General features: G+C 54.1%; 54 protein-coding genes, 2 pseudogenes, 1 riboswitch and 1 other annotated feature (1 of these 58 running past the window's edge). Of the genes and pseudogenes, 50 read left to right on the top strand and 6 right to left on the bottom strand.

Annotation, left to right across the window (positions count from 1 at the left end; all coding sequences use genetic code 11):
* The 15 genes and pseudogenes from polA to rplT form a co-directional block, all read left to right on the top strand.
* Positions 1 to 2,081 carry the 3' portion of a DNA polymerase I gene (gene polA, locus CCB157_RS08660; protein ID WP_439951314.1) on the top strand. It extends 574 nt beyond the left edge of the window, so 2,081 of the gene's 2,655 nt are visible here — the last part of the coding sequence; the start codon falls outside the window, past its left edge; the stop codon is at positions 2,079 to 2,081.
* Positions 2,082 to 2,223: 142 nt separating this feature from the next.
* Positions 2,224 to 3,060 (top strand): DNA-formamidopyrimidine glycosylase, encoded by an 837-nt coding sequence (gene mutM / locus CCB157_RS08655; protein ID WP_077615513.1) that lies wholly within the window; start codon positions 2,224 to 2,226, stop codon positions 3,058 to 3,060.
* Positions 3,057 to 3,653, top strand: a complete 597-nt coding sequence (gene coaE, locus CCB157_RS08650; protein ID WP_077615512.1) for a dephospho-CoA kinase — start codon at positions 3,057 to 3,059, stop codon at positions 3,651 to 3,653. The genes mutM and coaE overlap by 4 nt, the downstream gene beginning before the upstream one ends.
* A gap of 237 nt (positions 3,654 to 3,890) precedes the next feature.
* On the top strand, positions 3,891 to 4,925 hold the full coding sequence (locus CCB157_RS08645; RefSeq protein WP_077615511.1) for a glyceraldehyde-3-phosphate dehydrogenase: 1,035 nt from the start codon (positions 3,891 to 3,893) through the stop codon (positions 4,923 to 4,925).
* 760 nt (positions 4,926 to 5,685) lie between these two features.
* Positions 5,686 to 6,072 (top strand): adenosylmethionine decarboxylase, encoded by a 387-nt coding sequence (speD, locus tag CCB157_RS08640; protein WP_077615510.1) that lies wholly within the window; start codon positions 5,686 to 5,688, stop codon positions 6,070 to 6,072.
* Between the two features lie 233 nt (positions 6,073 to 6,305).
* On the top strand, positions 6,306 to 6,680 hold the full coding sequence (locus tag CCB157_RS08635) for a hypothetical protein (protein WP_077615509.1): 375 nt from the start codon (positions 6,306 to 6,308) through the stop codon (positions 6,678 to 6,680).
* A gap of 531 nt (positions 6,681 to 7,211) precedes the next feature.
* Positions 7,212 to 7,673 (top strand): transcriptional regulator NrdR, encoded by a 462-nt coding sequence (gene nrdR / locus CCB157_RS08630; protein ID WP_077615508.1) that lies wholly within the window; start codon positions 7,212 to 7,214, stop codon positions 7,671 to 7,673.
* 350 nt (positions 7,674 to 8,023) lie between these two features.
* A complete protein-coding gene (locus CCB157_RS08625) occupies positions 8,024 to 9,382 on the top strand; it encodes a replication initiation and membrane attachment family protein (protein WP_158077253.1) in 1,359 nt (452 codons plus the stop codon).
* Positions 9,383 to 9,468: 86 nt separating this feature from the next.
* On the top strand, positions 9,469 to 10,407 hold the full coding sequence (gene dnaI, locus CCB157_RS08620) for a primosomal protein DnaI (protein WP_077615506.1): 939 nt from the start codon (positions 9,469 to 9,471) through the stop codon (positions 10,405 to 10,407).
* A gap of 96 nt (positions 10,408 to 10,503) precedes the next feature.
* Entirely contained in the window at positions 10,504 to 11,331 is an 828-nt protein-coding gene (locus CCB157_RS08615; protein ID WP_077615505.1) for a putative sporulation protein YtxC, read from the top strand.
* Between the two features lie 334 nt (positions 11,332 to 11,665).
* Positions 11,666 to 12,099: pseudogene (locus CCB157_RS18455) on the top strand (SRPBCC family protein).
* Positions 12,100 to 12,767: 668 nt separating this feature from the next.
* Entirely contained in the window at positions 12,768 to 14,702 is a 1,935-nt protein-coding gene (thrS, locus tag CCB157_RS08600; RefSeq protein WP_077615503.1) for a threonine--tRNA ligase, read from the top strand.
* Positions 14,703 to 15,213: 511 nt separating this feature from the next.
* Complete coding sequence (infC, locus tag CCB157_RS08595) at positions 15,214 to 15,726, top strand: translation initiation factor IF-3 (protein ID WP_143286982.1); 513 nt, start codon at positions 15,214 to 15,216, stop codon at positions 15,724 to 15,726.
* Positions 15,727 to 15,738: 12 nt separating this feature from the next.
* Positions 15,739 to 15,933, top strand: coding sequence for a 50S ribosomal protein L35 (gene rpmI, locus CCB157_RS08590; RefSeq protein ID WP_077615501.1), 195 nt, complete (start codon positions 15,739 to 15,741; stop codon positions 15,931 to 15,933).
* 34 nt (positions 15,934 to 15,967) lie between these two features.
* Positions 15,968 to 16,327: a 50S ribosomal protein L20 gene (gene rplT, locus CCB157_RS08585; RefSeq protein ID WP_077615500.1), complete on the top strand. Its 360-nt coding sequence runs from the start codon at positions 15,968 to 15,970 to the stop codon at positions 16,325 to 16,327.
* Between the two features lie 188 nt (positions 16,328 to 16,515).
* On the opposite strand, the gene CCB157_RS08580 is transcribed toward rplT, so the two are convergent.
* Positions 16,516 to 16,902, bottom strand: a complete 387-nt coding sequence (locus tag CCB157_RS08580) for a hypothetical protein (protein WP_077615499.1) — start codon at positions 16,900 to 16,902, stop codon at positions 16,516 to 16,518.
* 51 nt (positions 16,903 to 16,953) lie between these two features.
* On the opposite strand from CCB157_RS08580, the gene CCB157_RS08575 reads away from it, so the two are divergent.
* Both CCB157_RS08575 and CCB157_RS08570 read left to right on the top strand, forming a co-directional pair.
* Complete coding sequence (locus CCB157_RS08575) at positions 16,954 to 17,457, top strand: dUTP diphosphatase (RefSeq protein ID WP_077615498.1); 504 nt, start codon at positions 16,954 to 16,956, stop codon at positions 17,455 to 17,457.
* Between the two features lie 235 nt (positions 17,458 to 17,692).
* The gene (locus tag CCB157_RS08570; protein ID WP_077615497.1) at positions 17,693 to 18,778 is read left to right on the top strand and encodes a M42 family metallopeptidase; all 1,086 of its coding nucleotides are present in this window, start codon (positions 17,693 to 17,695) and stop codon (positions 18,776 to 18,778) included.
* A 200-nt stretch (positions 18,779 to 18,978) separates the two neighbouring features.
* Here CCB157_RS08570 and sspI read toward each other — a convergent pair whose 3' ends face one another.
* Entirely contained in the window at positions 18,979 to 19,182 is a 204-nt protein-coding gene (sspI, locus tag CCB157_RS08565) for a small acid-soluble spore protein SspI (RefSeq protein ID WP_077615496.1), read from the bottom strand.
* 141 nt (positions 19,183 to 19,323) lie between these two features.
* Here sspI and CCB157_RS08560 point away from each other — a divergent pair, with 141 nt between their 5' ends.
* The 11 genes from CCB157_RS08560 to CCB157_RS08510 all read left to right on the top strand — a co-directional run bounded on the left by CCB157_RS08560 (position 19,324) and on the right by CCB157_RS08510 (position 30,141).
* Positions 19,324 to 20,085, top strand: coding sequence for a TrmH family RNA methyltransferase (locus CCB157_RS08560; RefSeq protein WP_077615495.1), 762 nt, complete (start codon positions 19,324 to 19,326; stop codon positions 20,083 to 20,085).
* Between the two features lie 232 nt (positions 20,086 to 20,317).
* Positions 20,318 to 20,540: a binding site (T-box leader), on the top strand.
* 47 nt (positions 20,541 to 20,587) lie between these two features.
* Positions 20,588 to 21,628 (top strand): phenylalanine--tRNA ligase subunit alpha, encoded by a 1,041-nt coding sequence (gene pheS, locus CCB157_RS08555; RefSeq protein ID WP_439951313.1) that lies wholly within the window; start codon positions 20,588 to 20,590, stop codon positions 21,626 to 21,628.
* Between the two features lie 17 nt (positions 21,629 to 21,645).
* Positions 21,646 to 24,072, top strand: a complete 2,427-nt coding sequence (gene pheT / locus CCB157_RS08550) for a phenylalanine--tRNA ligase subunit beta (protein WP_077615494.1) — start codon at positions 21,646 to 21,648, stop codon at positions 24,070 to 24,072.
* Positions 24,073 to 24,330: 258 nt separating this feature from the next.
* On the top strand, positions 24,331 to 24,765 hold the full coding sequence (locus tag CCB157_RS08545) for a DUF2712 domain-containing protein (RefSeq protein ID WP_077615493.1): 435 nt from the start codon (positions 24,331 to 24,333) through the stop codon (positions 24,763 to 24,765).
* 71 nt (positions 24,766 to 24,836) lie between these two features.
* A complete protein-coding gene (locus tag CCB157_RS08540) occupies positions 24,837 to 25,790 on the top strand; it encodes a hypothetical protein (RefSeq protein WP_077615492.1) in 954 nt (317 codons plus the stop codon).
* Positions 25,791 to 25,792: 2 nt separating this feature from the next.
* On the top strand, positions 25,793 to 26,563 hold the full coding sequence (locus tag CCB157_RS08535) for a hypothetical protein (RefSeq protein WP_077615491.1): 771 nt from the start codon (positions 25,793 to 25,795) through the stop codon (positions 26,561 to 26,563).
* 17 nt (positions 26,564 to 26,580) lie between these two features.
* Positions 26,581 to 27,363, top strand: a complete 783-nt coding sequence (locus CCB157_RS08530) for a hypothetical protein (RefSeq protein WP_077615490.1) — start codon at positions 26,581 to 26,583, stop codon at positions 27,361 to 27,363.
* Positions 27,350 to 28,156 (top strand): hypothetical protein, encoded by an 807-nt coding sequence (locus CCB157_RS08525; protein ID WP_077615489.1) that lies wholly within the window; start codon positions 27,350 to 27,352, stop codon positions 28,154 to 28,156. Before CCB157_RS08530 ends, CCB157_RS08525 begins: the two co-directional genes overlap by 14 nt.
* Complete coding sequence (locus CCB157_RS08520; protein WP_077615488.1) at positions 28,153 to 28,950, top strand: hypothetical protein; 798 nt, start codon at positions 28,153 to 28,155, stop codon at positions 28,948 to 28,950. Before CCB157_RS08525 ends, CCB157_RS08520 begins: the two co-directional genes overlap by 4 nt.
* 11 nt (positions 28,951 to 28,961) lie before the next feature.
* Complete coding sequence (locus CCB157_RS08515) at positions 28,962 to 29,633, top strand: ATP-binding cassette domain-containing protein (protein WP_077615487.1); 672 nt, start codon at positions 28,962 to 28,964, stop codon at positions 29,631 to 29,633.
* Entirely contained in the window at positions 29,626 to 30,141 is a 516-nt protein-coding gene (locus CCB157_RS08510) for a DUF4352 domain-containing protein (RefSeq protein WP_077615486.1), read from the top strand. Before CCB157_RS08515 ends, CCB157_RS08510 begins: the two co-directional genes overlap by 8 nt.
* Before the next feature lie 97 nt (positions 30,142 to 30,238).
* Here the strand turns inward: CCB157_RS08510 and rnhC are convergent, their stop codons facing one another.
* A complete protein-coding gene (gene rnhC / locus CCB157_RS08505; RefSeq protein WP_158077252.1) occupies positions 30,239 to 31,300 on the bottom strand; it encodes a ribonuclease HIII in 1,062 nt (353 codons plus the stop codon).
* 240 nt (positions 31,301 to 31,540) lie between these two features.
* On the opposite strand from rnhC, the gene CCB157_RS08495 reads away from it, so the two are divergent.
* The 12 genes from CCB157_RS08495 (at position 31,541) to CCB157_RS08435 (ending at position 46,974) form a co-directional block, all read left to right on the top strand.
* Positions 31,541 to 32,098 carry a CvpA family protein gene (locus tag CCB157_RS08495; protein WP_077615483.1) on the top strand — a complete coding sequence of 186 codons (558 nt, stop codon included), beginning with the start codon at positions 31,541 to 31,543 and terminating at the stop codon, positions 32,096 to 32,098.
* An 87-nt stretch (positions 32,099 to 32,185) separates the two neighbouring features.
* On the top strand, positions 32,186 to 33,925 hold the full coding sequence (polX, locus tag CCB157_RS08490) for a DNA polymerase/3'-5' exonuclease PolX (RefSeq protein WP_077615482.1): 1,740 nt from the start codon (positions 32,186 to 32,188) through the stop codon (positions 33,923 to 33,925).
* Between the two features lie 87 nt (positions 33,926 to 34,012).
* The gene (locus CCB157_RS08485) at positions 34,013 to 36,379 is read left to right on the top strand and encodes an endonuclease MutS2 (protein ID WP_077615481.1); all 2,367 of its coding nucleotides are present in this window, start codon (positions 34,013 to 34,015) and stop codon (positions 36,377 to 36,379) included.
* Between the two features lie 233 nt (positions 36,380 to 36,612).
* The gene (locus CCB157_RS08480; protein WP_077615480.1) at positions 36,613 to 37,023 is read left to right on the top strand and encodes a DUF350 domain-containing protein; all 411 of its coding nucleotides are present in this window, start codon (positions 36,613 to 36,615) and stop codon (positions 37,021 to 37,023) included.
* Between the two features lie 253 nt (positions 37,024 to 37,276).
* On the top strand, positions 37,277 to 38,962 hold the full coding sequence (locus CCB157_RS08475; RefSeq protein WP_077615479.1) for an AMP-binding protein: 1,686 nt from the start codon (positions 37,277 to 37,279) through the stop codon (positions 38,960 to 38,962).
* A gap of 248 nt (positions 38,963 to 39,210) precedes the next feature.
* Positions 39,211 to 39,798 (top strand): fatty acid metabolism transcriptional regulator FadR, encoded by a 588-nt coding sequence (fadR, locus tag CCB157_RS08465; RefSeq protein ID WP_077615564.1) that lies wholly within the window; start codon positions 39,211 to 39,213, stop codon positions 39,796 to 39,798.
* A 190-nt stretch (positions 39,799 to 39,988) separates the two neighbouring features.
* Positions 39,989 to 40,762 (top strand): enoyl-CoA hydratase, encoded by a 774-nt coding sequence (locus CCB157_RS08460; RefSeq protein WP_077615563.1) that lies wholly within the window; start codon positions 39,989 to 39,991, stop codon positions 40,760 to 40,762.
* Between the two features lie 79 nt (positions 40,763 to 40,841).
* The gene (locus CCB157_RS08455) at positions 40,842 to 41,612 is read left to right on the top strand and encodes an electron transfer flavoprotein subunit beta/FixA family protein (RefSeq protein WP_077615477.1); all 771 of its coding nucleotides are present in this window, start codon (positions 40,842 to 40,844) and stop codon (positions 41,610 to 41,612) included.
* A gap of 15 nt (positions 41,613 to 41,627) precedes the next feature.
* On the top strand, positions 41,628 to 42,605 hold the full coding sequence (locus tag CCB157_RS08450; RefSeq protein WP_077615476.1) for an electron transfer flavoprotein subunit alpha/FixB family protein: 978 nt from the start codon (positions 41,628 to 41,630) through the stop codon (positions 42,603 to 42,605).
* 290 nt (positions 42,606 to 42,895) lie between these two features.
* Positions 42,896 to 43,210, top strand: coding sequence for a thioredoxin (gene trxA, locus CCB157_RS08445; RefSeq protein ID WP_077615475.1), 315 nt, complete (start codon positions 42,896 to 42,898; stop codon positions 43,208 to 43,210).
* A gap of 245 nt (positions 43,211 to 43,455) precedes the next feature.
* A complete protein-coding gene (gene uvrC / locus CCB157_RS08440) occupies positions 43,456 to 45,246 on the top strand; it encodes an excinuclease ABC subunit UvrC (protein ID WP_077615474.1) in 1,791 nt (596 codons plus the stop codon).
* A 116-nt stretch (positions 45,247 to 45,362) separates the two neighbouring features.
* Positions 45,363 to 45,583: riboswitch (Lysine riboswitch) on the top strand.
* 152 nt (positions 45,584 to 45,735) lie between these two features.
* Positions 45,736 to 46,974: an aspartate kinase gene (locus CCB157_RS08435; RefSeq protein ID WP_077615473.1), complete on the top strand. Its 1,239-nt coding sequence runs from the start codon at positions 45,736 to 45,738 to the stop codon at positions 46,972 to 46,974.
* A gap of 98 nt (positions 46,975 to 47,072) precedes the next feature.
* On the opposite strand, the gene CCB157_RS08430 is transcribed toward CCB157_RS08435, so the two are convergent.
* The gene (locus CCB157_RS08430; RefSeq protein WP_077615472.1) at positions 47,073 to 47,534 is read right to left on the bottom strand and encodes a YslB family protein; all 462 of its coding nucleotides are present in this window, start codon (positions 47,532 to 47,534) and stop codon (positions 47,073 to 47,075) included.
* A gap of 341 nt (positions 47,535 to 47,875) precedes the next feature.
* Between CCB157_RS08430 and CCB157_RS08425 the strand changes: the two genes are divergently transcribed.
* The 3 genes from CCB157_RS08425 to sdhB are packed head-to-tail and all read left to right on the top strand — an operon-like array spanning position 47,876 to position 51,039.
* Positions 47,876 to 48,502 (top strand): succinate dehydrogenase cytochrome b558 subunit, encoded by a 627-nt coding sequence (locus CCB157_RS08425; RefSeq protein ID WP_077615562.1) that lies wholly within the window; start codon positions 47,876 to 47,878, stop codon positions 48,500 to 48,502.
* 14 nt (positions 48,503 to 48,516) lie between these two features.
* On the top strand, positions 48,517 to 50,262 hold the full coding sequence (gene sdhA, locus CCB157_RS08420) for a succinate dehydrogenase flavoprotein subunit (protein ID WP_077615471.1): 1,746 nt from the start codon (positions 48,517 to 48,519) through the stop codon (positions 50,260 to 50,262).
* A gap of 15 nt (positions 50,263 to 50,277) precedes the next feature.
* The gene (sdhB, locus tag CCB157_RS08415; RefSeq protein ID WP_077615470.1) at positions 50,278 to 51,039 is read left to right on the top strand and encodes a succinate dehydrogenase iron-sulfur subunit; all 762 of its coding nucleotides are present in this window, start codon (positions 50,278 to 50,280) and stop codon (positions 51,037 to 51,039) included.
* Here sdhB and CCB157_RS08410 read toward each other — a convergent pair.
* Entirely contained in the window at positions 51,036 to 51,233 is a 198-nt protein-coding gene (locus CCB157_RS08410) for a hypothetical protein (protein ID WP_077615469.1), read from the bottom strand. The two genes, sdhB and CCB157_RS08410, sit on opposite strands and share 4 nt — an antisense overlap.
* Positions 51,234 to 51,776: 543 nt before the next feature.
* On the opposite strand from CCB157_RS08410, the gene CCB157_RS08405 reads away from it, so the two are divergent.
* The 7 genes from CCB157_RS08405 (at position 51,777) to CCB157_RS08370 (ending at position 57,254) form a co-directional block, all read left to right on the top strand.
* On the top strand, positions 51,777 to 52,001 hold the full coding sequence (locus tag CCB157_RS08405; protein ID WP_077615468.1) for a helix-turn-helix domain-containing protein: 225 nt from the start codon (positions 51,777 to 51,779) through the stop codon (positions 51,999 to 52,001).
* Positions 52,002 to 52,365: 364 nt separating this feature from the next.
* Positions 52,366 to 52,818, top strand: coding sequence for a MarR family winged helix-turn-helix transcriptional regulator (locus tag CCB157_RS08395; RefSeq protein ID WP_077615466.1), 453 nt, complete (start codon positions 52,366 to 52,368; stop codon positions 52,816 to 52,818).
* A gap of 14 nt (positions 52,819 to 52,832) precedes the next feature.
* On the top strand, positions 52,833 to 53,624 hold the full coding sequence (gene racE, locus CCB157_RS08390; protein ID WP_077615465.1) for a glutamate racemase: 792 nt from the start codon (positions 52,833 to 52,835) through the stop codon (positions 53,622 to 53,624).
* 191 nt (positions 53,625 to 53,815) lie between these two features.
* Positions 53,816 to 54,871 carry a GerMN domain-containing protein gene (locus CCB157_RS08385; RefSeq protein ID WP_077615464.1) on the top strand — a complete coding sequence of 352 codons (1,056 nt, stop codon included), beginning with the start codon at positions 53,816 to 53,818 and terminating at the stop codon, positions 54,869 to 54,871.
* Between the two features lie 496 nt (positions 54,872 to 55,367).
* On the top strand, positions 55,368 to 56,129 hold the full coding sequence (rph, locus tag CCB157_RS08380; protein ID WP_077615463.1) for a ribonuclease PH: 762 nt from the start codon (positions 55,368 to 55,370) through the stop codon (positions 56,127 to 56,129).
* 4 nt (positions 56,130 to 56,133) lie between these two features.
* Positions 56,134 to 56,739, top strand: coding sequence for an XTP/dITP diphosphatase (locus tag CCB157_RS08375; protein WP_077615462.1), 606 nt, complete (start codon positions 56,134 to 56,136; stop codon positions 56,737 to 56,739).
* Positions 56,736 to 57,254 carry a metallophosphoesterase family protein gene (locus tag CCB157_RS08370; RefSeq protein ID WP_077615461.1) on the top strand — a complete coding sequence of 173 codons (519 nt, stop codon included), beginning with the start codon at positions 56,736 to 56,738 and terminating at the stop codon, positions 57,252 to 57,254. The genes CCB157_RS08375 and CCB157_RS08370 overlap by 4 nt, the downstream gene beginning before the upstream one ends.
* 126 nt (positions 57,255 to 57,380) lie before the next feature.
* Here CCB157_RS08370 and CCB157_RS17615 read toward each other — a convergent pair.
* Positions 57,381 to 57,671 (bottom strand): annotated as a pseudogene (locus CCB157_RS17615) (ISNCY family transposase); the annotation flags it as partial.

The raw sequence follows: 57,671 nt of genomic DNA, 5'->3' as shown, positions 1-57,671 counted from the left end.
CGGATAATATCCCAGGCGTGCCGGGCGTCGGCGAAAAGACCGCCATCAAGCTGCTCAAGCAATTCGGAACGGTCGAAGGCGTCTATGAAAACCTCGATGCCGTCACCGGCAAAAAGCTGAGGGAAAAGCTGGAAGAAAACAAAGAACTGGCGCTGATGAGCAAGCGGATCGCCACCATCGCCACAGATGCGCCGATTGATGTCGATTTGAACGATCTCGTTTATAAAAAAGCGTTTAACGAACCGCTCATCTCGCTGTTTAAAGAATTGGAATTCCACTCGCTCCTTGATCGAATCGGCGCCGAAGAAACGATTGCGGAAGAAGCGAAGGGAACCGACATCGGTTTTGCGATTCTCGAAAATCCGGATGACGCCGCGGACGTTTTCACGGAAGAGGCCGCGCTCATCGTCGAGACGTCGGAGGAAAATTACCATTTTGCCGATATCCTCGGCTTTGCCGTCGCCAATCCGAATGGGCGCTGGTTCATTCCGGTGGAGGCCGGACTGGCTTCCGAGGCTTTTAAAAAATGGCTGGCGCGTACCGACGTCAAAAAAACGGTGTTCGATGCCAAGCGCGATGCCGTCGTGCTGCATTGGCACGGGCTTGAGCTGGGCGGCGTCGATTTTGATGTAAACATGGCGTCGTATTTGATCGATCCGTCGGAATCCAACCGCGAGCTCGCCGACATCGCCAAGCACAAAGGCATCAAATACGTTTACGGCGAGGAAGCTTTTTATGGCAAAGGCGCCAAGCGCCGCGTTCCGAGCCGGGACGAACTGGCCGACCACCTTGTCCGCAAAGCCCAGGCGCTGCTCGATTTGCGCCCGATATTAAAAAAGGAGCTTGAGGATAACCGGCAGTACGAATTGTTCGCCGAACTGGAGATGCCGCTCTCCGGCGTCCTCGCCGATATGGAAGTGACGGGGGTCACCGTCAGTCCGTCGGCCCTCAAGGAAATGGGCGTCGATTTGGATGAACGGATCGCGGAATTGGAGCGGCAAATTCATGAACTGGCCGGAACGGAGTTCAACATCAATTCGCCGAAACAGCTCGGCGAGATCCTGTTTGACAAGCTGAATCTGCCTCCGGTGAAAAAAACGAAGACGGGATTTTCCACGTCGGCCGATGTGTTGGAAAAGTTGAGAGGAAGCCATGAGATCATCGACAAGATTTTGGACTACAGACAGCTCGGCAAGTTGAAGTCGACGTACATCGAAGGGTTGCTGAAGGTCATTCATCCGAAAACCGGCCGCATTCACACCATGTTCAGACAGGCGCTCACGCAGACCGGGCGGCTGAGTTCGACGGACCCGAACCTGCAGAACATTCCGGTCCGGCTTGAAGAAGGCCGGAAAATCCGCAATGCCTTTATTCCCTCGGAGCCGGATGCCGTGATCTTTTCCGCGGACTATTCGCAAATCGAACTGCGCGTGCTCGCGCACATCGCCGGAGACGACAATCTCATCCAGGCCTTTAAAGATGGGATGGACATTCATACGAAAACGGCCGCGGACGTGTTCGGCGTCCGCCCGGATGAAGTGACGCCGCTCATGAGGCGGCACGCCAAAGCGGTCAACTTCGGCATCGTATACGGCATCAGCGATTACGGCTTGTCGCAAAGCCTCGGGATCACCCGCAAAGAAGCCGGAGAATTTATCAATCGATATTTGGAAAGCTTCCCTGGCGTAAAGGCGTACATGACCGACATCGTCCAAAAGGCCAAGCGCGACGGCTACGTCACGACGCTCCTTAACCGACGCCGCTATCTGCCCGATATTACAAGCCGCAATTTCAACCGGCGCAGCTTTGCGGAACGGACGGCGATGAACACGCCCATACAAGGTTCCGCCGCGGACATCATCAAGCTGGCGATGGTGAACATGGCCAAGCGCTTAAAGGCGGAAGGATTGAAAGCGAAGATGCTGCTTCAAGTCCATGACGAATTGATCTTTGAAGCGCCGAAGGCCGAGATCGAACGGCTCAAACGCATCGTCCCCGAAGTCATGGAAAACGCCGTCGAGCTGAAAGTCCCCCTCGTCGTCGACATCGCCTACGGTCCCACTTGGTACGACGCCAAATAGGGGGACAGTCCCCCGGCGCTTTAAAGCGCTAAAGTTGACGGATTGCGGTTTTTTGCGCTTCACATAGGTCAAAAGTTGTATTTTTGTATAATGCTTTATATTTATTTTTGGGGTCTGACCCCCTTCAAGGGAGGTTCGACGCATGCCCGAACTGCCGGAAGTGGAATCGATACGACACACATTGCGGACGCTCGTCGCCGGAAAGACGATCGCCGACGTCCGCGTCCGTTGGCCCAGGATCATTAAACGGCCGGACGACGCCGAAGCGTTCAGGATGCGCTTGATCGGCGAGACGATCCAAGACATCGGGCGCCGCGGAAAATTCCTTCTTTTCATCCTTGACCGCCACGTGCTCGTCTCGCATTTGCGGATGGAAGGCAAATACCGGCTGGAGTCGCCAACCGATCCGATCGACAAACACACCCATGTGATCTTTTCGCTGACCGACGGGACGGAACTCCGCTATCGAGACGTTCGGAAATTCGGCACCATGCACTTGTTTGATAAAGGCGAAGAACGGGTCCTTCCGCCGCTCGCCGGCCTCGGCCCCGAGCCGTTCGACGAACGGTTTGACGCCGATTATCTGAAGGACGTGTTTTCGAAAACCGAGCGAAATATTAAGGCGGTGTTGCTCGACCAAACGACGGTGGTCGGCCTCGGCAACATTTACGTGGACGAATCGCTGTTTCGCGCGGGCATCCATCCGCTTGAAAAGGCCAAGCATTTAAGCGATGACGACATCCGCCGCCTTGAAAAAAGCATTAAGGACACGTTGGCGGAAGCGGTGGCGCTCGGCGGCAGCTCCGTGCGCAGCTATTTAAACGGCTACGGTGAAATGGGGATGTTCCAGCTCCGCCTTTACGTCTACGGACGCCAAGGCCAACCGTGCAAAGCGTGCGGTGCAATGATCGAAAAAACGAAAGCCGCCGGGCGCGGCACCCACTACTGCCCGAAATGCCAAAGGAGGCGATCCCCATGATGCGCATCGGCTTGACCGGGGGCATCGCGAGCGGGAAAAGCACCGTTTCCCGCATGTTTCAATCGTTCGGCATCCCGGTCGTCGATGCCGACATGGCTGCCCGAAAGGTCGTCGAACCGGGCGCGGAAGCCTATGAGCCGATCATCGCTCGCTTTGGCGCCGACATCCTGCGTGAAGACGGCACGATCGATCGGAAAAAGCTCGGGGCGCTCGTCTTTGCCGATGAAGAAAAACGGCTCGCTTTAAACGCCATCGTCCATCCGGCGGTGCGCAAAGTGATGCTGAGCGAAGTGGAGGAATGCGCCCGCCGCGGCGAAAAGGCGGTCGTCCTCGACATCCCGCTGCTTTTCGAAAGCCGGCTGACCGACTGGGTCGATAAAATCATCGTCGTTTATGTCCCTTACCGCCTTCAACTTGAGCGCTTGATGGCGCGCAACCAGTTCACGAAAAACGAGGCGGAACTCCGCATTCAAGCTCAAATGCCTTTGGAAGAAAAGAAGGAAAGGGCTGATGCGGTCATTGACAACAGCGGGACGGTCGCGGAAACGCGCCGCCAATTGCAAAGGCTGCTGCAAGAGTGGCAGTTGATCTGATCCAGGGGAATGGTGTCCCCTGGATTTTTTAAATCCCGTAGCAGAAGGCGATTGAGAACATTCGATCAATGCGGGATGTTTGGCAGTCATGCGCGGTGGTTTGTGCGTCAGAAAGGGGCATCGTCCTATCAAGCGGCGGCATGCGGGAATCAAGTATACAAAAAATCACAAATGTGATATACTTGTTTCAGGTTATTGTGAAAATAGTATATCACATTAGTGGAGGTCGATGGCAGAATGGCCGTCAACATGGCAATCAACGGATTCGGGCGGATCGGCCGCATGGTGTTTCGCCGGGCGATCGCACATCCCGACTTGAACATCGTCGCGATCAATGCCCGCCACCCGGTCGAAACGCTCGTTCATTTGCTTAAATATGACAGCATCCACGGCCGCTTTGACGGGGAGGTGCGGGTCATTGACGAGCGCCGGTTTGCCGCCAATGATCAAGTCGTGGAGATCGTCAACGACCGAGATCCGCGCAATCTTCCGTGGAAACATCTTGACGTTGATATCGTGATTGAGGCGACGGGGAAATTCAGAACCCGGGAAACCGCCTTTTATCATATCGAAGCGGGCGCGAAGAAGGTGATCATCACCGCCCCGGCGAAGGGCGAAGACGCCACCATTGTGATGGGCGTTAATGAAAACGTCTACAATCCCGAAGCGCACCATATCCTTTCCAACGCCTCCTGCACCACGAATTGCCTCGCCCCCGTGGTTAAGATTTTGGACGACGCATTCGGAATCGGATCGGGCATGGTGACGACCGTTCACGCCTACACGAACGATCAAAACAATATTGACAACCCGCATAAAGATTTGCGCCGCGCCCGAGCTTGCGGCCAATCGATCATTCCGACGACGACCGGCGCCGCCAAAGCAATCGGAAAAGTCCTTCCCCATCTCAAAGGAAAAATGAACGGCATCGCGCTGAGAGTGCCGACGCCGAACGTCTCGCTCGTCGACCTCGTCGTTGACTTGAAAACCCCCGTGACCGAACAAGCCGTCAACAGCGTGTTGAAGGAGGCGGCGGAGACGGATTACCGCGGCATCGTCGCCTACAGCGAAGAACCGCTCGTTTCCGTTGATTATCAAACCGATCCGCATTCAGCCGTCATCGATGGGCTTTCGACCATGGTGATGGGCGATTATAAAGTCAAAGTTTTGGCTTGGTACGACAACGAATGGGGGTATTCTTGCCGCGTCGTCGACCTCGCCGCCCTCGTTGCCAACAAACTGAATCGCCAAAACAGCGCAAAGGTCGGCTGATCCGGTCCCGGCTTGCGCATGGGATTCGTAAGCGCGAGAACGAGCGTGACCCTTGCCGTTGCCATGAAGCAGGCGGATGGAATCAAGAACTGTGTTTATGATCCGGAATTAAGAACTGAACTGTGGTGTTTATGGCCCGGCAATAAGCACGTGTCCGCAGAAAGGATGGGGAAGCTTAATAGAATCCAGACGAGTGGCGTTGGCCGCTTGTCCATTAAACCATGCGGCAGTCCGCTTCGGCGTTTGACGAGCTCCGGACTGTCTCATTTTTTATTGCGGCGTCTGCGTTTGCCGTCATCCAATTCCGTTAAGGAGATGATGGCGCTGGGCTTAAGCGCCGTTGGCTCAGGGTTGCCGTTTGGCTATTTCGTTCGCTTGGGCGGACAGGCCGGCCACCGGCGCCGTGAAGCGGTTTCGCGCCACGAGCTGGCTCGGCGGGCGTCTTTCCATCATCAGCGCATGGTGGGCACGCTTCAATCCATATATTGCATAGCGCGCCTCCGCCGCTCGAAGAACGAGGCTCCTCACCCATGACAGCGGGTTGAAACATGCAATTTTTACCGACGGATCGCGGATGAAAAAAATATTGCAATGTGTTTTTAAAACAAGTATACTAATTTTCGTCAACTGAGTGACGCAAATGGGTGGAACGGGCACTTAAAGGGTTAGGACCTCACAGGACTAACTATCCCCCGTGGTGTCAATACCATCCACATGTCGAAACCGACATGGGCAATCATTTAAAAGGGGGAATTTACAAATGGATACGGTTGGACGTCACGTCATTTCCGAGCTTTGGGAATGCGATGCCAAAAAACTGGACGATGCCGATTACATCGAAAAGGTTTTTGTCGAAGCGGCGCTTGAAGCCGGTGCAGAAGTTCGCGAAGTGGCTTTTCACAAGTTCGCTCCGCAAGGCGTCAGCGGTGTCGTAATCATCTCGGAATCCCATTTGACCATTCACAGCTTTCCCGAACATCGGTACGCGAGCATTGACGTTTATACGTGCGGCACCCGGATCGATCCGAACATCGCCGCGGAGTACATTGCCAAAGCCTTGGATGCGAAAGTGACGGAAAAAGTCGAAGTCCCGCGCGGCGTCGGCCCTGTTCATGTGCCCGAGAGGAAAGTATCGACGATGATATAGATCCGAAAGAGGCGTCAAAGGCGTCTCTTTTAATATTTTTGCCGTTCATCGCGCCCCGCCCCGGGGATGACGTGCGGGCGAAGGCGCGGGATGAGGCGAACGGAATCGTTCCTCTTTCTCATTCACCGAATGACGAAGTTTCCGGCTCGGTTCGCTCGTAAATGTTCCGGCATGCAAACGGTTGGACCGCGCCTTGGCACGACATAATGATGAAACACGGCAGGTGGAAGGTTGTGGGATTGTTCGCCAAACTGGCCGCATTTATGGACGATCGCGTGGAAACGTCGGATCACCACGCTGACGCCAGATTGAGGACACATTACTATAAGGCATCAAAAGATAAGACGATGGCTGCTCTCCAAAAAATTTTTGAAGAGCAAAAGTTTGTCCTCTTGGACCTTTCGTCCGAGCGCGGCGAATTGTCGGCGACGGTCGGCGCCCGGAAAAAAGATCTGCTCGTCGCCACCATCATCCCGGTCGGTCCTTCGCGCACGGCGGTCGATTTCACCTATTCGGTCGAGCGCGGTTGGAATGCCGGTGTCGGACAAAAATTAATCTCCGCTCTTTATCGCCAGCTCGATGAAAAATTGACGCGTGCCGAAGATTGAGCGTTTCAGTAAAATGCCAGGATTTGGGGTTGCTATAAGACACGTAGAACCGAATCGGAATCCGTACCGATGCTCATCTTTCTCCGCTCCGCGTAATTAAAAAAGTGGGACAAGGCGCCCCCAACCATGCGTAGCCCGTCTCCGTGAACGCCTGAACGCCATCCCTCCCGAAACCGCTCCTATCCTGCAAAACTTGTGATCCCGCCCCTTTTTTTATACAATTAAAAAAGAATCTGCGGCGCAAAACGGAGCCGCCATTGCGCCATGCACGGGCCAAATGGCGGGCGCCGTCTTTCATTGCAGAAGGTTTCGCGGACTTGGCCGCATGCTTTCGACAGCGGTCGAACCGCGAATCAAGAATCGATGGTTTCACGGTTAGTGAAGGAAAAGTCTTGACGGATTTCGGAATGTGAGACTCTTCGCCTTTTACCGATGGCGAAGCATGAGCATAGAACGATTTAGGTTGTTGGTTGACCGGCTTTTGATCTTTCGGCACAACAGGATCCCATGAGTGCACAGGCAGGTGAGATTATGCGCTGTCCCAATTGCCAAGGATTCGGCACCCGGGTTTTAGACTCGCGTCCGGTCAATGACGGCCGCTCCATCCGGCGTCGCCGCGAATGCGACTCGTGTCATTACCGCTTCACAACGTTTGAAACCGTCGAAGAAATTCCGCTCATCGTCATCAAAAAAGGCGATAACCGGGAAGCGTTCAATCGGGAAAAGATTTTAAGAGGCTTGATCAAAGCGTGTGAAAAGCGGCCGGTTCCTTTGGAAAAGCTTGAGGAAATTGTCAACAAAGTCGAAAAGGAACTCCACAGCCGCGGGGTTTCCGAAGTCAAGAGCCAGGAAATCGGCGAACTCGTCATGGACGAGCTGGCCAAGGTCGATGAAGTGGCGTATGTCCGTTTCGCTTCTGTCTACCGCCAATTCAAGGACATCAACGTCTTTATCCACGAATTAAAAGACTTGATGAAAAAAGTCCGGCACTGAAGCGAAGGCGGTTTCAACGGCTGGCCTCCCCGCTGCGGCATGTGCGCCGGTCATAATGCGGTAAAGCGGAGCGGTTCACGGCGGCCGGATGGTGAAATCGCGGCGCTGAATAAACGAAGGGTCGCGTGAACGGGTTCCATCCGCTCAAATGGCCGCCGGTTTTTCGAGCGACCGCTGCCTCAAACGCCGGGCGAGCACTCTCTCATTGGGCGTTGCGGCGCCTTTTCCCGGAGATCCGGTCTGCCGCCGCGGAAAAGGGCGCCTCGTGGACGGAAATGCGCCGGTCGGTGCGCGGACAAGGCTTGCGCCACGCCTTGGAAACATCACACGGAAGGCTTGGGGGAATCGTGATGCAAGCGTCATGGAAAGAAGTGCTTCCCGTCGATCCCTATACCGTCACGCTCACCGGCATCATCCAGCCCTATGATTTAAAAGTCATCAATTATTTGTACCAACCGCTCATCGGGCCATTGGCTTGCCAGCTTTACGCGACGTTATGGCACGAAGCCGAGGATGCCGCGGCGAACGGCGACGGCGCATTTACCCATCATCACTTGATGGTGCGCACAAATAGTTCATTGGACGTCATTTTAGAAGAAAGAAAAAAATTGGAAGGCATCGGTCTCCTGCGCGTTTACAAAAAGACGGAAAACGAACGGCCGTCTTTTATTTACGCTTTGGAACCGCCGCTTTCCCCCGCCCGCTTTTTTTCGGACGGCCTCTTGAACATTTATTTATACAACCGCGTCGGCCTTCGCGAATACCGGCGGCTCAAGCAATTGTTTACGATTCACGAACCCGCGGGCGAAGACGTCCGCGAGATTACCGCCGATTTTAATGACGTGTTCACGTCGCTCCATTCTTCGGAACTTTCCTCCGAGCGGCTCAATGAAGTGCCGCGCGGCGGGAAAGTGGTGGACAAGCGGGAAGGGGAGCCGAAGCTCAGGGCGGCGTTCGACTTTGACCGGCTTTTCCGGCGCCTGTCGGACGTCATCATTTCCAAGGAAGCCTTCACCGAGGACGTCAAAGCGGCCATCGAAAAGCTTGCCTTTGTTTATCACATCGACGCCGAGGAAATGAGCCGGATCATCCAAAGCGCCTTTTTGCACACCGGCGTGATCGACATTCAACAATTGCGCAAAGAAGTTCGCGATTATTATCAACTCGAACACGGCGATGAACTGCCGGCCCTCGCTTTTAGAACGCAGCCCCATCAATACCGGGAATTGAGCGAATCCGAACCGAAGGATGATTTCGAACGTCAGATCCTGTTCTTTGAGACCATCAGTCCGTACGAGTTGCTGGAGGAGCTGGCCGGCGGCGGAAAACCGGCGGCGTCGGACCTCCGGATCGTGGAAGAGATCATGTTCGATCAAAAGCTGCCGCCCGGGGTCGTCAACGTTTTGCTCCATTATGTCATGACGACGAACGATTATAAGCTCGTGAAAAATTATGTGCAAAAGATCGCCGCTCATTGGGCCCGCAAAAAAATCAAGACGGTCCGGGCGGCGATGGAGCTGGCCAAGGAAGAACATAAAAAGTATCAAGAGTGGCACTTGGAAAAGCAACGCGGCGAAAAACGCACCAACCCGCGCCGCGACCGGTTGCCGAAGTGGATGACGCACTCTGGAGAGTTTGCGCCGGAGCGGTCCGAAGAAGATGCTGCGGAACGCGAAAAGCGGCTTGAAAAATTTTTAAACCAATTATAGGCCGCTTCGGTTGTATTTCAAGGGGTTGCTGCCGTCCGGTTGTTTCGCTGTCGATTTGATTAAATCCATGACAGGCGGTGTCTCGATTGGAATCGATTAAATCGGTTCTCCTTCGCTGGAAGGGGACGATGGATGTTGAAAAGAACTATCGTCGGCTTTTTGAAACGGTCGCCGGCGACCCGCATATCCTGCGGTTTCGCGAGGAACATCCGGAGGCGACCGAGGCGGTTCTAGCGAAAGGGCTGCCAAAAGCGGTCGAATACTTGGAAGGAATCAAAGCGTGCGAAAATTGCCCGGGCCTCGACAAGTGCCCGAACCTTCTCGCCGGGCATACGCCGCGCCTCACGGTGGATAAGGGATCGCTCGCCATCGTCTATCAGCCGTGCCCATTGAAAAGGGAAGCCGACCGCCGCAAGCGGCAAGCCGCCTTGATCCACAGCATCTATATCCCAAAAGAAATTCTTAAAGCGACCTTCCGCACGATCGATAAGAGCGAAAGCGGCCGGCACGACGCCCTCGAAGCGGCGGCGCGCTTCGTCCATCAATATTTGGAAGATCCGGCCAAAGCCAAAGGATTGTATTTGTACGGCCCGTTCGGCGTCGGCAAAACGCACATCATGGGCGCGATTTTGAACGCGCTCGCCGAGCACAAGGGCGTGGAATCGATGATGGTTTACACCCCCGATTTTTTCCGCGAGCTCAAAGGCGCGATCGATGACCGCACGCTCGATGAAAAACTGGATTACATTAAAACGGTACCCGTTTTGGTGTTGGATGACATCGGCGCGGAGACGATCACGCCGTGGATACGCGATGACATTCTCGGCAGCATCTTGCAGCGGCGCATGATGGATCGTCTGCCCACGCTGTACACGTCAAATTACGATCTCGAAGAATTGGAGGATCATCTCGCTTATTCGAACAAAAGCGGAACGGAGCGATTGAAAGCGATGCGGCTGATGGAACGCATTCGCCCCTTTACCGTGGCCGTCCCGGTGACCGGAAAAAATCGCCGCATGTCGTGATGCGCATGCGCCGGTCGCCTGGGGCGGCTTTCGTGTCATCTTTTTGAGACGAGCCCCATATAGTGGTTATAGAGTGAACCGAGGAGGGGCTGTCCATTGATCAAGATCACGCTCGAATCGCGCCGTGACGCGGCCGCTTTACATACATTCTTGACCGAACGACTGCCAAAAGAAATTGCGGTCTCCGTGACGGATGAGACGTTCATCGTGGAATTGCCGTCGGGGCTTTCCGGAACGTTCAAAGAGGCTTTAACCGACGCGCTCACGGATTTCATTATCGAGAAGCATGAGAGCCGATGGATGGACGACATTTTGTGCAAAACCTTTTATTACCAAGATGAAGCGGAACGGGCCAGCATCCTTGGGATTGCCCGGGCCATTTTTGACGGCCTAAAGCCCGAGCTGCCCAAAGTCGACAGTCTGTTGCCGCGCCGGGACTTCGTGCGTGCGGTCATCGACGATTTGCTGAGCGGGCCCTCGTCGTTCAGCCTCCAGTCGCTGACCACTTTCCGGTTGAACGACTATTTTGAATGCCTGACAAATTGCTTAGAAATCGCCATTGATGAATACAAGCTTCAACAAGAGTACGCGGCGTTTATCGATAAGCTCCGGCGCATCGTCAAGTCGTACCGGCCGCTCCGGGAAACGATTTATGCGATCGATTGCGAACCGTTTCGTCTTTACGATGAACACTTGCGGCCGATCGACAATCTCCAAACCATCCGTTCGTTTTATCCGCTGCTGAGACAATGGGGCATCGACGCCGAGCCGTCCCTGCTGCTCACGCTCATCGGACTCGCACCGCTCAAAGTGTACGTTTTCACCGAACGTCCGGACGACGAGATGATGCGGACGCTGCAAAACGTTTTTGAGGAGCGCGTGCAATTTTTTGCGCTTGAGCAGGCGAAAAAAATCGATTTGTAACGCCTTCAGAGGGAACGCGCGATCTCTACCGATTCTTTTAGGGTTCCGTTCAAATTTCTAGGTTGTTTTGTTTATTTTCCGAAATTAAGATATAATCATCATGGAAAACCGCTTTGGGGCGGTCGGCGCGATCAAGTCACCCCATGTTGATTTAGGTGCGATCAACGGGGAGCAAGCTTGCGCCCTTGCCGCTCATCTCCGCGCCCAATCGCCGGGTTTCCAAGCGGTTTGTTTGGGTCGTTTGCAAAGCCAGAATCGATCACCAAGCTTCTTTGACGAGAAAAGGCTGGAAGAGTCTATAAGCCGTAAATTATAGGTTAGGAGCGGACGGGGCATGATGAACCTCACGAAAATCAAAATACGGAAGCCGGCTCATGAAGTGTTTGAAGCCTTCGTAGACCCCGCAAAAATCGGAAATTTTTGGTTCTCGTCGAGCTCTGCAAGGTGGGAACAAGGGAAGACGATTACATTGAGATATGACGAATACGCGGCTCAGGTGGATATCAAAGTATTGGACGTAGAGGCCGACAAAAAATCGTTTTCCAGTGGGGAGCGCCCGGGGAAGAACACATCGTGACGATTTCGCTGCAGGCGTTGGATCATGCGGCGACCATTGTTGAAGTTCGCGAAGAAGGGTTTAATGAAGGGGATGAAAATTTAACAAGCAAATTGTTGGACAACAAAGAAGGTTGGGTTTACATGTTGACCTGTTTAAAGGCCTACCTTGAATTTGGCGTCACTCAATTGAGAGCCGGACTGGTGAAATAACCCTTCTCCAAATGAAAAGTTCCTTTCTGAAACGGGGCGGTCGCAGATTAAGCCGACGGAAACGAACTTTGTCGAACAGCGTTCATCAAGCGGCGATCCTCATTGTTCATTAAAACGGCCATACATCTATTGAAAGAACCGGCATGATCCAGCGCCGATCGAAAGGAACGCCGGTGGCCTTCCGCTCCCGCTAAATAAAAGGTCGCGTCATGCATTGCGAAAAGAGGAGGCGTCATCGCCATGGCGGGCGACCGGTTTGCCGCAAAGCCGTTGATACCGCTTGATTTTTCGCAGATGACCCGATATAATACAAGCAATCCTTCTTTCATAGGTTATCGGCGATGACGAGGACATGAGGCGATCCCATCCGCTTGCAGAGAGGGAAGGGGTGCTGCGACTTCCTAGCGGGCGATCGCGCTTACCACCTTCGAGCTTTGTCGGCGAACCCAGCGGTGCGCTCCGGAAGCAGCAAGCCCTGCGCTTCCGCATAAGAGGCGTACGGCCGAAAGTAGCCGGCAACGGGCAGCCCGTTAGCGCCTTCGAGCCGCGATCCGCCGTGGTCGCGGGAAGAAGGGTGGAACCGCGAGCGCACACTCGTCCCTTTTGGGAGGGGTGTTTTTTTATTTTTCAGATGCATTTGTCAATAAATGTGGAATGGAGTGATGGACATGTCCGAAGAGATTCGCATCACCTTGCCGGACGGAGCCGTCAAGGCGTATCCGAAAGGCGTGACGGCGGAAGACGTCGCGCAGTCGATCAGCCCAGGCTTGAAAAAGCGGGCGATCGCGGCCAAGTTCAACGGCCAGCTTGTCGATTTGAAACGCGAACTGCACGAAGACGGCTCGCTGGAGATTTTAAAAGAAGACGCGCCGGAAAGCTTGGAAATCCTCCGGCATACGACGACCCATGTGATGGCCCAGGCGATCAAACGGCTGTATGACGGCGTCAAACTCGGCGTCGGACCGGTCATCGAAGAAGGATTTTACTATGACATCGATATGCCCGAGCCGCTGTCCGCCGAAGATCTCGACCGCGTCGAAAAGGAAATGCAAAAGATTATCGACGAAGATTTGGAAATCAGACGAGAAGTGGTGTCCCGCGAAGAAGCGATCGCCTTATTCGAAGAAATCGGCGACCATTTGAAACTCGAACTCATCGCCGACATCCCCGAAGGCGAGACGATCACGCTCTATCGCCAAGGCGAATTCGTCGATCTCTGCCGCGGGCCGCACTTGCCGTCGACGGGGAAAATCAAGGCGTTTAAACTGCTCAGCGTCGCCGGCGCTTATTGGCGCGGCAACAGCGAAAATCAAATGTTGCAGCGCGTCTACGGCACGGCCTTTTTCAAAAAAGCAGAGCTCGAAAACCATTTGAAAGAATTGGAAGAACGCAAAGAACGCGATCACCGCAAGCTTGGCAAGGAGCTCGAGCTGTTTACCATTTCCCAGGAAATCGGCCAAGGGTTCCCGGTGTGGCTGCCGAAAGGGGCGGCCGTGCGCCGCGTCATCGAACGGTACATCGTCGACAAGGAAATTCAGCACGGCTATCAACACGTTTATACGGCCAATCTCGCCAAGGTCGATTTGTACAAAACGAGCGGACACTGGGATCACTATCGAGATGATATGTATCCGCCGATGAAAGTGGACAATGAAGAATTGGTGCTGCGCCCGATGAACTGCCCGCACCACTTTATGGTTTACAAGCACAAGCTGCACAGCTATCGCGATTTGCCCATCCGCATTGCGGAACTCGGCACCATGTACCGCTATGAAATGTCCGGGGCCCTCGCCGGATTGCAACGCGTTCGCGCCATGACCTTGAACGACGCCCATCTTTTCTGCCGGCCGGATCAAATGAAAGAGGAGTTTATCAACGTCGTCAAATTGATCCTCGAAGTTTATGAAGACTTCGGCATCAAAGATTATTACTTCCGGCTTTCCTATCGGGACCCGAACAATAAGGAAAAATATGTGGACAATGATGAAATGTGGGAAATGGCGCAAAGCAAACTCCGCGAAGCCATGGAATCGATGGGCCTCGATTTTGTGGAAGCCGAAGGCGAAGCCGCATTCTACGGTCCGAAGCTCGACGTACAAGTTCGGACGGCGCTCGGCAAAGATGAAACCCTGTCGACCGCCCAGCTGGATTTCTATTTGCCGGAACGTTTCGACCTGAAATATATCGGCCCGGACGGGGAAGAACACCGGCCGGTGGTCATCCACCGCGGCGTCGTGTCGACGATGGAACGATTTGTCGCCTTCCTCATCGAGCAATACAAAGGCGCCTTCCCGACGTGGTTGGCCCCGGTCCAAGTCAGAGTCATCCCCGTCGCGGAAAGCCATCTGGATTATGCGAAGCGCATCGCGGACGACTTGAAAAAGCGGATGATTCGCGTCGAAGTCGACGAGCGCGACGAAAAGCTCGGCTATAAAATCCGCGAGGCGCAAACGCAGAAAATCCCGTACATGCTCGTCGTCGGCGATAAAGAAATCGAAGCGAACGCGGTCAACGTCCGCAAATACGGCGAAAAGGATTCGGCAACCGTCGCCTTCGCCGATTTCATCGCAACGATCGAACAAGACATTCGCGAGAAAAAATAACGGAAGCGAACAGCTCCGCTTCCAAGGGCAGCCCGCTTGCCCTGCCGGCATGAACGCGGCCAATCGACAGGCCGCGCTCATGCTTTTGTTGTAAAAACAAGGCATTTGCACGCTCGGACAAAGAGCCATCCCAAAATCCATCGCCATTAAAAATACGTCAACAGGACTTGCACATAAAGTGTCCGGATGCTATACTTTTGTAGGTAACGAAATAAAAAACGAACCAAGCAGAAGCGCCCGGCTTCTCACCTGTACGACGCGCGAGCGGAGCAAACGTTGCGAGGCATAAAAACGGCCCCCGATTTTGACTTGGCGGCCGAATCCGCCCGTCGCTGTTGCCAGGTCCTTTGCGAATAGATGGATTCGTGTGGTCGCATGGGAAAAGTGTGGGCGTTGCTCACACTTTTTTGCGTTCGTTGAAGCCGGACCGTTAAAGCCTTTCGCGAGCGGTGGGGCGAAGCCGGCCGAAAGCCGGAAAATTAAGTGGAGGTGGCTCAATATTAGCAAAGAAATGATTATCAATGACGCGATCCGGGCGCGACAAGTGCGCCTGATCGGTCAAAACGGTGACCAGCTCGGGATTAAATCCAAACAGGAAGCGCTGGAAATCGCGAGAAACGCCAACCTTGACCTTGTGTTGGTGGCTCCGAACGCGAAGCCGCCTGTCTGCCGGATCATGGATTACGGCAAGTACCGGTACGAACAGCAGAAGAAAGAAAAAGAAGCCCGTAAAAAACAAAAGGTGATCAATGTCAAAGAGATTCGCCTGAGCCCGAGCATCGAGGAACATGATTTCAACACGAAGCTGCGCAACGCCAAGAAATTTCTGGCCAAAGGCGATAAGGTGAAGGCGTCTGTCCGTTTTCGCGGACGTGCGATCACCCATTCCGAGCTCGGCCAGCAAGTTCTCGAACGCCTTGCCAAGGAGTGCGAGGAAGTCGGCGTGGTCGAAGCGAAGCCGAAGATGGAAGGGCGCAGCATGTTCCTGATCCTCGCGCCGAAGAACGAGACAAGCAACCGATAGGAGGAATCATTCATGCCAAAAATGAAAACTCATAAAGGCGCCGCGAAGCGTTTCAAAGTGACCGGCAAAGGAAAATTGAAACGCCATCACGCCTACACGAGCCATATGTTCCGCCACAAAACGCAAAAACAAAAGCGGAAGCTGCGCAAATCCGCCATCGTGTCCTCTGCCGACACCAAACGAATCAAAAAGCTGCTCAACCAATAACGTCTAGACACGAAACGATTGGGAGGTTTTACCTATGCCAAGAGTAAAAGGTGGTTACGTCACACGCCGCCGTCGCAAAAAAATCCTTAAACTTGCCAAGGGTTATTACGGCTCTAAACATAAATTATTTAAAGTCGCTCAACAACAAGTCTTCAAATCGCTGCAATACGCTTATCGCGATCGTCGTCAACGCAAGCGCGATTTCCGCAAACTGTGGATCGCCCGCATCAACGCCGCGGCGCGCATGAACGGCCTTTCCTACAGCCGGTTGATGTACGGCTTGAAACAAGCAGGAATCGACATCAACCGCAAGATGCTCGCCGACCTCGCCGTACATGACGAAAAAGCGTTCGCGACGCTCGCCGATAAAGCGAAGCAAGCGATTAAAGGCTAAAAGCGAAGCCGGACCATTCCGCTTGTGAGTGGTCCGGTTTTTTGTCATGGTTTTTGCATGGCGCGCCGTGCGCGGCGGATCCCCTTTCCGTTCCCTGGTCTCTTCAGGAAAACGGGGAACTTTTTGGCCCGACAGCGCGCATCCAGCGTTTCCGCCTCGGCTGCTTCAAACGGGATCGGAAGGCCTTTTTATTCATCGAACAGCGCGGCGACGGGTTCGCTCCAGATGATTTCCGCCTCGGGATACCGTTCGTATAAACGACGCTCTATCTCGTACCAATCGCTTTTCGTCCAGCCCGTGACGCTTGTCAAAGGCGCTTCCAACTTCAGGCGGATCGTCCGGACGGCAAACTTTTTTTCCGGTCCGTCTCCGGCGAGGCCGACGGCGACGTCACCGGTGAAAGGGTCGCCCCGGTATTCGATGCGCACCTGCCCGTTTTCTTCACGGAGGCGAAAGTCCGTACCGCTTTCTTCCACAGGCCGGCGGGCATAACGGAAAAGGGCGTAGCCGACGCAGCCGAGCGCGATGAAAATGAAAAAGATTAAAATGCCGTTCATGACCATCACCTGTTTCATATACGAAAAAAACCGCAGAGCGTTTCAACAAACCAAAGGGGGGATTCTCTCATGTCGGCCTGGTTGCATGATCTTTATGACCTGCAAAAGAAGCTGAACGATCGCATCGTTGCGCGCCACGGACTTGAAGGGGAAGATTTGCTCGAAAAACATACGCTGGCGTTTATGGTGGAACTCGGGGAGCTGGCGAATGAGACGCGCTGTTTTAAATTTTGGAGCGTCAAACCGCCTTCGGAGCAAGCTGTCATTTTGGAAGAATACGTCGACGGATTGCATTTTATTTTGTCGTTGGGCTTGGATCTGGGCTATCCGACGCCCGATAAGCCGGACGTTTCCGTGCAAAAGCAATCGGCCGAGCGGTTGACGGATAGCTTTCTCGACGTCTACGGCGCGTGCGGGCGTTTTCGCGACCAACCGTCGGAGGAGCGGTTCCGCGAATTGTTTATCGCCTTTTGGCGCCTGGGCGCGGAACTCGGCTTTGATGAGGAAGCGATCCGCAAAGCATACTTCAAAAAGAACGCGGTCAATCACGAGCGCCAAGACCAAAATTATTGACGGCCGGGCTCGAAAGGTTCCGCGCTCTGAAACGTTGCAAAGAGGGTCCTGTTGATTTGTGAATTAAATTCATATTCAGTATAATATTTTTCGAGACGCGAAATATTATTATCTGGCAAGTGACCGAATGGGTATGATGGCGATCAGGCGGTAAAGCCGGCGCTGCCCCGAACGCCTCCGGCTTCCGCCGTGCGGGAAGGCAACGCCCAACATTTTGCCAGAGGGAGGAAAAGACATGGGCCAACTGGATCCGAAGTTGCAAATGTTGAAAGATTTGACCGATGCCAAAGGCATACCGGGCAATGAACGCGAAGTGCGCGAGGTCATGCGCCGATACATAGAGCCGTATTCGGATGACATCACGCAAGACCATCTCGGCAGTTTGGTGGCGAAAAAAGTCGGCAAGGCTGACGGTCCGAAGATTATGGTCGCCGGCCATCTCGATGAAATTGGCTTCATGGTCACCCAGATCGATGAAAAAGGCTTTTTGAAATTTCAATGCGTCGGCGGTTGGTGGGAACAAGTCATGCTCGCCCAACGCGTGACCGTCGTAACGAAAAACGGCGAAATTCCCGGCGTCATCGGTTCCAAGCCCCCGCACATTTTGCCGGCTGAGGAACGGAAAAAACCGGTGGACAAAAAGGATATGTTCATCGACATCGGCGCAACGAGCCGCGAAGAAGCGCTGGCTTTCGGCGTCCGCCCGGGGGATATGGCCGTTCCGGTTTGCGATTTTACCGTCATGAAAAATCCGAAGTTCTTGATGGCGAAAGCGTGGGATAACCGGATCGGCTGTGCGATCGCGATCGACGTTTTGCGGGAATTGCAAGGCATCGACCACCCGAACGTCGTCTACGGCGTCGGCACCGTTCAGGAAGAAGTCGGCCTGCGCGGGGCGAAAACCGCGGCGCATTTCATTCAACCGGACATCGCGATCGCCGTCGACACGGGCATTCCCGGGGATACGCCGGGCATTTCCGAGAAAGACGCGCACTCCAAACTCGGCAAAGGGCCGCAAGTCATTGTGTATGACGCCAGGATGGTCGTGCATAAAGGGCTGCTTGATTTTGTGACGAGCGTTGCGGAAGCGTACGACATCCCGCTCCAATATGAAGCGATTCCGGGCGGCGGCACCGATGCCGGCAGCATCCATCTCACCGGCCACGGCGTCCCGTCGCTGGCGATCACGATCGCGACCCGTTACATCCATTCGTCGGCCTCGATCATTCATCGCGACGACTATGAACATGCCGTCAAATTGCTCGTTGAAGTCATCAAACGGCTCGACGGCGAAAAAGTTAAAGAAATTACGTTCGGCTGATGGGCTAGAGCGATCCCGTCGCGGATCGACTGACGGGAAGCATTGTTTTTGCCAGCGAAAGGCCACTCCCTTCCTTAAAGGGGTGGCCTTATCCTATGGATTCCGAGGCGCGCAGGCCGCCGGTTGACGGCGGACCATCTCACCGGTTCATCCGTTTTGATGAGGTCGTCGGGGACGTCGCGCTTCGGCTGCGCCTTGGCTTAAAGGCCCTTGGCGAGATTATCGACCATCATCGCCCGCTCTTTTTCATCGGATTGTTTCCAAATGATTTCGAAGAGCACGCCGAGGCCAGGGAGCATTTTTTCCGCTCCGTCTTGAATGGCGTCGACGATCGTTGCCCGCAATTGCTCTTTATCGTTGTCGGCGATGTTATGCTTGATCGCACGGCGTATATCGATGTCCATCGCATTATCCTCCTGTCTAAAGCGCGCGGCGTTCGCGATCAACCGCGCGCCGTTCTGACGTTGACGCTTTCTAAAGGTAGTATAGGGCGGTATAATGAAATTTATGTAAAACACGATCAGGCAAAAGTGAGGTTTGAACCTTTGAGGCAAATCGAGTCGCCGCAAAACCGACACTTTAAGGAATGGAAGAAACTTTTGCGCCGCAAGGGCCGGGAAAAAGCCGGGCTTTATCTCGTCGAGGGCGAGCATCTCGTCGCCGAGGCGCTGAAAGAAAAAGGCGTCGTCAAGGCGCTTATTTTCGATGCCTCCCGCACGCCTCCCGAACTTCCTGGCGCGGAAGACATCGCCGCGTTTTCTTTATCCGCGCCGCTTTTCAAAGAACTCTGTGCGACGGAGGCGCCGCAAGGGGTGCTCGCGGTTTGTGCCGTCACCGATGACAAGCTGCCCGAAGACGCGCGCCGTTTTCTTCTCATCGACGCCGTGCGCGATCCCGGCAATTTGGGAACGTTGATCCGAACGGCCGATGCGGCCGGCCTCGACGCCGTCATATTGGGACCGGGCACGGTCGATCCGTACAACGACAAGGTTCTCCGCAGCGCGCAAGGGTCGCATTTTCACCTCCCCGTCCGGTCGGCGCCTTTATCCGAAATCATCCCCGCATTGCAAGCGCGCGGCATCCCCGTCTACGGGACGTCGCTGGCCGGCGCCGACTTGGGCGGCTGGGGGCCAGTGGAGGCCTTTGCGCTGCTCGTCGGCAACGAAGCGGACGGCGTCGATCCCGTTCTCCTTGCCATGACCGACGCAAACGTGCGGATCCCGATGTACGGGCGCGCGGAATCATTGAACGTCGCCGTTGCCGCCGGCATTTTAATGTACCACTTTCGCGGCTTGTCCTCGCGGTGAGCGTCGCTGGTCGCCGGGGAAGCTCATGGCCGCCGCCCCGATCAACCGGCCGGATCCGGCGGATCGCTGGTTTATTGCTGCCCCGGCGGATAAGGCAATGGTTGAGGGCCGATGATTGGCATGTCAGGCCTCTCGTTATTCATGAAGGCATGCGGGAGATTTTCTGTCTTTTTTCGAACGGTTGCGGCGCGGCCGATTTTTCATTATACTATCAGTATCATTTAAACGATCGACACACGCGATGAAGGAGAGTAGTACCCGCATGTTCGCCATCACAGGGAGGATGCGCCGCAGACTGGAAGCGCGTCTATGGTTGACGGCGGGGAATTCGCTCCGGAGTGGTCATCCGAACGCCGAACCGGCCTTAAGATGCACCGGCGCCGCCCGTTATCCGGTCAGAGTGAACGGCTTCCGGCCGTTAACAAGGGTGGTACCGCGGGAACCCCGTCCCTTATTGGGATGGGGTTTTAGTTTTTATACATCGCTTTTAGAAGGAGGACGAATGACGTTGAGGGATACGCTTGAAGCACTGAAAAACGAAGCGCTCGAAGCCGTCGCCGCTTGCGGCGACATAAAGGATTTGCAGGCTTTGCGCGTCAAATATCTCGGCAAAAAGGGACCGATCACCGAAGTGTTGCGCGGCATGGGCAAGCTTCCCAAAGAAGAACGGCCGATCATCGGCCAGCTCGCCAACGATGTGCGCGCCGCGATCCAAGCGGCCATCGAGGAAAAACAAAAGGCCCTTGAAGAACGGGAAATTCAGGAGAAGCTGGCCTCGGAAACGATTGACGTCACGCTTCCCGGCCGGACGCAGCCGAAGGGCAACCGCCATCCGCTCACCGCGGTCATTGAAGAAATCGAAGATCTTTTCATCGGCCTGGGCTTCTCCGTCGCGGAAGGCCCCGAAGTGGAAAAAGACTATTACAATTTCGAGGCGTTGAACATCCCGAAGGACCATCCGGCCCGCGACATGCAGGATTCCTTTTACATCACCGAAGACATCTTGCTCCGGACGCATACGTCGCCGGTGCAGGCGCGGACGATGGAAGCCCATCAAGGCAAGGGGCCGGTGAAAATCATCTGTCCCGGCAAGGTCTATCGCAGGGATACGGACGACGCTACCCATTCGCACCAATTCATGCAAATCGAAGGGCTGTACGTCGACCGCAACGTGCGCTTGAGCGATCTGAAAGGGATTCTCACCATCTTTGCGAAGAAAATGTTCGGCGAGGACCGGAAAATCCGCTTGCGCCCGAGTTTCTTCCCGTTTACCGAACCGTCGGTGGAAATGGATATTTCCTGCTTCCATTGCGGGGGCGACGGCTGCCGCGTCTGCAAACAGACCGGTTGGATCGAAATCCTCGGCGCCGGCATGGTTCATCCCAACGTCCTCGCCATGTCGGGATTCGATCCCGAGGTGTACACCGGTTTCGCCTTCGGCATGGGCCCGGAACGGATCGCCATGCTGAAATACGGCATCGACGACATTCGCCATTTCTATACCAACGATCAACGCTTTTTACAGCAATTTAAACGGGCATAAGGGAGGGGACAGCTGCGATGAACATTTCGTATAAATGGTTGAACGAATACGTCGATCTCACCGGCGTGACGCCGGAGGAACTGGCCGAAAAGATCACGAAAGCGGGCATTGAAGTCGATCAAGTCTTCCGTCCCGGCGAAGGGATCAAAGGGATCGTCGTCGGCTATGTCGCGTCGTGCCGGCCTCATCCGAATGCCGATCATTTAAATCTTTGCCAAGTCGATCTCGGCGATGAGACCGTTCAGATCGTCTGCGGGGCTTCCAATGTGGCGGCCGGGCAGAAGGTCGTCGTCGCGAAAGTCGGCGCCGTCCTGCCCGGCGGCGTGAAGATCAAAAGGGCGAAGCTGCGCGGCGAGGTATCCGAGGGGATGATTTGCTCGTTGCAGGAGCTCGGCGTTGACCCCCGCTTTGTGCCGAAAGAAGTCGCCGACGGCATCTATATACTCGATGAGGACGCGGTGGTCGGAGACGATGCCTTGCCGTACTTAAACTTGGATGACGCCGTGCTGGGACTCGACATTTTGCCGAACAGCGCCCATTGCATGAATATGATCGGCGCGGCGTATGAAGTCGCCGCGATTTTGGATCGCGACGTGCGCCTTCCCGAGCCGCGCGTCGAGGAAAGCGACCGGCCGGCGTCCGAAAAAGTGTCGGTCGCGGTGGAAGCGCCGGACGGCGCGCCGTTTTACGGAGCGCGCATCATCGAAGGCGTGAAGGTGGCGCCGTCGCCGAAGTGGCTGCAAAACAAATTGATCGCCGCCGGGGTCCGTCCGATCAACAACATCGTCGACGTGACCAACTATGTGTTGATGGAATACGGTCAACCGCTCCATGCTTTCGATTACGATCAATTCGGGTCCGACCGCGTCGTCGTTCGCCGCGCCCGGGAAGGGGAGACGATCACGACGCTTGACGGCGTTGAACGGACATTGTCTCCTGAAGATTTGGTGATCACCAACGGCGAGCGGCCCGTCGCCATCGCCGGCGTGATGGGCGGCGCCGATTCGGAAGTCACCGAAACGACGACGACGATTCTTTTGGAAGCGGCGCTTTTTGACGCCCGTTCCGTCCGGCGGACGTCGGCGCGTCTCGGATTGCGAACGGAAGCGAGCCAGCGCTATGAAAAAGGCATCGACCCGAATCGCGTCCTGCTCGCCGCCGACCGCGCCGCGGCGCTCATCGCGGATCTCGCCGGGGGCACCGTCCGCAAAGGCGTCGTCCGCGCCGGGGCGTATCGCGCGGAACCGAAAATCATTGAAATGCCGTGGACGAAGATCAACGCCGTTCTCGGCACCGCCTTGAGCCAGAACGACGTTTTAGCGGTCTTCCGCCGCTTGCGTTTCGACGCCCGCATCGAGGGCGAAACGCTCGTCGTCGCCGTCCCGTCGCGCCGGCCGGACGTCTCGATACCGGAGGATTTGATCGAAGAAGTCGGGCGCCTTTATGGATATGATCACGTTCCGGCGACCTTGCCGGATCGCGCCTCACAAGGGATGCTGACCGCTTACCAGAAAAAGCGGCGGGCCGTCATGCGCTACATGGAAGGTTCGGGCTTCTATCAAGCGGTGAATTATTCCTTGACGACCGAGAAAAAGGCGCGTTCGATCTCTTATGTCGAAGAGGCGGGCCACACGCCGGTCCGTTTGGCGATGCCGATGAGCGAGGACCGTTCGGTGCTTCGCCTCGGACTGCTTCCCGAACTTCTCGAGACGGTCCGCTATCATCTCAATCGGCGCATCAACGACATCGCGCTCTATGAAATCGGCAAAGTGTTTTTGACGGAGGAAGCGGCTTTGACGGATTTGCCGAAAGAGAGGGAACGACTTGCCGGCGCGTTGACGGGGCGCTTGCGTCCGACCGATTGGCATCACGATGCCCGTCCGGTCGATTTCTATGCGGCCAAGGGCGTTTTGGAAGGCCTGTTTGACCAACTCGGTTTGACCGAGCGGATCGAATACCGGGCGGCATCCGAACGGACGGGGATGCATCCGGGGCGGACGGCCGATATCTTATTGGACGGTAAAGTCATCGGCTTCGTCGGTCAAGTGCATCCGACGTTGCAAAAAACGCTTGACTTGACCGAAACGGTCGTTTTCGAAGTCGACGTCGAGGCGCTGCTTAAGGCCGACGTCCCGCCGGTTCGTTATCAAGCCTTGCCGCGCTATCCGGCGATTGCGCGCGACATCGCGCTCGTCGTGGATGAGGCGGTGACGGCGGGCCAACTCGCCGCGGTCATCCGGGCGAGCGGCGGGCCGCTTTTAAAAGACATCCGTTTGTTTGACGTATACCAAGGCGAACATTTGCCCGCCGGCAAAAAGTCGCTCGCCTTCTCGCTCACCTATCTCGATCCGGAACGCACGCTCACCGACGAGGAAGTCGCGGCGGTCCATGAACGCATCCTCGCCGAGTTGAAGGAAAAACTGGGCGCCGTGCTCAGAGGATAGCCGAAAGCATGCTGAAAGATTCGCCGTAAAAATGAAAAACCGCTTTTGATTTTTGGGACTCGCTCCGGATTTCCACAGCTCGAACATGTCCTAAGCCCTCGCTCGCTACATCGGGCGGGGGTTTTCTGTTTTCTAGAAGACACTTTTTTTATTTATTGTAATTTATTTTTTATTTAATTTTATTTTTTGTTGAAAATAATATATTATAAATATATAATTTTAATATAATACTAAAATTGGTAGAAAGGAGGGAATATAATGATGAAATTTGGAAAGAAAGTTTACTTATTTGTGCTAGCGATTGCCGTTTTATTGTCCATCGGTACCATCACCGCGTTCGCCAACAACTATAGCGACACCAACTTCAGTTTCACTTTTGCACCTCAATCTTCTGCCCCTGTTTATACCCAAGCCCGCGCGAAAACAGATCATTCATCGTCATACATGAAATTAAAATCGTTGTCGCGTTCCGATGGGGCATATTATGCATCCGTCGTAAGGAAAGATCATACCAATTTTTCAAAAACCTGGACATACCGATTTGATCGCACAGATTTGAACGTTGGACGGTATTTACTAAATTATGCCTATGAGGATGACGGGGAAACATTTGTACGGATTAAAGCTACAAGGGCTGTAAGCCCGAATATCGGATTTACGGCTTCGGGTGTTTGGAGTCCGGATTCAATTTGAGCGACATTCCCGGCGAAACGCCGCCTTGAGGGTGGTTCGCTGGAAATCAGAAGAATTCGGAGGAACGATCGGTGCTAAAAAAAATACTTCCCGTTATTTTCGTCACGTTGTTGGCCCTCCTTCTCGTGGGCATAAAATGGTATCCTGAACTGTCGAGATTTTGGATGAAGCATGCCGATAAAGGGCATGACGGCCGAGGGACCGTTCAAGCCGGCCGCACATCATACGACCAAAAGCATAGCCGGCATCGCGATCCGCTATTAAGTGAAGATTTTCCGTTTGAAAACAAACAACAAGAGGCTTTTGCCAAAAAATATCCGAAGCAATTTCATATTGTTAAAAAAATGTATTATTCGTGGGACTATGTGGACAATGCCCAGGGCGAGTTCGAATGGGGAGATTCCAAAAAGAATATGGAGCGCATCCGATTCTATGTCGATTTTGAGAATAAAAGGAATTTCTCGGAGGATGAAAAAATCAAGGATGGGAAAGTGATAGAAACGCAAAGAGTTTTATTAAAAGATGGCGTCGCCGTACGGCAATTGACCCAAAAGCATCTTTTTACGAAAGAAACGATAAAGAATAATCCAAGAGCAAGCGCCGCCAGTCTTGAAACCCATTATCTAGGTTTGTACAACAGATTTGTGACGAGCAGCGAATGGTATGCGCTCATATATAACAATTACCCGGATTGGACGTATAAAACGGGAGAAAAATTTGGTTTGCCGGTATACCAAATAGAAGGGGAGATTACGCCCGAGATATCCGAAGAATTAACCGGACGGTTTACGATGACTGTTGCCAAGGAAACGGGCGTTTTACTCGACTTGAAATGCTACGGGAAAGGGCGGAAAGTCATTTTTTTTGTGACCGTTAAAGATATTCAAATCAATCGAGGCATAAAAAACCCACAAGCCGTTTTTCGTCTTGATGTTTCGGGAGATAAGGAAGTGTCGCGCAAAGTGTTTAACTTGAGCGGCGTCGGTTCCCAAGCGGAAGGCGAGAAGTCGGGATGGGATCGGTAAAGATGCTGGATTTTAAATACGTGACGCCCAAAATGATGGCCGTCGGCTTGGCTTATTTTATATTCATTAACGGATTGAGCATTGTCAATGCGTCCAAAGGGATGAGCAATTCGCTATTCGATTATGTCATTAACATGCGGGGAGGCGGAAGCGCGGATATTTTAACGCTGGTCCTCGGCGTGTTACCTCTTTTTTCGCTAATCATTCCCCTGCTGATGGACCAAACAGAACGAAGCGCGGTCGTCTTGCGGGTGAGGCGCAAGCGCAGGTTATATATGAGCCATGTTTTCTTTGCCGCGATGGTGAGCGCTTTGTTGACGGCGACGATGGCTTTGACGGGCCTTTTCGCTTCGTGGATCGAAACGGGTCACGTGCATAATTTGTGGGGAAGCGAAAAAGGAACGATCTATTTTCTTCTCGACGATAAAAACGTGTTCCCGCTCTACATCCCTCATGTGACCAGCGTAAAAGTGTGGGCTTATATATTGAGTTCCCGCTTTTTAGCGCTCCTATTTATCGCCGTTTTTGTCATTTTTTTAAAAGCATCGATCAAAAAAAACGTCTACGTATTTTTTACATCCTTAATTCTGCTCGGTACCGACGGGCTTTTTTCGGAACGCTGGAGCTTATTTTTAGGGAAAGCCCAAATAAAATTGGAAACGTGGTTGGCGCCGACAGAGCAAATGTTCAATCTCACTTATTTTTTGTTGGGAATTGCCGTCATGTTTTTTATTGGCGCCAAAATATATGATCGAAAAGAATTTTACCAATAACGGATAAGGTGAATCGCATGTGGCATATGGAAATCCACCGGATTCGTCACCGCCCGCTTTTTTGGTTCTTGGTTTTGGCGGATGTTGCGCTCGGCCTATTGCCGGTGCTTCAAATGTGGCCCCATGGGTTAACGGCTGACGATTACATATTTTATCCGAGAAGCGTTTATGTGAGCTGGATGTATTTTGGAGCGGATAACATCTATCAAATTTATACAACGATCTTTCCTTTGCTGGCCAGCCTCGCCTATTCCGATGCCTACGCGGAGGATTTTAATACGGGGCTCATTAAAGGCATTCTCACAAAAGTCGAAAAAAAGAAATACTTATTGACGCGTTTCTTTGTCAATTTTGCCATCGGAGGGTGCGTCGCCACTCTTCCGCTTTTTATAAATTTTTTGGGCCAGATGGCGGCGTATCCTTTGATCGACAATAACTATTATTTTGGGATGGTTTTAGTTACGAAAAACAGTTTTTGGCCGGATTTGTTTTACCATCACGCGATGCTTTATGTCGTCGTCCGCCTGATCTTGTTATTTTTATTCGGAGGCATGCTTGCATCATTAAGTTTAGCCCTCTCCACCGTCGTCAAAAATCGCTATATCGTACTGGTTTTTCCGTTTTTAGTCACGATGGCTCTGGATGTCCTCGTTTTGAATGTAAACGGGGCTTATTCCATCACGAACATATTTTTTTGGAATCAAGCGGCCAACCTCGGGCTTCCGCTCTATTTAGTTATTGGAATATTAGGCAGCTTCGCCTGGTTTTATGGTATGGGTGAGAAAAATGAAACCATTTGATGTGATCAGGACGGCTGCTCTAAGGGGGGTTCTGCTGAAAAAAGTTTTGAGGATTGCCGCGGCCTACGGCTTGCTGTCCGTGATTGGTTTAGTTCTTTTGGCCGATTACGGCCGAGGAACAGCGAAGCCAGGCATCTTTGATTTGGTCGCGGATCTTTCGGGCGTTCATGGAGCTACCAATCAAAATATGTTTATCATCTTTGGCATCCCTATTATGGTGACCGTTCTCACGCTGATCTACGATGAGCATGAAAAATCGCTCTATGTGTTGAAGTGCCGGACACGTTTTTGCACTTGGCATGCGCATGTGTGTGTAGCCATCGGCATATCCTTCCTGTTGGCGTGTTTTGTGGTCACCGTCTCCTTCATGGCGGGATTATGCCTGGTCGGTCCGGAAAATACTTGGGCCCGTGCCGATGGGACGATCGTTCAAGCGCTTCGCGACCGGCAGCTCTTTCAATCCATCAGCGATCACCTGGCGGCTTACAAGATTATATGGGTCATTTTTATATCCAAGTTTTTAGGATTTCTCATGATCGCCTTTTCTACTTTGTTTTTGAAGCAATTTATTAAGAGTGGAGCGGTGATCTGCATCCTGTTGCTCGCTATAGCCGGCATTGATTACGTCGAATGGCTCCCCTTCCCGGTTTTCGATCGGGCCGCCAGCCTCAGCCTGATCGACTGGATACGGCCATTGGTGACGCTCTATCATGGCGTCTACCTCTTGGTCGTAACGCTGATGTTATATGCGATCACCGGCATGATTTATGAGAGAAAGGACTTTTTGTCATGAGCCGGCTGTTTTTTCGCGATGTCATCTACAGCGTTTCTTACGGGAAAATCAAATATCTCGCATTTTTTGCCATTGCCGCCTGTTTAACCATTATGAAATCCGTTGAAATCAAACCGTTTAGTGCAAACAGCATCGACGTCATGTTTTTAATGTTGCAAGATAACGGCACCATCCGCAGGGCGGCAGATTATCAAGTTCCATTTTATTGGGAGTTTATTCAGTTTTTTCCCTTGATTCTCATCGGCGATTTTTTACACCAAGACGAGAGCAGCAATCGAACATACCTTTTATTGCGGTGTCGATCGAAAATTCGCTATATGATCGCGAAAATCGGTTGGATGACGTGGCAGAGCGGATGGCTCTTTATTTTGCTCTTTTTCTTGATTTATGTCTTATCCAGCCTCATTTTAGGGGATTTTTCGCTCGGCTCATCTTCATATTTTCAACAACAAATCATGCCCATGATGGAGGCGAAAGCGTCGCCCGCATCGTTATTCGTCCACATGTTCATCGGTTTTGTCGTCACGACAATGGTCTTATCCGCGTTGCAATTGTTGTGCATTCAATTTATTTCACCCATCGCAACGTTGTTCATCATGATTTGTCTTTGCAGCCTTTCCACGTTTTCGAGCAGCAAATGGCTGCCGGCTATCCATTCCATGATCTTGAAACGAAATTTTTTTGACACGGCGCATCACTTGACGCTCGGCTTCTCCGTCGCATATAGCTTGCTCGTCTATGTTTTGGCCTGTGTTTTCGCGATTTATGCCTTCGTAAAGAAGGATATTTTATAGGGGGGAAAAAGATGGCGGCGTCCGCTTTTTTGCAAGCGGTACACTTATCCAAGGTCATCAAAAGCCAAATCATATTGAAAGATATCAATTTGTCTCTTAATAAAGGATATATATATGGATTTCGCGGCAAAAACGGATCGGGCAAGACGATGCTGTTTCGCGCGTTGTGCGGGCTTATCCGTCCGACCGAAGGCAAAGTGATAATCGACGGTGCCGAATTGGGCAAAGAAATGTCTTTCCCGCCAAGCGTTGGGGTATTAATCGAGCATCCGGGTTTTTTGAACGGCTACACCGGTTTCGGAAATCTGAAATTGCTCGCCAAATTGAATGATGTCATCGATGACGATAGAATTCGTGAGGCCATTCGCTTGGTCGGATTGGATCCGAATGATAAGAGAAAGTATCGAAAATATTCCTTGGGGATGAAGCAGCGCCTTGGCATCGCCCAAGCCATTATGGAAGAGCCTGATTTGATCATCCTGGATGAACCGACGAACGCGTTGGATTCAGACGGCGTTGAGGAACTAAAAAACTTATTGTTGACGTTAAAAGCCAAAAACAAATGCATTTTAATCGCGAGCCACGATAAAGAAGAGCTGGATTATTTGTCGGATGAATTGTTTGTCATGGAAAACGGCAAAATCATCGATCATTATTCATGCAAGGTGACGGATGATGAATAAGAAACGCGGGGTGGTCATCATGGTTGCCCTGCTCATTGCGGTCGCGTGGGGGGTTCGAGTGTATCAAGTCAATGACGGGGTGGCCAAAAAATATGATATTCAGACTTACCGTATCGGAGAATCGATTCCGCTTGAACACGCGCAATTGACGATCACTCGATTCACCTACGGAAACGTCGAAAATAAAGACGGATTTCAAACGGTTCCGGCAACGCTCGAAATGACCGTCAAAAATACGTCGGATCAAACCATATCGGTCGCGCGGCTGATCGAGGCAAAACTCGCTTATGATATGGATTATATCCAAACCATGGAAGGCAGCTATGATGCACAAAAAATACGACAGCTGCCGCCGCATGCGCGTGTGGACATCACCCTCGTTTTTGACGTGGCGCCGAAGTTTAAAGGAAAAAAAGCCAAACTGTATCTTGACCAAACGTTATACAAAAGCCGAGTGATCCGAGCGTCCCATCAAGGCAAACGGTACGGGATGGCGGTTGATTTATAAAAATCGGCCGGGCGGCTTCATTGCGCCCGGCCTCGTCGTTTTGTCAGGAAGCAGCACGATTTTTCGAAGTTTTCCATAGGTGGTTGCGCGCGGGAGGTTATCGGCTTTTTTCCGCCAGCTTTCGGGCCTTCTCCGTGTTCGCGAAGTGGAGCTTGGCGACGCGGCTTAAAAACGTCTCGCCTCTTTGTCGGATGAGCCGAGCGGCGGCTTCATCGACGCCCGGGCCGGCCCCCTTTGGGAGCGTCATGCCGCATCGTTCCGATAAACGGTCGATTTCTTGGAGAAACCGGTACCGGGCGATGATCGATGCGCACGCCACGGCGGGATGAAGCGATTCGGCGTTCGTTTGAAAATAGATGGGCGCGTCGGCTTTTTCCAGACGATCGGCGATAGCCTTAAAATATTGGGCAGGGGGGGTGAACTGATCGACGAGAAAGCCGTGCACCGTCCGGTCACCGATCTTGCGGCGGACATTGACCAACGCTTGATTGTGCAGGACGGCTTTCAGCTTCGTCTGATTGTAGCCGCGGCGAATCATACGATTGTACTTTTCGTTGTCCAAGACGAGCAGGCTGTAAGGGACGATGCGGCCGATCTCTTCCGCTAACGCGCGGATGCGCTCGTCGGTGAGCCTTTTGGAATCGCGGACGCCGAGCGCGTCAAGCCGCTCAACATGTTCGGGACCTGAGTAGGCGGCACAGACGACGACCGGACCGAAATAATCGCCCGTACCGACTTCGTCGGAACCGATGATCGCCAGCCGCGCAACGGTTTTGGGCGGCATGTAATCGTGGCGGTTGATCGCGGCGATTGGCGCGCTCGCCTCGTCCAGGGATGGCCCGTCGGTCGGGGAAGGGCGGTCTTCCCGTCCGCGCTTGCCGTTCTCCTCGTTCGCATCGGTCCGCTCGCCGTGGCCTTCTTGATCCGCGAACGGGGTTTCTGCGGCTTCGGCGAACGCCCGCCACATTTTCACTTCCTCTTCGGCCCGCTTGCCTTGAAAGAGCACTTTGCCCGTCCGGTAAGCGGTGATCGCGCAGCCGTCGGCTTGAGCCCGGAAAACGCTGCCGGGCGGCGCGGCAGCGCTCAAACGATCGCCGTAAAAATCTCGCATTTTATGAATTAAGTCTTCCGAAAGTTTGAGCACGGCATATCCCGTCATACCTTTTCCTCCTCTTTTTCCCATTATAGCCGATATCATGCTCCGCCACACGGTTCGGGCGCCCGCCGCCGGAAACTTGTTCCGAGAACTTTTTACATTTTTCAACACATCGCGTTTTTGCTATGATAAAAGAGATATCGCAGGGCAATCCCGCCCAGCTTTGTTGCAAGACTTGCAAGGTCGCCGCACCGGCGGCCTGTTCGTTGAACGCTTGAAAAAAACAAAGGATGAGAGACTCGCATGTTGGATCTGATATTATTATTGTTGCTATTGAGCGGTTTATTCATCGGCGCCCGCCGCGGCCTGATTCTGCAAATCTTTCATCTGACGGGCTTTATCGTCGCTTTTATCGTGGCCTCTAAGAATTATGCCCACTTGGCGGACAATATCAAGCTGTGGATTCCGTACCCCAGTTCCGCGGACGCCAATTCGTTTTTCTCCGTGTTCAGCCATTTAAATTTGGAAACCACTTATTACCGGGCGATCGCTTTTATCATTCTCTTTATCGCGGTGAAGATCGTCTGGCAAATCATCGGTTCCATGCTCGATTTTCTCGCCGACTTGCCGATACTGAGGACGTTAAACCGCTGGTTGGGGGCGCTTTTCGGTTTTGCGGAAATCTATTTGATCCTCTTCTTGTTGTTGTACGTCGGGGCGATCACCCCTTATATGGGGATTGACAAGGCCGTGGATCATTCCTACATCGCCCACGTCATGATCGAAAACACGCCGGTTCTTTCGGAAAAAATCCGCACGCTTTGGCTCGATTTTTCCGGCAACAAATGGCCGCGCGTCTGAAGGGTACCTCCTTCAGATCGGCGCGTTTTTGTCTTATGTGCCGCCCGGCGGCCCGTTCGATCAAACCGATAATACGGGGGATTCGCTGTGAACAAAAAAGATGTGGTTCAAGCCTTGGAGAAAATTGCCGTTTATCTTGAGATAAAAGGGGAAAACCCTTTTAAAATTTCCGCTTACCGGAAGGCGGCGCAAGCACTCGAAAACGATGACCGCAGCTTGGCGCAAATCGATGATCCATCCGAGCTCAAGGGCATCGGAAAAGGGACGGCTCAAGTGATCAAGGAATTGATGGAAACGGGCGAATCCGGGCTGCTCAAATCACTTGCGGAAGAAATTCCGGAAAGCTTGCTTGCATTGCTAAAAGTGCCGGGGCTCGGCGCCAAAAAAATCGGCAAGCTTTATCAGCAGCTCGGCATCGTCGATCTCGACGGCCTGAAACGGGCGTGTCTGGAAGGCCGCGTCCGCGGATTGGAAGGCTTCGGGCCGAAAACGGAAGAGAAGCTGTTAAAAGCCGTGGAAAATTTGAGCGTACGGCCAGAGCGCTTGCCGATCGCCTACATGCTGCCGCTCGCTGAGACGATCGAGATCGCTTTGTCGGAGATCCAAGCGATTGAACGCTTCTCCCGCGCAGGCAGTTTGCGGCGCTTGAACGAAACGCTCAAGGATTTGGATTACGTCATCGCGACGGCGGAGCCTGAAGCGGTCGCAGCCGCGATCAAGGAGAGGCTCGCCGTTCGGTCGATCACGGGTGCCGGCAGCACGAAAATGTCCATTGTCCTGGATGACGAATACGGCGTCGCCGTCGATTTTCGCTTCGTGAGCCCGGAGGCGTACGCGACCGCCCTCCATCATTTTACAGGGTCAAAGGAACACAACGTGGAAATGAGACGGCTGGCCAAAAGCCGCGGGGAAAAGATCAGCGAATACGGCGTCGAGCGGGAAGACGGCGCCCTTTTGACGTTCTCCAGTGAAGCCGACTTTTTCCGCCATTTCGGACTCGCCTATATCCCGCCCGAAATCCGCGAAGGCGGGGAAGAAGTGGAACGGGCGAAAGCGGCCGAAGCGTTTCGGCTGATCGAGGTGGGCGACATTAAAGCCGATTTGCACATGCACACGACGTGGAGCGACGGCGCCTACACCATTGAAGAGATGGCGGAAGCGGCGATCCGAAAGGGCTACGAGTACATCGTCATCACCGATCATTCCCAATCCCTACGGGTTGCGGGCGGATTGACGGCGAAGCGTCTGCGCGAGCAGCGCGAGGCCATCGATCGGCTGAACGAAAAATATCATGGAACATTGAAAATTTTTGCCGGCGTGGAAATGGACATCTTGCCGGACGGACGTTTGGACTATGAAGACGACGTCCTGGCCGAGCTCGATTTCGTCATCGCCGCCATCCACAGCGCTTTTTCCCAAGATGTCCAAACGATTATGAAGCGCCTTTATCGGGCGATGGAGAACCCTTATGTGCGGCTCATCGCCCACCCGACCGGCCGCATCATTGGCGGACGGCCCGGTTACCCTGTAGATATGGACGGCTTGATCGAAAAAGCTCGGGAAACGGGGACCGCCTTAGAACTGAACGCCAACCCGAACCGTTTGGACTTGGCGGCCGAATGGTTGAAGAAATGCGGGGAGCGGGGCGTGAAAATCGCCATCAACACCGACGCCCATTCCCTTGCCATGCTCGACGACATGCCGACCGGTGTGGCGATGGCCCGAAAAGGCTGGGTGCAACCGGACGGCGTCCTCAATGCCATGTCTCTGTCAGAGTTTGAGGCTTTTCTTAAACGTCCGAAGAAAGGCGTTATCGACACATTGTGATCGGACATAAGGGGCCGGCCGCGGCATCCGAGCGGCCGGCGGCTCAAAAATTCCTGACACGCCACATCCCGCGGGGAGGAATGCGGATTGTTTGAACGCGCGATGTCATTGTTGGAATTTGATAAAATCAAGCAGCAGCTTGCCGACCACGCGGCGACGTCCCTCGGCCGGGAGCAGGCTCTCCGGCTCGAACCGAAAAAGACGCTCCGCGAAGTCCAAGCTCAAATCGACGAAACGGATGAAGGCGCTGCCGTTTTGCGCGTCCGCGGCCACCTGCCCTTCGGCGGCATTTCGGACATCCGGGCGCCGCTGCAGCGGGCGAGGATCGGCGGGACGCTCTCGGCAAAGGAGCTCGTCGCCATTGCCGGCTTTATCAGGGGCAGCCGGATCCTGAAAGCTTTTCTTCTCGACACCGCCGAAGAACGCGGCCTCCACATCCCGCATTTGACAGCCGCCGCGCGGGCGCTTGAACCGAAAGCGGAACTTGAAAAAGCCATTGCAGCGGCGATCGACGACCAAGGGATCGTGCTCGACGAGGCCAGCGAAGCGCTCAGATCCATCCGCGCCCAAATCCGCAGCTTGGATGCGCGGATTAAAGACAAGTTGGAGAGCATCATCCGCTCAAGCAGCACGCAAAAAATGCTGAGCGAAGCGCTCGTCACGATTCGCGGCGACCGCTATGTCGTCCCGGTCAAGCAGGAATACCGCCATGCCTTTAACGGCATCGTCCACGATCAATCCGCTTCCGGTGCGACGCTGTTTATCGAACCGCAGGCCGTCGTGGAACTGAGCAACCAGCTCGCCCAAGCGCGCGCCAATGAAAAACACGAAATCGAACGGATATTGGCGGAGCTGTCCGGCCGTGTCGGAGAGGTCGCCGCTGAGATCGCCCAGGACGTCGAGCGGCTCGCCCGCATAGACTTCATTTTTGCCAAGGCGAAATACGCCCGTACGCTGAAAGCCGCAAAACCCGCGTTGCGGGACGACGGCTTTTTCAATCTGAAGAAAGCGCGCCATCCTTTGATACCGGCGGAAAAAGTCGTGCCGATCGACATCGGGCTCGGCAATGAGACGCGAGCCATCATCATTACCGGGCCGAATACCGGTGGCAAAACCGTCACGCTCAAAACGGTCGGGCTGCTGACCCTCATGGCCCAATCCGGGCTGCATATTCCGGCCGATGAAGGGTCCGTCATCAACGTGTATGAGCGCGTCTTTGCCGACATCGGCGACGAGCAATCGATCGAACAAAGCTTGAGCACGTTTTCCTCACACATGACCAACATCGTTTCGATCTTGAAGAACATCAACGCGCGCAGCCTAGCGCTGTTCGATGAACTCGGCGCCGGCACGGACCCGCAGGAAGGGGCGGCCTTGTCCATCGCCATTTTGGACGATTGCATCCGCCGCGGCGCCCATGTGATCGCCACGACCCATTATAGCGAGCTGAAAGCGTACGCATACGAACGACCGGAAGTGGAAAACGCCAGCGTCGAGTTCGACGTGGCCACCCTCGCGCCGACCTACCGGTTGCTGATGGGCATTCCCGGTCGGAGCAACGCGTTTGAAATCTCCCAACGCCTTGGGCTTCCGGAAGCCATCATCCGTGAAGCGAAAGCGCTGATCGGCAGAGATTCGGCAAAGATCGATCAGATGATCGCTTCCCTTGAGAAAAGCCGGAAGGAAGCGGAAAGGCATGAGCGCGAAGCGGCCGCCTACCGCGAGGAGATGGAGCGGTTAAAACAAGCGCTTGCCCGGGAAAAAGAACGGTTCGAACGGGAAAAGGAAAAACGGCTGCAAGAGGCCGTGCGCGCAACCCGGCTGAAATTGGAAAAAGCTGAACGCGAGGCGCAGGCGATCATCGCCGAATTGCGGAGCCGTAAGGAAGAAGCGGCCGAATCGGTCAAGGAACACGAATTGATTGACGCCAAAGCGAGAATGGAACAGGCGATGCAGGCGCTCGCGGGCGAAACCGCGAAGAAACCTAAGCCGTATAAAAAAGAAGCGGTCGCGGAATTTGCGCCGGGGCAGGAAGTCAAAGTCGTCCGCTTCGGGCAAAACGGCCATGTCATCGAGAAGATCAACGATCGGGAGTATCTCGTCCAAATCGGCATCATGAAAATGAATATCGACGCCGCCGACTTAAAACCGGTGAGAAGCGAACGGGATGAGAAACCGGTCGTCAGCGTCCGTTCGGCTTCCACGGCGCCGACCAAGACGGAACTCGATCTCAGGGGCGAACGATTGGAAGACGCGATGATCCGGGTCGAAAAATTCATTGACGAGGCGTTGTTGGCCGGTTATTCCCGGGTATCCATCATCCACGGCAAAGGCACCGGTGCGCTTCGCAAAGGCGTCCATGAAAAACTGAAACACCATCCGCACGTAAAAAGCATCCGGCTCGGCGCTTTCGGAGAAGGGGACAGCGGCGTCACGATCGTCGAATTAAAGTAAGCCTTCGGGGAAGGCGAAACGAAAGCCGCCGGACTCCGGAGCGGCGCGGCCGCAGCCGGCGGTGCCGCGCCGTTGGCAAATGGATGCGGGGACGCCGGTTTAACAAGCGGATGGCGAAGGCCGGCCGCCCTGCCGTCGGTGCGGGCTGCGGCCCGGCTTCCTTCGCCGCCGGCATGTATGCCCAATTCCGCCCGTCCGACCGCTATTTTTTTACGGTTATGGGGTGACGCGCGTTGGCAGTTTTCGGAGAAAACAACTATGTCCAAACCGTCGCTATTTACAGCGTCGTTGTATTGTCGACCGTCGTTTTTCTTGCGGTGTTTGAGCTGCTCACGAAATACCGAAACTGGCAAGAAATTAAGAACGGCAACTTGGCCGTTGCGCTCGCGACCGGGGGGAAGATTTTGGGCATCGCCAATATCTTTCGTTTTGCGACCGAAAGCGGCGAACCGATCTTTGCCACCATTGTACAGGGCGTTTTCGGCTTCATTTTGCTGCTCGTCGGCTACTTCATTTTTGAATTTCTGACGCCGACGTTTAAAGTGGACGAGGAAATCGAAAAGGGGAACGCCGCCGTCGGTTTTATTTCCATGGCGATTTCCATCGGTTTGTCCTATGTCATCGGCGTGAGTTTAAATGTTTAAAACAACGGGCCCATGGCGTCGGGTCCGTCTGGCCTTGCGGGGAGTGATGGAACGTGGAAACCCTGGCAAAAATATTGTTGGTTTGCTGCGCGATTTTCGCGGTGGCCGGCGTCATCTATTTGATCGCCCAGTAATCACAGCGGAGCAATTTTCCGAACTGAAAAAAAAGACTACCTATTTGTAAAGGTTTACATTATAATAGGAATTGCAAATGCGTGAGGCGGAACGGTGCGGGGCACAAGGAGGATTCGCCATGGAAACGGGAGCGAAAAGATGGCTTTCGCTTTACCCCGAAGAAATAGCGCCCGTCAACGAGTATCCGAACCGCCCGTTATACGACTACTTGTTGGAAGCCGCGGAAAAATTCCCGAATAAGATCGCCATTCATTTTTTGGGTAAAGAGTTGACCTATGACCAACTCCTGGATGAAACGATCCGCCTGGCCGGACAGCTCGCGCGCCTCGGATTGAAAAAAGGGGATCGGGTGGCGATTATGTTGCCGAACAGCCCGCAGTCCGTCATCTCCTACTATGCGGTTTTGATGGCGGGCGGCATCGCGGTGCAGACCAATCCCCTGTACACCGAGCGGGAACTCGAGCACCAGTTGCGGGATTCCGGGGCGAAAATGATCGTTTGTCTCGACCAGCTTTATCCGCGCGTCAGCCGCGTGAAGGCGAACACGGAGCTGGAAACGATCATCGTGACGGGCGTGCAGGATTATTTGCCGTTTCCGAAGAACCTTTTGTTCCCCATCGTTTCCAAAACAAAGATACCGAAAAAGAGAGAATTCAAAGGACTTGATCGCGTCTATCTTTTCACCGACCTCATCCGCACGGGAACGACGGACTTCGCTCCGGTTCCGGTCGATCCGGAGGAAGATTTGGCCTTGTTGCAATATACCGGCGGGACGACCGGGGTGGCCAAAGGGGTGATGCTCACCCACCGCAATCTCATCGCCAACACGGAGCAAGCGAGAAAATGGATGTACCGCAACCGCTATGGGCAGGAAGCGATTCTCGGGGTTTTGCCGTTCTTCCACGTGTACGGGATGACGGTCGTCATGAATCTCGGCATTATGCACGTCGCGAAATTGATCATCCTGCCGCGTTTCAATGTCGAAGAAACGCTGAAAACGATCGAAAAGCAGCGCCCCACACTATTCCCGGGCGCGCCGACGATGTACATCGCCTTGATCAATCATCCGGACATCCATAAGTACGATCTGTCGTCCATCGAAACGTGCATCAGCGGATCGGCGCCGCTTCCGGTTGAGGTTCAACAGACTTTCGAGCGTTTGACCGGAGGAAAGCTCGTGGAAGGGTACGGGTTGTCGGAGTCGTCCCCCGTCACCCATTGCAACTTGATCTGGGGCGAGCGCGTGCCCGGCAGCATCGGCATTCCTTTCCCCGACACCGACGCGAAAATCGTGTCGCCGGAAACCGGCGAGGAGCTCCCGGTGAACGAAATCGGCGAACTGGCCGTCAAGGGCCCGCAGGTGATGAAGGGGTATTGGCGGCGGCCGGAAGAGACGGCCTCGGTATTAAAAGACGGTTGGCTGTTGACCGGCGACATGGCGTACATGGATGAACGCGGTTATTTTTACATTGTAGACCGAAAAAAAGACGTCATTATTGCAAGCGGTTACAATGTTTATCCGCGCGAAGTCGAGGAAGTGCTGTTCGAACATCCCGATGTCTTGGAAGCGGCGGTCATCGGCGTGCCGGACGCCTATCGCGGCGAGACTGTCAAGGCGTACGTCGTTCCGAAACCCGGCCGGACGCTCGACGAAAAAGCGCTGGACGCCCACTGCCGAAAATATTTGGCGGCTTATAAGGTGCCGAAGCTTTACGAGTTCAGAGACGAGCTTCCGAAGACGATCGTCGGAAAAGTGTTGAAGCGCGTTCTCATCGAAGAGGAGATGAAAAAACAATCCTCTTGATGAGAGCCGCTTCTCGGCTCTTTTTCAGGGGACGGTTTGGCGCCGATGGAGAGATCGGCTTGCCGTTCTTTTTGGATCGCCAATCCCCGGTGCGGGCGGGCTGTTTCAACGGGTTTCTTCTGCGTTTTTGCTACCGCAGTTTCGCGGAGCCCCTGTTGACCAAAAAGGAGGGCGAATTTTATAATAAAGTTATGAATGAATGATCATTCACTATTTTGAGAGAAAAAGGAGATCGACGACTGAACATGCTGATGAAAGAGCGCCCGAAGTATCGAAGAATCATCGACGCCGCCGTCGACGTGATCGCCGAACACGGCTTTCACCGGGCCCAGGTGTCGAAGATCGCAAAGAAAGCGGGCGTCGCCGATGGCACCATTTATCTTTATTTTAAAAATAAAGAAGACATCCTCATCTCCCTTTTCAGGGAAAAAATGGGGCAATTCATCGAGAAGATTCAGGATGAAATCCGTGACAAACCGACGATTTTTGAAAAATTGGAAACGATGGTCAACGTCCATTTCAGCCAGCTCGCCCTCGACAAAAACATGGCGATTGTCACGCAGCTTGAACTGCGGCAGACGAACAAAAATCTTCGCCTTAAGATCAATGAAAGCTTAAAAGGCTACTTGGCCGTCATCGATCAAATCGTCGAACAGGGCAAACGGGACGGCGTCTTCCGCGCTTCGATCGATACGCGATTGGCGCGGCAGATGATCTTTGGCACACTGGACGAGACGGTGACGAACTGGGTGATGAACGATCACAAATATGACCTCGTCGCCCTCGCCAAGCCGGTCACGGAATTGTTGATCAATGGGCTTTCGGCTCATGCGTAGCGAACGAGCCGGCAAGCCGCTGCCCGGTGGGTGAGGTTCGCCCGCCGCGCCGTTGTTTTGCCGATCTGGATCACTCCTCTTAAGTGTGGAGGATTGCGACAAACGCGTTCAATGAGGAGTGGCGGGACAATACCCGCATCATTCCTTATTTGATAAAATTTGTAAGCGTTTTTATCGGGAGGTGGTGGCGTTGTCCGCCGTGCAATTATCGATCAAAGATCGAATCGCGATTTTGACGTTGAATCGTCCGCCGGCGAACGCCTTGTCGTCCGAAGTCCTCGAGGCGTTGTCCGCTCGCTTGGATGAAGTGGAAGGCGACGAGCGCGTCAAAGCCGTCGTCATCCATGGGGACGGCCGGTTTTTCTCGGCGGGAGCCGACATTAAGGAATTCGCCGAATCCGGCGATTCGGCCGATTTTTCCGCTCTGGCGAAAAAGGGGCAGGCGCTCTTCAACCGCATCGAATCCATGAAAAAGCCGGTCATCGCCGCGATTCACGGAGCGGCCCTTGGCGGCGGATTGGAATTGGCAATGGCTTGCCACATCCGCATTGTTGAAGAAGGGGCAAAGCTCGGATTGCCCGAATTGCAATTGGGATTGATTCCCGGATTTGCCGGCACCCAGAGATTGCCGAGAATCGTCGGCGTGGCGCGGGCGGCCGAGATGATGTTGACGAGCGAGCCGATTTCGGCGCAGGAGGCTTATCAATTCGGCCTGGCCAACCGCGTGGCCGCCGAAGGCCGCGCTTTAGAAGAAGCGTTGAATTTGGCGGCAAAGATCGTCGAAAAAAGCGCCGTTTCCGTTCGTGCGCTGTTCGAGTGTTTGGCCTACGCCCGCAGCAGCGCTTACGAAGCGGGAATGGCCAAAGAAGCGGAAAATTTCGGCAAGGTTTTTCGCTCCCGGGATGCCGAGGAAGGCATTCGCGCCTTCATCGAAAAGCGCAAGCCGAACTTTTTGGATCATTAGGTTTTCCGCCGGCGGCGGAGCCGGCAGCCGATGGGATGCTTAGGGACGAGGGTTTAACAATTTAAAAGGAGGGCGCAATATGAACATTTATGTCTTGATGAAGCGGACGTTTGATACCGAAGAAAAAATCGTGATCGAAAACGGCTGCATCTCGGATGACGGCGTCAATTTCATCATCAATCCTTACGACGAATTCGCCATTGAAGAAGCGATCCGGCTGCGCGATGCCCACGGCGGCGAAGTGACGGTCGTTACCGTCGGCGCCGAAGACGCGGAGAAAGAATTGCGGACCGCGCTGGCGATGGGCTGCGACCGCGCAGTGTTGATCAACAATGAAGACGTTGAGGACGGGGACCAATGGTCAACGGCGGAAATTTTGGCCGCTTACTTTAAAGACAAAGAGTTCGACGTCATTTTGGGCGGCAATGTGTCCAACGACAACGGCACGGGTCAGATCGGCCCGCGCCTCGCCGAAAAGCTCGGCATTCCCCACGTGTCCACGATCGTGAAGATCGAGATCGACGGCGACAAGGCGACGCTTGAGCGCGACGCCGAAGGCGACATCGAAATCATCGAAGCGTCCTTGCCCCTGTTGGTCACGGCGCAACAAGGGTTGAACGAGCCGCGCTACCCGTCCTTGCCGGGAATTATGAAGGCGAAGAAAAAACCCCTTGAAGTGCTTGAACTCGACGATCTGGATCTCGATGAGGACGACGTCAGCGGTCGGACCGAGACGGTCGAAGTCTTCCTGCCGCCGGAAAAAGGCGCCGGCCGTATTTTGGAAGGCGATCCCGACACCCAGGCGCGCGAACTCGTCCGCTTGTTGAGAAACGAAGCGAAAGTGATCTGAGGAGGAGAATGAAACATGGCAAGGAAAACCTTGGTGTTGGCAGAAACGCGGGACGGACAATTGCGGCACGTGTCTTTTGAGGCGATCGCCGCCGGCCGTCAAATCGCCGACGGGGGAGAAGTCGTCGCGGTGCTTTGCGGCGACGATGTCGCGGGCTTCGCGGACGCTCTCGGTCACTACGGTGCCGATCGCGTCGTGGTCGTCGAAAACGAAGCGTTGAAATATTACACGCCCGACGGATACAAACAGGCCTGGCAACGCGTCATTGAAACGGAAGCACCGGAAGCCATCGTCATGGGGCACACCGCCGTCGGCAAAGACCTTTCGGCGGGCCTCGCCGCCCGGCTGGACAGCGCGCTCGTCTCCGACGTGACGGCCATCGAGACGGGGAACGGCGATCCCTTGTTCATCCGCCCGATTTATTCGGGCAAAGCGTTCGAGAAAAAACGCGTAAAAGAGGGCTTGATTTTCATCACGATCCGTCCAAACAACATACCGGCGTTGGAAAAAGATGAAACGAGGCCGACAACCGTCGACCGGCTCGACGTGCCGATCAGCGGATTGCGCACGGTCGTCAAACAGGTCGTGAAAAAATCGACCGGCGGCGTCGACTTGACCGAGGCCAAAGTCATCGTCTCCGGCGGCCGCGGGGTGAAGAGCGCCGACGGCTTCAAACCGCTGAAGGAACTGGCCGATGTGCTCGGCGGCGCGGTCGGTGCGTCGCGCGGCGCCTGCGATGCCGGCTACTGCGATTATTCGTTGCAAATCGGCCAGACCGGTAAAGTCGTCACCCCAGACCTCTACATCGCTTGCGGCATTTCAGGAGCGATTCAGCATCTCGCCGGCATGTCCAATTCCAAGGTCATCGTCGCGATCAACAAGGATCCCGATGCCAATATTTTCAATGTGGCCGATTACGGCATCGTCGGCGATTTGTTTGAAATCGTCCCGCTGTTGACGAAATATTTTAAGGAAGTGTTGCAGGAAGCGTAAACGTTCTCCTTACAAGGGATGAGAAAGGGCGCCTCCGCGGTTTGCAGGCTGCGGCGCGCCTTATGGGGAACCAGAGTATTGGGCTCGCGGAAAAAGACTGTCAAAGCTGCGCGGGAAAGTCCTTGCATTTTGCGGGACGCCCCGCGTTTTTTCGCCTTCTTCCGCTTGTTGACCCGCACGAAGCACGGGGTGTACGGCCAAGCTTTATTCTTTGGCACGATATGGTTTGAGGTGTTATACTGCAAGGGAAGCTAACCTGCTTCGTAAAACACCAGCAAGGAGGCAGAGCCATGGCGATTGAACAAGTGACGGACAAAGATTTCAGCGAAAAAACGTCGACTGGTTTGGTGCTGGTCGATTTTTGGGCGCCTTGGTGCGGCCCGTGCCGTATGGTTGCGCCGGTTCTTGAAGAAATCGACGCGGAGATGGGCGATAAGGTCAAAATCGTCAAGCTGAACGTGGACGAAAATCAAGCGACCGCCGGGAAATACGGCGTCATGAGCATCCCGACGCTCATCCTCTTCAAAGACGGCGAACCCGTCGGCACCTCGATCGGCTACAAGCCGAAGGAAGCCTTGGTCGAATTTTTGAATGAACATCTCTAAAAATGACCTGGAGCCGCATGGCTTCAGGTTTATTTCTTTTACATAAAGGAACCCCGGCCGAGCGCGGGGTCCCGCCGCATTCCGCGAATCCCCGATGCCCTCGTTCATCGGCGGAAAGTCGATCGCTTCCGTTTTCCCCGCCTGAAGTCGGAAGGATACAACAGACACTCCGGCTTGTGTTACACTATATAGCGACGAACAGATCAGTTGAAAAAATATCTTTCTCCGGAAAGAGGAAGATTAACATGGAATCATTGATTAAAGAAAAATTGGCGACGCTGCCGGATCAGCCGGGCTGTTACCTCATGAAAAACGATCGGGGACAAATCATATACGTCGGCAAAGCGAAGAACTTAAAAAACCGCGTCCGCTCCTACTTTTCCGGCAGTCATGATGCGAAAACGCAAAGGTTGGTCAACGACATCGCCGATTTTGAATATATCGTGACATCATCGGAAATCGAAGCGCTCATATTGGAGATGAATTTGATCAAAGAGCATGACCCGAAATACAACGTCATGCTGAAGGATGACAAAAGTTATCCGTACATCAAATTGACGAATGAGCGCCATCCGCGCCTCATCATCACGCGCAAGGTGAAGAAAAACTCCGGGCGTTATTTCGGTCCGTATCCGAACGTCACCGCCGCGCAGGAAACGAAAAAACTGCTCGACCGGCTCTATCCGTTGCGGAAATGCCGGACGCTTCCGGATCGGGTCTGCCTTTATTATCACATCGGGCAATGCCTTGCCCCTTGCATCCATGACATCTCGGCAGAAACGTACAAAGAAATGGTCGACGGCATCGTCAAGTTTTTGAACGGGGGCCATAAAGAGATCAAAAAGGATTTGGAACGCCAGATGATGGAAGCGGCCGAAGCGCTCAACTTTGAACGGGCCAAAGAATTGCGCGATCAAATCCGCCATATTGAGACGGTCATGGAAAAGCAAAAAGTGATGTTCAACGACGCGGTGGACCGGGATGTGTTCAATTATGCTTACGACAAGGGCTGGATGTGCGTTCAAGTGTTCTTTTTGCGCCAGGGCAAGCTCATTGAGCGCGACGTTTCGTTCTTTCCTTTTTACCGGGAGCCGGAAGAAGATTTTCTCACCTTTATCGGGCAGTTTTACATGCAGCCGAACCATTTAAAACCGAAAGAAATCTTGATCCCGAAACAGATCGACAAGGATTTGGCGGCGAAGCTGCTCGATATTGAGGTCGTCCAACCGGTGCGCGGCCGCAAAAAAGAGCTCATCGACATGGCCGGCAAAAACGCCCGCTTGGCGCTGAAGGAAAAGTTCGCTTTGATCGAACGCGACGAGGCGCGCACCATCAAGGCAGTGGAAAACCTCGGGAAAAAGCTGAACATTCCGACGCCGCGCGTCATTGAAGCCTTTGACAACTCCAACATCCAGGGCGTCCACCCGGTCTCGGCGCTCGTCGTCTTTGAGGACGGCCGCCCGAACAAAAAGGCTTATCGAAAATATCGCATCAAAACCGTCGAAGGCGCCGATGACGTGGCGACGATGCGCGAGGTCGTCCGCCGGCGCTACAGCCGGCTGTTAAAAGAAGATCAGCCCCTCCCGGATCTCATTTTGATCGACGGAGGTAAAGGGCAGCTGCGCGCTGCCGTCGACGTTTTGGAAAACGAGCTGGGGTTGACCATTCCGGTGGCCGGGCTCGTCAAAGACGACAAACACCGGACATCGCAGCTCGTCATCGGCGATCCGCCCGAGGCCGTTCCGCTCGCCCGCAACAGCCAGGAGTTTTATTTGCTGCAGCGGATTCAGGATGAAGTCCACCGGTTTGCGGTCACATTCCATCGGCAAATCCGGGACAAGGCCCTGTCCAAATCCGTCCTGGACGACATCGAGGGCATCGGTCCGAAGCGCAAGAAGATGCTGCTGCGCGCGTTCGGATCGGTGAAAAAGGTGGCGGAAGCGCCGGTCGAGGCCTTGGTCGCCGCCGGCTTGCCGCGGACGGTCGCCGAAAACGTGCATGAACGGCTCAATGGCGGCGAACCGGGGGAAGCGTAAACGATTGAGCGGAATCCCTTTGTGCCGCCGTTTCTGCCCGTCCGGCCGGCCGCTTTTCCGGTTGCGGGGCTTGTCAGCGCGTGCGGCTTTTGCTATAATACCACGTAATTTCATAACCTTGTGATAGAGGCGCGAAGACCATCAGTAAACGCCGCGAGAAGGACGGGATTCAACGACCGGCGTTGAAAGGGGGATTCGCCGAAGTTTGCGCGCCGCCCGTTCGGCCGCAAGCTGGATCCGTTCCTGAACAAGGCCGGGTCTGTCACACGTCGTTTGCCCTCTTGTCGGCCTGACGGAATGGCCGCCGGGGACGGGCGTGTGGAGAGCTATCCATCATCGAAGCGAAAGGGAAACGGCGATGTGGCATAGCTCGCCGTTTTTTCTTTTTCGCCCGTGAACCGGATCGGACGGATCGGCACCGGGCGCGGCCGTTCGCATGGCCGATGGAGGCTTTCCCGAAAAAAAAAAAAAGAGACGGAGTGGAGGACATTGGGCATTCGAGTGATGAAATTCGGGGGGACATCGGTCGGCTCCCTCGAGCGGATGAAACGCGTCGCCCGCCGCATTGCCGACCGCTTTGACGCGGGAGATCAAGTTGTTGTCGTCGTCTCGGCGATGGGAAAGACGACCGACGAACTCGTGAGGCTCGCCGAGCAAACGGCGAAGCGCCCGAACAAGCGGGAACTTGATCTGTTGCTTTCCACCGGCGAACAACAGGCGATCGCCCTGTTGACCATGACGTTGAACGACCTCGGCTATGCCGCGGTATCGCTCACGGGATGGCAGGCGGGGATTCGAACCGACAGCGTCTTCGGCAACGCCCGCATTCAATCGATTCATACGGAGCGCCTTCATGAACATCTTCGTCGCGGCGAAATCGTTGTGGTCGCCGGATTCCAAGGCATCAGTGATCGCGATGACATCACGACGCTGGGGCGGGGCGGCTCGGATACGACGGCCGTTGCGCTGGCGGCGGCATTGAACGCCGAACTCTGTGAAATTTATACAGACGTCGACGGCGTGTTTACGACCGATCCCCGCGTCGTCCCGGCGGCGCGCAAAATCGATGAAATCAGCTATGACGAAATGTTGGAAATGGCCTATCTCGGGGCGGGCGTGCTGCATCCGCGCGCCGTGGAAAACGCCAAGAAATACGGCGTTCCGCTCGTCGTCCGCTCGAGCTTCAACGATTCACCGGGAACCGTCATCAAGGAGGAAACCGTTTTGGAAAAGAACAACAGTGTCACGGGTTTGGCTTTTGAGCGGGATGTGGCCCGCATCAGCGTCATCGGTCTGCCCAATCGGTTGTCGAAGCTGACCGAAGTGTTTGAAGTGCTGGCGCAAGCCCGCATTAACGTGGATATTATTGTTCAAAATGTTTTAAGCGAAGCGGAGACGACCGTGTCGTTCACTTTGGCCGGCAAGGATCTCGATGAGGCCGCTGCCGTGCTCCGTTCGCAGCAGAAAAAGTTGGACTTTCGCTTGCTGGATATTGAAACCGGATTGGCGAAAGTGTCGATCATCGGTTCGGGCATGGCTTCCAATCCAGGGGTGGCCGCCGCGATGTTCAAAGCGCTGACGGACCGCAGTATCTTGATCAAAATGGTGAGCACGTCCGAGATCAAGGTGTCGACCGTGATTCCGCTCGACCGGATGGAGGAAGCGCTGACCGCGCTGCATGCGACGTTTAGGCTGGAGGATCCGGCTTACACCGCTCTAAAGCGCTGAGAATGATTCATCTTTAATAAGCGCGCTGCGAAGCAACCTTCTTTGGCCAGCGAAGAAAGCGATAAACATAATAAACGGGGGGTTGTCACCCCCCGAAATTAATAAGCCACGGTTTCGATCGGTTCACGCACGTCCCATTTGACGATGAACTCGATTTTTTTTTGCCGGCCGTGTTTCACTTCCGTATAAGCTTCCGCGCTGTAGCCTTTGATGCGTTGAATTTGTTCCGCGAGAAAACCGGCTTCCAAAGTAAAGACGGCGTCGGGATCGTCATGGAGCCGGGCGGTGATGAGATCGGAGCTCAATTCAAACTTAAGCTTGCCGCGCGATTCATCGACAAGAATCAACGTTCCCCACGCGGCTTTTTCAAAAAATAAAACGACATCCTCAATCGCGTCGAACGGGTAAAGGCGGGCGAGCTTTCTCCCCGACCAATAAAGGATGGCGCCGGCGTCATCGCCCAAAAGTTCGGGCAACAAAACCGATTTCATCAATTCAAAGCCAAAGGCAGGCACTTCCTGCCCGCTGTATATCTCTATTTTGGGCAGTTCTTTCTTCATCGCAGGACCCACTCCCTTTCACAAGTATTATTATATCGATATTCATTCCCTTCCACTACTGAAAGATAAAGGAATGGATGCGCCTTCATTTTCTTGACGGGGTATGGCGATGGGAGTAAAATGGATTTGGTCACAAAATGCACACATTTTTGGCGGCTTGAACGGTGCGGATCGACAATTTTCGAATTGAAAAGCCCTTGATGGGCCTATCAGATGAGGCGGCGTCCAAGACGGCCAAGGCTTCCTTTGCCGTCTTTTTTATTCAAGCGCCCGCCCTGCCGATCGTGCGCCGCAACCCATCCAACCGGACTATCACACGTCGTCAAAGGGGGAATTTGTACATGGCCAAGAGGGATTTTGTCAATCGAAGGCTCCATTCGTTTCTGGGCTTGTTTCCGGTCGGCATCTTTCTGATCATTCACTTCACCGTCAACTATTTTGCGACCAGAGGCGCGGAATCGTTTAACCATGCGGCCGACTTTATGGAAAGCTTGCCCTTTTTGCCTTTCTTGGAAATCGTTTTTATTTACTTGCCGCTCCTTTTCCACGCCGTTTACGGAATTTACATCGCTTTTCAAGCAAAGACGAACGTCAACCGCTACGGCTATTTGCGGAACTGGTTGTTTTTCTTGCAGCGTTGGACGGGACTGTTTCTCGTCGTTTTTATCGCGTGGCATGTGTGGCAAACGCGCATTCAAATGCTGAGGGGTCAAGCGCTCAATTATGACATGATGGCCCACATTTTGTCCAATCCCTTCATGCTCGGCTTTTATCTCGTCGGTGTTGTGTGCGCGGTTTTCCATTTTTCAAACGGTCTGTGGTCGTTCCTCGTTCACTGGGGAATCATCGTGTCGCCCCGCGCCCAACGCGTGACGACTTATTTTACCGCGATCGTCTTCATACTGCTCGCGATCGTCGGCATCCGGGCCGTATTGGCGTTTGTTAGTCCTGAATACGCGATGATGTAAGGAGTGTGGCACATATGAGCAAAGAAAAAATCATTGTCGTCGGTGGCGGTTTGGCCGGCTTGATGGCGACGATTAAAGCGGCTGAGGCTGGCGTGCACGTCGACCTTTTTTCCGTCGTGCCGGTTAAGCGTTCTCATTCCGTCTGCGCCCAAGGCGGCATCAACGGCGCCGTCAATACGAAAGGCGAAGGTGACTCTCCTTGGCAACACTTTGATGACACCATTTACGGCGGCGACTTCTTGGCGAACCAGCCCCCGGTCAAAGCGATGTGCGAGGCTGCTCCGAGCATCATCCACTTGATGGATCGCATGGGCGTCATGTTCAACCGCACGCCGGAAGGATTGCTCGATTTCCGTCGTTTCGGCGGGACGAAGCATCATCGCACCGCGTATGCCGGCGCGACGACCGGACAACAATTGCTTTATGCGCTCGATGAACAAGTGCGCCGTTGGGAAGTGAACGGCCTCGTCACGAAATATGAATATTGGGAATTCTTGTCGGCCGTGATCGACGATGAACAAGTCTGCCGCGGCATTGTGGCGCAAAACCTGCATTCGATGGAAATCCGGGCTTTCCCGGCCGATGCGGTCATTCTCGCCACCGGAGGTTGCGGCATCATCTTTGGAAAATCGACGAACTCGATGATCAACACGGGATCGGCGGCTTCCGCCGTTTACCAACAAGGCGTCTATTATGCAAACGGCGAATTCATCCAAATCCATCCGACGGCCATCCCCGGCGACGACAAGCTTCGTCTCATGAGCGAATCGGCGCGCGGCGAAGGCGGACGGATTTGGACATATAAAGACGGCAAACCTTGGTATTTCCTTGAAGAGAAATATCCGGCTTACGGCAACCTCGTCCCGCGCGACATCGCGACTCGGGAAATTTTCCACGTTTGCGTGGATCTGAAGCTGGGCATCAATGGCGAAAACATGGTTTATCTCGATTTGACGCACAAAGATCCGCACGAACTTGACGTCAAACTCGGCGGCATCCTTGAAATTTACGAAAAATTCGTCGGCGAAGATCCGCGGAAAGTCCCGATGCGCATCTTCCCTGCTGTGCATTACTCGATGGGCGGCATTTGGGTCGACTACAACCAAATGACGAACATTAAAGGGTTGTTTGCCTGCGGTGAAGCCGATTATCAATACCACGGGGCCAACCGTCTCGGCGCCAACTCGCTCTTGTCGTCCATTTTCGGCGGCATGGTCGCGGGCCCGAGCGCGGTCGAATACATTCGCGGTCTCGATAAGCATGCGGAAGATTTGTCCTCGCGATTGTTCGAACAATACAAAAACAAGGAACAAGAAAAATTCGATAATATTTTGGCGATGGACGGCACGGAAAACGCCTACGTCCTCCACAAAGAGCTCGGCGAATGGATGACCGATAACGTCACCGTCGTCCGCTACAACGATCGCTTGCTGAAAACAGATGAAAAAATTCAAGAGCTCATGGAGCGCTGGAAAAACATCAACATCAACGACACGTCCAAATGGTCGAACAGCGGCGCATCGTTCACCCGTCAACTGTGGAACATGCTGCAGCTCGCCCGCGTCATTACGCTCGGCGCCTACTACCGCAACGAAAGCCGCGGCGCCCACTACAAACCGGAATTTCCGGAACGCAACGACGAAGAGTGGCTTAAGACGACGAAGGCGAAATTCAATCCTGAAAAGAACGGGCCGGACTTTGAGTATGAAGATGTCGACATTTCGTACATCAAGCCGCGGAAAAGAGATTACTCAAAATAATAGGGGGGAAATCCAATGGCAGAACAAAAAACTGTGCGCTTGATCATTACGAGGCAAGACGGACCGAACGCCACCCCTTATGAAGAAGAATTTGAAATTCCCTATCGCCCGAACATGAACGTCATTTCGGCGTTGATGGAAATCCGTCGCAACCCCGTTAATGCGAAAGGAGAAAAAACGTCGCCCCCGCAATGGGAAATGAACTGTTTGGAAGAAGTTTGCGGCGCGTGTTCGATGGTGATTAACGGAAAACCGCGGCAAGCGTGCACCGCTTTGATCGACAAGCTGGAACAGCCAATCCGCCTTGAACCGATGCGCACCTTCCCGGTCATCCGCGATTTGGCGGTCGACCGCAGCCGCATGTTCGAAGCGCTCAAACGCGTCAAAGCGTGGATTCCGATCGACGGCACCTACGATCTCGGCCCGGGACCGCGCATGCCGGAATCGAAACGGCAATGGGCTTATGAACTCTCGAAGTGCATGACGTGCGGCGTTTGCTTGGAAGCTTGCCCGAACGTCAACAGCAAATCCGATTTCATCGGCCCGGCGCCGCTCTCCCAAGTGCGCCTGTTCAACGCTCATCCGACCGGCGCCATGAACAAAAAAGAACGGCTTGAGGCGATCATGGGCGACGGCGGCATCGAAGGCTGCGGCAACTCGCAAAACTGCGTGCAATCCTGCCCGAAAGGCATTCCGCTCACGACGTCGATCGCCGCGCTCAACCGCGAAGTGGCGTTGCAATCGTTCCGCAACTTCTTCGGCAGCGACTACGATTAATAGGGAAAAGAGGTTTCGCCAAGCGGAACCTCTTTTTTTATGCGCAAAAAAACATGCATGATGGGCTTATTCCATTTATCCCGCATTCGCTTGAAATGCCGCATGGACAGCGGTGTAGCTTGGTAAGCCGCGATGGAGGCGATGCGCAATGGGGGTGAGCAGAATAAAAAATGGGTCCTTGTTTTGGCGATCATAGAAGTCATCGCCCTCCCATACTTTTTAAGCCATTTTGTCCGTTTCATGCCGACATCCGTTGGAGCGGGTTCCTCGTTTGGGTTTTGTTGTTCGGATCCGGTTTATTTTTTGGCGGATACGATCTTTTTCTTAAGGATACCGTTGTCCTTTTGGCGGCGTTCATCATATGGCTCATCTGTTCCTCCTTCATATAACCGGCGTTTTCATTAAAAGCCTCTAATTCTGTTTGGTTGCCCAACATGCGAGGAGCTTGGGCGGCATCTGCAGGATTTCGGCAATGCGCAAGCCCCGTTGTTCGCTCCCGCCGGAAGGTTTTCTCAGTGCCCGCTGCACCGTTGCGGAATCGCTCTGCCTTCGTTCCTTAACTTTTGCGGCGGCGGACGACGGCGGCCCAGCCTTCCTTTTCCGCGGCGGGTTCATTGCGAAAAAGGCGCATCATTTCGGGATTTTCGCTTGTCACCAGTTCGCCTTCGAGCACATATGATGATGTTGACTAAATACCTTCCTCACAGCTCTATTGCTTGAGCAAGGAGGGGGAATTGTTGAAGGATAATTACCATCGTTCCAAGCCATTATTAACAAAAAGGGAACGCGAAGTTTTTGAACTGCTCCTGCAAGATAAAACGACAAGAGAGATAGCCAAAGAATTGTTCATCAGCGAAAAGACGGTCCGAAACCATATTTCCAACACCATGCAGAAACTGGGCGTTAAGGGGCGATCCCAGGCGGTAGTCGAGTTGCTGAGGCTCGGTGAACTCGAGCTATAGAGGTATACCGGCTTTCCAACATGAGAAAGCCGGCTTTATGTTTTTTGGACAAACAGGCGATCCCCATATTTTCCATTCCGCGGGCGTTGTATGGCGCCCGCTTGTTTTGTCGGCGCCGAAAATGGAAGGGGCAGGCGGCTTGCGGGGGAAAGCCAACCGAACCGTCCGCTTGATAAAAAAAGGGCGATTTCCAAGGTGCGGGATTTGGCCTTCGGGATTTCATCCGGCAAGATTCCGTCTGGCCGGCAACAGATTTTCCGCCGCCTCACCCGGAAATGTGGTATGATGTGTACGGATCGAGTCATCCGCTGTTCGCCATGGTATGCGGACATCGGCTCTGCCACGTTTTTCGGGAGGCAACGCCATGAACGAATCAAAGACCGCACTAAAAGAAACCTATGCCGCGATCGAAAAAGAGTTGCGGGTCGTCGCATCGGTGATCAAAGAAACCGGTCGACAATTGCTTAAAGATGTCGGCATCACGCCGCCGCAGTTCGTTGCTCTGCAATGGATCGCCGAAGAAGAGGGGATCACGATCGGCGAATTGTCCGCGCGGGTATACATGCCCTTCAGCACAACGACCGACATGATCGATCGCCTTGAGGAAAAGGGATTGGTCAAAAGGGTAAAGGACGAACGGGATAAACGGCTGGTCCGCATCCATCTGCAAGCGAAAGGTTCGGAGCTGATCCGGGCTGTCATCCGGAAGCGGCAAGATTTTTTGGCGGAAAAGCTTGAAGGCTTGTCCGCGGAGGACCTTCGCGCGTTTCAAGCGGGTCTCGATCATCTTTATCAAGAGATAAAAAAAGATTTGTAGAGTGGGGCGATCGTTTGAATCAACCGATCGGTGTCATCGATTCCGGCGTCGGCGGACTGACGGTTGCGCGCGAAATCATCCGCCAGCTTCCGAAAGAGCGCATTATCTATTTAGGGGATACGGCGCATTGTCCCTACGGCCCGAGGCCGCCGGAAGAGGTGCGGGAATTCACGTGGCGCATGACGCGCCGCTTGTTGGAACATGACATCAAAATGCTTGTCATTGCCTGCAACACCGCGACGGCGATCGCGTTTGACGAGATCAAACGCGCGCTTCCGATCCCGGTCGTTGGCGTCGTCCAACCGGGCGCCCGCACGGCTCTGAAAGTGACGAAAAACCTGCATGTCGGCGTGATCGGGACGAACGGGACAATCAACAGCGGGGCGTACGTCCGGGCGCTCAAGGCGATCAATCCGCATGTTCGCGTTTCCGCGTTGGCTTGCCCGTTGTTGGCTCCGCTCGTTGAGTCGGGCATATGGGAAGGCGACAAGGCAAGGCGTGTCGTCGCCGAATCCTTGGCGCCCCTCAAAGGCCAATCGATCGATACGTTGATCTTGGGCTGTACCCACTATCCGCTGCTCAAACCGGTCATCCAAGAAGTGATGGGAGACGGCATCCAACTCATCGATTCCGGTGAGGAAACGGCGCGGGAAATCAGCGCCATTTTGTCGGACAGAGGCATGTTGTCCCAAGACGAAGCGCCTGAACATCAATTTTTCACAACCGGATCGGAGCAGGTGCTGCGCTTGATTATTGCGCAATGGCTTCATGTCCGCCGACCGCTTGTCAATATGATTACAATCTGATTTTCTTTCGCGAAAAGCGCCCGAAAGCCGTTGCACACGGCCTTTCGGGCGCTTTGTTTTTTTAGGGGTTTCCCAGGCAATATTCGTTCTGCGCGAAATCTTATCCCCTTTGGCTCGGCATCGGTCCCCGAGGTCTAAAATGAGATAGAGCTCGTATACATATTAGTACAAACCAGTTAGGAGGGATAGCCTTGCGCAGGCGAATGCTCGTCCCGTCATTGGCGATCGCGGTGCTTCTCATCTTGCCCTTAGCGGGGTGTGGAATCGGGAAGGATACGGGCTCTAAGGTGACGCCGAAGCCGGATAAAATAGAAATCGAAAAGGATAAAGGGAAAAGCACTTCCGACAAGGCGGCCAAATCCGGCGAAGCGGCCGACACCGTCACGCGAACGTTGTATCTTTTTGACGAGAACGGCCACGTCACGCCCCAATCTTTGAATCTTCCGAACGCCAAGACGCCGGCGGAGGAAGTATTGAAATATTTGGTTAAAGACGGGCCGGCATCCACGAGTTTACCCGACGGTTTTCAAGCGGTTCTGCCCGCCGGGACGACGTTTAAACTGAATCTTCAAGACGACGGCACTTTGGTCGCCGATTTCTCGAAACAATTCTTGAATTATCGCGCCCAGGACGAAGAAAAAATGTTGCAAGCGGTCACCTGGACATTGACCCAATTTGATAACATCAAGCGCGTCAAGTTCAAAGTGGGGGGGAAGGAATTGGCTGAGATGCCGGAGGCGAAAACGCCGATACCGAAGGAAGGCTTGAGCCGGGCGGACGGCATTAACACCGACCTCGGCAACGTGGTCGACATCACCGGCAGCCGCTCGGTCGTCGTTTATTATTTGGCGGAAAATGCTGACGGCGAAGCCTATTACGTGCCCGTGTCCAAACGGGTGAAAAGCGGGGATGACCCGCTCACCGCCGCGGTGGATGCGCTCATTAACACCGATCCGAGCGACCCGACGCTCGCCAGCCCCTTTGATGCCGATGTCGAGCTTGTCAGCCGCCCGGTTGTCAAAAACGGCGTCGCCACGCTCGATTTTAACGAGCAGCTTTATACAGACGCAAAGAAAAAGATCGTCAGCGATGAAGCGGTCAATTGCCTCGCGTTGACCTTGACGGGCCTGACCGACGTTAAAAAGGTCGCGATCGAAGTCAAGGGGAATGCGCGCATGACGTTGGAATCGGGCAAACCTTTAACTGAACCCGTCTCCCGGCCCGTCGTCAATAAGACCGGCATTTAATTGAAGGCACCGGACGCTCGAAGGTTTTGAACGAAACGCGCATTACCCACGCGTCCATGAATATGAACGATCGAACGGAAGAGGCATGCGGGATAGCGTGAATGCGTTCGCGCGAGGCACGGAAACTGCGCTCCCTTCATGAGCTCGCTTCATCCGAATGTTCCGCGCGTTGCGATGAGTGGGACGGGCGACCGGGGAGCCGAACGGCCGTTCTTTCCGATCCCGACCAGCGGGAAGGCGCCTGGGACCGCCATAAATGAGAAGCAATGTCCTCTCCCGCCAATTCGGTCGTTCCCGGTTTTTAGGAATCGCTGTGTAAAGTATGTTATATTATTAAGAGGTGGCGTGCGGCTGCCTCTTTTATATTGAAATCCGCTAGGTGTCGGCACCGCGGTGCGGCAAACGGGACGTCCACATGTCGGGTGTTCCAGGCGTCCGACCGCAAGGCACGTAGAAGCGCCGGCATGCAACGACAACACTTTTGGGAGGATTGGGCATGAGACCCGATGGACGCCAAAACAACGAGTTGAGAGCTGTACATATTGAACCACATTTTACGATACATGCGGAAGGCTCGGTTTTAATGACCATTGGTCAGACGAAGGTGATTTGCAACGCGACGATAGAAGACCGGGTACCGCCTTTTATGAGAGGACAAGGCAAAGGGTGGATCACGGCGGAATACGCCATGTTGCCGCGCGCGACGCCCACCCGCAACATCAGGGAGTCGAGCAAAGGAAAAGTATCGGGAAGAACGATGGAAATCCAGCGTCTCATCGGTCGTGCCCTCCGATCGGTTGTGGATTTGGAAGCCATCGGCGAGCGAACGGTGTGGCTGGATTGCGACGTCATCCAAGCGGACGGCGGCACGCGGACGGCTTCGATCACCGGAGCCTTCGTCGCGATGGTCCTCGCCTTCCAAAAAGCGATGGAAGAAGGCGTGATCGAAACGATGCCCGTGAAATCGTACCTCGCCGCCATCTCCGTCGGTCTGCATCCCGATTACGGAGCGATTTTGGATTTGTGCTATGAAGAGGACTCGACGGCCGACGTCGACATGAACATCGTCATGACCGGTTCGGGGCAATACGTGGAACTGCAAGGCACGGGAGAAGAAGCGACCTTTACCGAGGAGCAATTGCATGAGTTGCTGGCTTTGGCGAAAAAAGGCATCAACGAATTGATCGATTATCAGAAACAAGTGATCGGAACGGTAAAGCTCTCGGGAGAAGAGGGAGAGCCAGAAGAGCGGGGGTGAGCGCGTGAAGAAGGTGATCATCGCGTCAAAGAACGCCGGTAAAGTCGCTGAATTTGAAAAATTGTTCGCGGGGCTGGATGTGACGGTCCGGTCACTCCTCGATTTTCCCGACGCGCCGGATGTGGAAGAAACCGGAGAGACGTTTCAAGAAAATGCCCGTTTGAAGGCGGAGGCGATTGCTTCGGCGTACGGAATGCTCGCCATCGCTGATGATTCCGGCCTCGCCGTCGATGCCCTCGACGGTCGCCCGGGCGTTTTCTCCGCGCGTTACGCCGGCCTTGAAAAAGACGACCGGAAAAACATCGAGAAGTTGCTGAAAGAATTGGAGGGCGTTCCGTTTGAACGGCGAACGGCGCGTTTTTGCTGCGTTCTCGCCGTCAGCGGACCGGGCCGGCCGACCCGCTTCGTGGAAGGCGAATGCCGGGGCTACATTGCGGAAGCGCCGTCCGGCACGGGTGGATTCGGATACGATCCGGTTTTTTACGTCCCGGAAAAAGGGATAACCTTTGCCGAGATGCCCGCGCAAGTAAAAAATCAAATCAGCCATCGCGCCAAAGCGATGGAAAAGCTGTTGGCCGTTTGGCCGGAGATCGCGAGGGATGGCGAGTGAAATTCCTGATTGTCAGCGACAGCCACGGATTGACCGATGAACTGAAGGACGTCGTCCGCCGCCATCGCGATGAAGCGGACGTCTGTTTTCATTGCGGCGATTCCGAACTTGCCGCCGACGCCCCGGAAATGGCCGCGTTCATTGGGGTGAAAGGAAATTGCGATGCCTTCGACGCGGGGTACCCGAACGAACGGATTCACGACTTGGGCGGCGCAAAGCTTTTGATCACTCACGGCCATTTGTACCGAGTCGACGGCGGATTGATGAATCTTTACTATAAAGCCGAAGAATCCGGATGCGGCATCGTTTGCTTCGGGCATACGCACGTCGCCGGTTCGGCCCGGCAAGGGGATGTGGTTTTCATCAATCCGGGCAGCCTGCGGCTGCCGAGGGGAAGGCGCACGCGCTCCTATGCCCTGGCCGAATGGCGGGAGCCCGAGCGCCGACTGACGGTGCGCTTTTACACGGATGCCGGGGATCCGATCCTCGATTTATCCGCCGAGTATCGGCTGTAACCCCCACGGCGCGTTTCGCCTCGTGGGGGACGCCGATTCATCGAACGGTGTCAAGCGTCAGTGAAAATGTCATACTAACGCGTCAGTGAATATGTCACTGATATATTTACTTTGACCTCAGTTCATTCAAGCCGGTTTCAGTTCCTTTGAATTCGTGGGCCTATATTTGCGCCAAGGATGATCAGGTCCTGGCTTGTACGATTTCTTTTCTGAGCTCTCCTTTTTCTTTTCAGGAGTTTTTGCCGCTTTGTTCCGGGTTGCTTCCATCAAGGGGTAGGGCTTACCTTTGTACCAGACAAACAGTCTGCCATCCAGCGTTTTTCGGACTTCCACCGGCGTTTTGGCCGGAATGGTTGGACTGGAATTTGGGACGTCGAGGATGTACGTTTTTCCTCGGTAGGAGATGGTTTCTCCAGG

The organism is Caenibacillus caldisaponilyticus, assembly GCF_002003465.1.
Lineage (GTDB): Bacteria > Bacillota > Bacilli > Bacillales > Sporolactobacillaceae > Caenibacillus > Caenibacillus caldisaponilyticus.
This window is presented reverse-complemented; position numbering and strand designations above follow the sequence as displayed.

Coding starts and splice junctions, on each gene's coding strand:
- speD (WP_077615510.1), top strand. CDS start 5,686: ATGGATACGGTTGGACGTCACGTCATTTCCGAGCTTTGGGAATGCGAT.
- CCB157_RS08545 (WP_077615493.1), top strand. CDS start 24,331: ATGATGAAATTTGGAAAGAAAGTTTACTTATTTGTGCTAGCGATTGCC.
- uvrC (WP_077615474.1), top strand. CDS start 43,456: ATGGAATCATTGATTAAAGAAAAATTGGCGACGCTGCCGGATCAGCCG.
- CCB157_RS08645 (WP_077615511.1), top strand. CDS start 3,891: ATGGCCGTCAACATGGCAATCAACGGATTCGGGCGGATCGGCCGCATG.
- CCB157_RS08625 (WP_158077253.1), top strand. CDS start 8,024: ATGCAAGCGTCATGGAAAGAAGTGCTTCCCGTCGATCCCTATACCGTC.
- mutM (WP_077615513.1), top strand. CDS start 2,224: ATGCCCGAACTGCCGGAAGTGGAATCGATACGACACACATTGCGGACG.
- pheT (WP_077615494.1), top strand. CDS start 21,646: ATGAACATTTCGTATAAATGGTTGAACGAATACGTCGATCTCACCGGC.
- CCB157_RS08475 (WP_077615479.1), top strand. CDS start 37,277: ATGGAAACGGGAGCGAAAAGATGGCTTTCGCTTTACCCCGAAGAAATA.
- trxA (WP_077615475.1), top strand. CDS start 42,896: ATGGCGATTGAACAAGTGACGGACAAAGATTTCAGCGAAAAAACGTCG.
- CCB157_RS08575 (WP_077615498.1), top strand. CDS start 16,954: ATGTCGGCCTGGTTGCATGATCTTTATGACCTGCAAAAGAAGCTGAAC.
- CCB157_RS08410 (WP_077615469.1), bottom strand. CDS start 51,233: ATGATCGCCAAAACAAGGACCCATTTTTTATTCTGCTCACCCCCATTG.
- CCB157_RS08430 (WP_077615472.1), bottom strand. CDS start 47,534: ATGAAGAAAGAACTGCCCAAAATAGAGATATACAGCGGGCAGGAAGTG.
- CCB157_RS08495 (WP_077615483.1), top strand. CDS start 31,541: ATGTTGGATCTGATATTATTATTGTTGCTATTGAGCGGTTTATTCATC.
- CCB157_RS08570 (WP_077615497.1), top strand. CDS start 17,693: ATGGGCCAACTGGATCCGAAGTTGCAAATGTTGAAAGATTTGACCGAT.
- rnhC (WP_158077252.1), bottom strand. CDS start 31,300: ATGACGGGATATGCCGTGCTCAAACTTTCGGAAGACTTAATTCATAAA.
- CCB157_RS08425 (WP_077615562.1), top strand. CDS start 47,876: ATGGCCAAGAGGGATTTTGTCAATCGAAGGCTCCATTCGTTTCTGGGC.
- CCB157_RS08520 (WP_077615488.1), top strand. CDS start 28,153: ATGAGCCGGCTGTTTTTTCGCGATGTCATCTACAGCGTTTCTTACGGG.
- nrdR (WP_077615508.1), top strand. CDS start 7,212: ATGCGCTGTCCCAATTGCCAAGGATTCGGCACCCGGGTTTTAGACTCG.
- rplT (WP_077615500.1), top strand. CDS start 15,968: ATGCCAAGAGTAAAAGGTGGTTACGTCACACGCCGCCGTCGCAAAAAA.
- pheS (WP_439951313.1), top strand. CDS start 20,588: ATGACGTTGAGGGATACGCTTGAAGCACTGAAAAACGAAGCGCTCGAA.
- rph (WP_077615463.1), top strand. CDS start 55,368: ATGAGACCCGATGGACGCCAAAACAACGAGTTGAGAGCTGTACATATT.
- CCB157_RS08450 (WP_077615476.1), top strand. CDS start 41,628: ATGGCAAGGAAAACCTTGGTGTTGGCAGAAACGCGGGACGGACAATTG.
- CCB157_RS08515 (WP_077615487.1), top strand. CDS start 28,962: ATGGCGGCGTCCGCTTTTTTGCAAGCGGTACACTTATCCAAGGTCATC.
- CCB157_RS08395 (WP_077615466.1), top strand. CDS start 52,366: ATGAACGAATCAAAGACCGCACTAAAAGAAACCTATGCCGCGATCGAA.
- thrS (WP_077615503.1), top strand. CDS start 12,768: ATGTCCGAAGAGATTCGCATCACCTTGCCGGACGGAGCCGTCAAGGCG.
- coaE (WP_077615512.1), top strand. CDS start 3,057: ATGATGCGCATCGGCTTGACCGGGGGCATCGCGAGCGGGAAAAGCACC.
- CCB157_RS08580 (WP_077615499.1), bottom strand. CDS start 16,902: ATGAAACAGGTGATGGTCATGAACGGCATTTTAATCTTTTTCATTTTC.
- sspI (WP_077615496.1), bottom strand. CDS start 19,182: ATGGACATCGATATACGCCGTGCGATCAAGCATAACATCGCCGACAAC.
- CCB157_RS08455 (WP_077615477.1), top strand. CDS start 40,842: ATGAACATTTATGTCTTGATGAAGCGGACGTTTGATACCGAAGAAAAA.
- rpmI (WP_077615501.1), top strand. CDS start 15,739: ATGCCAAAAATGAAAACTCATAAAGGCGCCGCGAAGCGTTTCAAAGTG.
- CCB157_RS08510 (WP_077615486.1), top strand. CDS start 29,626: ATGAATAAGAAACGCGGGGTGGTCATCATGGTTGCCCTGCTCATTGCG.
- CCB157_RS08530 (WP_077615490.1), top strand. CDS start 26,581: ATGTGGCATATGGAAATCCACCGGATTCGTCACCGCCCGCTTTTTTGG.
- sdhA (WP_077615471.1), top strand. CDS start 48,517: ATGAGCAAAGAAAAAATCATTGTCGTCGGTGGCGGTTTGGCCGGCTTG.
- CCB157_RS08525 (WP_077615489.1), top strand. CDS start 27,350: ATGAAACCATTTGATGTGATCAGGACGGCTGCTCTAAGGGGGGTTCTG.
- sdhB (WP_077615470.1), top strand. CDS start 50,278: ATGGCAGAACAAAAAACTGTGCGCTTGATCATTACGAGGCAAGACGGA.
- CCB157_RS08535 (WP_077615491.1), top strand. CDS start 25,793: ATGCTGGATTTTAAATACGTGACGCCCAAAATGATGGCCGTCGGCTTG.
- infC (WP_143286982.1), top strand. CDS start 15,214: ATGATTATCAATGACGCGATCCGGGCGCGACAAGTGCGCCTGATCGGT.